The following is a 54174-nucleotide window of genomic DNA, read 5'->3' as shown; positions in this document are numbered from 1 at the left end:
CGTGCCGGAGCGGCCGGCGTCGCCGTACTGCTGCCGGCGACCAGGGCCGCCAGCTCGGCGGCCGCCCGGTCGACCCGCTTCTGCAGCGCTCCGTCCGCGCCGAAGTCGTCGGTGGCGGCGAAGACGCCGGTGGGGACGACGACCGCATGCAGGTAGGAGAAGAGCGGCCGGAGCGCGTGGTCGAGCACCAGCGAGTGCCGCGCCGTGCCCGCGGTCGCTGCGACGAGGACCGGCGTCCCGTCGAGCGTGCCTTCCTCGAGGACGTCGAAGAACGTCTTGAAGAGGCCGGAGTACGACGCCGCGAACACCGGGGTGACGACCACCAGTCCGTCCGCGTGGCGGACCTGGTCGATCGCCGTGGCGAGCCCACCGCTCGGGAAGCCGGTGAGCAGGTGGTCGGCCAGCTGGTGCGCCAGCGGGCGGAGCTCGATGGTCTCGACCTCGACCTCTGCTCCCCGTGCCTCGACCGCCCGCTCGGCGGCCTCGCCGAGCAGGTCGGCGAGCAACCGGGTGGACGACGGCACGCTGAGGCCGGCTGTGATCACCACGATCTTCTTCATCGGTCGCTGCTTCCGGTGACGGCATCGGCCTCGGCGTACACGGTCGCGTCCTTCGCTCCCCCGGCCGCCACCACGAGCGAGCCGTGGGTCGGCGCCTCGGGGACGTGAGCCGGACGGCCCTCGTCGAAGCCCTTCCTCAGCTCCGGCAGGAGCTCGCCGAGCAGGTCGAGCTGCTCGAGCACCGTCTTGAGCGGCAGGCCCGCGTGGTCCAGGAGGAAGAGCTGGCGCTGGTAGTGCCCGGCGTAGTCCCGGAAGGACAGCGTGCGCTCGAGCACCTGCTGCGGCGATCCGACGGTCAGCGGCGTGCTCTCCATGAAGTCCTCGAGCGACGGCCCGTGGCCGTAGACCGGGGCGTTGTCGAAGTACGGCCGGAACTCGTTGATCGCGTCCTGGCTGTTCTTCCGCATGAACACGTGACCGCCCAGGCCGACGATCGCCGTGTCCGCGGGGCCGTGCCCGTAGTGCTCGTAGCGCTCGCGGTAGAGGTTGACCATCTGCGCCGTGTGCGACGGCGGCCAGAAGATGTGGTTGTGGAAGAAGCCGTCGCCGTAGTAGGCGGCCTGCTCGGCGATCTCGGGGCTGCGGATCGAGCCGTGCCACACGAACGGCGGCGCGCCGTCGAGCGGGCGCGGCGTCGAGGTGAAGCCGTGCAGCGGGGTCCGGAACCGGCCCTCCCAGTCGACGACGTCCTCGCGCCACAGCCGGTGCAGCAGCGCGTAGTTCTCGATCGCCAGGTTGATGCCCTGGCGGATGTCCTTGCCGAACCACGGGTAGACCGGGCCGGTGTTGCCGCGACCCATCATCAGGTCGACCCGGCCGTCGGTGAGGTGCTGGAGCTTCGCGTAGTTCTCCGCGATCAGGACCGGGTCGGTCGTCGTGATCAGCGTGGTCGCGGTGGAGAGGATGATCTTCTCGGTCTGGGCGCCGATGTAGGCGAGCGTCGTCGTCGGCGCCGAGGCGATGAACGGCGGGTTGTGGTGCTCGCCCGTCGCGAAGACGTCGAGCCCGACCTCCTCGGCCTTCTTCGCGATCGCAACGGTGGCCTTGATGCGCTCGTGCTCGGTGGGCGTCCGCCCAGTCGTGGGATCGGTCGTCACGTCTCCGACGGTGAAGATGCCGATCTGCATGGTCCACTCTCCCCTGGTCTGCTTGGTCGTGGTCTTGTCGCCATCGTAGTTGACATGGCAACCACTCGTCACAACCGAGGGTCCTGAGGGGCTATTCCCGGGCGAGGACGAGCAGCGCGCGGTCGTCGTCGCCGCGCGACACCTGCTCCAGGATCCGGGCCGGTACGGCGCCGACGCCGCCGCCCTCGACGACGGCAGCGCCCGCCTCGGCCAGCAGCCAGGCGATCCCCGCGTCGATGTGGGCGTCGGACCGCTCCACGACGCCGTCGGTGTAGAAGAGCAGGGCGTCGCCGGGCCCGAGCACTCCCTCGCTCACGTCGAACTCGGGCTCGTCGACCACGCCCAACGCCGTGCCGCGGGCATTGTCGACGACCCACTCGCCGGCATCGGCCCGCCAGTGCAGCACCGGCGGATGGCCACCACTGCGGATCGCGTAGCGCCCGCTCGGCAGGTCCACGGTCACCTGGACCGCCGTCGCGATGCTCTCGTCAGACGGCTGCCTCATCAGGAAGGCGTTGGCGGCCGCCAACAGCTGGTCCTCGGGAAGGCCCACGAGGAGCCCCCGCAGTGCTCCCGCGAACTGCACGGCGTGCGGCAACGCGGTCGCACCCTTCCCGCACACGTCGACCAGCACCATCACGAGCCCGTCAGCACCGTCCGGGGTCGCCACCCGGTCTGCCACGAAGAAGTCCCCGCCGTACGAGAAGCCGTGCGCCGCCAGCATCGCCGACGTGCAGTACCAGCCGGGCGGCAACGGCGGGACCTGGCACTGCTCCTGGAGCAGGTCGCGCAACCCGCTCAGGAAGGCCTCATCCACGCCGCCACCCTAGTGGCGGCCCCCAGACGAGTGAGTCCAGGCAGCCCGTGGGCCTAGGGTGGCGATCGTGCACGGCATGCACTTCGAGCACATGGCGACCGAGTACGCCGGCGCGCGGCCGCCGTACCCGGATGCCATCTTCGACAGCCTGGAGCAGGCGGGCGTCATCGGAGGCGACCGCGAGGTCCTGGAGATCGGCGCCGGCTCCGGGCTCGCCACCGAGCAGCTGGTCCGGCGTGGCAGCCGGGTCGTGTCGCTCGAACCCGGCGAGCGACTCGCGGCCCTGACCAGAGCCGCGGTTCCCGGCGCCGAGGTCGTCACGACGCGCCTCGAGGATGCCCAGCTGCCCGACCACGCCTTCGACTCGGTGGTCGCCGCCACCTCCCTCCACTGGGTGGACCTGTCCATCGGCCTGCCCCAGCTCCACGCCGCCCTGCGGCCCCGTGGGTGGATGGCCGTCTGGCGCACCGTCTTCGGGGACGAGAGCGTCCGCACGCCGTTCCGTGACCGCGTCGCCCAGATCGTGTCGCAGCGGGAACCGGGCGAGGTCGACAGCGGCCGAGAGCCACGTCCCACCATGCGCGAGCTGGTCGCGGGCGGCTGGTTCGAGTCGGTGCGGACCGAGACGTGGTCGTGGTCGGTCGACCTGAGCACCGACCAGGTACGCCGGCTCTTCACGACCTTCAGCGACTGGACGGCGGCCGAGGCGGAAGCCGCGGCGCAGGCGGCCGACGACCTCGGCGGGCGGGTGACCGAGCACTACCGGTCGGTGTTGCACCTGCTGCGCAGCACGGTGCCCGAGTAGCGCTCACATCGTCATCGGGTGTGCGGACGGCATCGGTATCAGTCGACGAGACCACGAGCAAGATCCTCGACCGCCTCGAGCGTGCGCCCGAGGTCGTCGTACGACCCCTTCCAGTCGCCGGCGGTGTAGAGGATGTGGTTGGCGTCGTCGATCTCGAGCACGCTGAGGCCGGACGCCCGCGCGAGGTCGGCGTCCCACAGCTCGTCCGCGGTGCCACCGACCACCAGGCCCGGAAGCTGGCCGTCGCGGAGGGCGTTCGCGATCTCCGGGATGGTGAGGACCGGCGTGAGCCACACGCCGGGCCAACCGCGCTCGTTGGCCCAGGACGCCGCATAGGTCCCGAACGACTTGCCGACCACGAGGGTCCGTTCCGCGTCGCCGGCGAGGTCGAGCGCCTGCTGCGCAGCGCGGGCGACGAAGTTCGCTGCATCAGCGCGCGCTGCGTCGTCGATCTCCCAGCGAACGGTGACGACCCGCCACCCGTTCTCGGCGAGCACCTGACATGTCCACCAGAGCAGCGGGTGGTCGACCGTGTACCCGGATCCGCCAGGCAGCACGACCGCCCGCCCGACGGGGTTCTCCGGCGCAAGGTGCCACTCGTTGACGACGACGGCGCTCGCGGAGTCGCTCATACGCCCGGAGCCTAGACCCGCAGTGCCAGTGCCTGGTGCACACTTTCCCCATGACCGACGAGATCGTCTCTCCCGAGGCCATCGCGGAAGCCGTCACCGACGTCCTGGGGCCGCCCTGGGAGGCCGAGACGATCACCCTCCCTCCGGACGAGGAGGGCGAGGTCGTCGCCACCCTGGTCAGCCGCCGGGCCGGCGCCACCACCGAGCGCGCCGTGCTCCACGTGCACGGGTTCGCGGACTACTTCTTCCAGACCGAGTACGGCGAGTGGTGGCTCGAGCGCGACCACGACATGTACGCGATGGACCTGCGCAAGTACGGCCGCTCGATCCGGCCGCACCAGACGGCGACGTACGTGGCGGATCTCGAGGAGTACTTCACCGAGCTCGACCTTGCGTGGGAGCGGATCGTCGAGCGCGACGGCCACACCCACGTGATCCTGTCCGGCCACTCCACCGGAGGACTCGTCGTCGCGCTGTGGGCGGAGGCGCGGAAGCCCGAGGAGCTTGCGGGGATCGTCCTCAACTCCCCCTGGCTCGACCTCCAGGGCAAGGCCTGGATGCGCACCCTGCCGGCGTCAGCAGTCCTCGACCGGGTCGGTCGACTCCAGCCGATGCGGATCTTCCCACGCGAGGTGAGCGGCGTGTACGGCATGACGCTGCACCGTGCGCACGCGGGCGAGTGGAACTTCGACCTGACCTGGAAGCCGCTCGAGTCGTTCCCGGTCCGGTTCGGCTGGCTCCGCGCGATCCGGGCCGGCCACGCGCGGGTGCACCAGGGACTCGACATCCCGTGCCCGGTCCTGGTCCTGTCGTCGGACCGCACGACCTTCACGACGACGCTCGACGAGCGGGCCCACACGTCGGACATCGTCCTCGACGTCAAGCAGATCCGCCGCTGGGCCAGCTCGCTCGGTCGCAACGTCACCTCGATCGCCGTACCGGGGGCCGTCCACGACGTCGTCCTCTCCCGGCCGGAGGCGCGGGAGCGCGCCTACCTGGAGATCCAGCGCTGGCTTGCGACGTACGTGCTTTGAGAACCCACTAGTGTCGCCGACATGGACCCTGTGACCGGCCTCTCTCTCGGCCGCATCGCCATCGGCGTCGGCTCGATCGCCTCCCCCACCCTCACTGCGCGGCTGTTCGGCCTGTCCCCGGCCAACAACCCCCAGCTGGGCTACTTCGCGCGGATGTTCGGCGTCCGCGAGATCGCGCTCGGCGGGCTCACCCTGCTGGCCAAGGGCGACGCCCGTCGCACGATGGTGCTCGCAGGGGTGGCCGTTGACGGCGCCGACGCCGCCACCGGAGCGATCGGCATCGCCCGCAAGGAGATCCCGCTGCTCGCGGGCGTCATGCTGATCGGTGCCGCGCTCGGGGCTGCCGGTTCCGGCGGCGCCGCACTCGCCGCCGACCGCGGTCAGTAGTCAGTAGCCTCGGGCGTCGCCCTCGGTGCTCAGGTGAGCACCATCAGGGCGACTGCCGAGAGCCCCACGACCACGATGAACCCGCGGAGCACGTTGGGCGGGAGCCGACGCCCGACCGAGGCGCCGATGAGGCCGCCGGCGAAAGCGCCGACGCCGATCAGCAGGACGATCAGCCAGTCGACCTCGGCATCGGACCAGCCGACCCACGACACCAGCACGAAGACGACGCCGGCGACCAGGTTGGCCGCGGCCACGATCACGTTCTTGATGCCGTTGAGCCGTTGGAGTGGCTCGGCCACGCCGATCCCGAGCAGCGCCATGACGATGACGCCCTGCGCGGCACCGAAGTAGCCGCCGTAGATCGCGCCGCCGAAGACCGCCGGCCACACCCAGGCGGCGTCGCCCTTGCGTTCCACGCCCCGCCTCTCGGCGCGCGCGGCGACGGCCTTGGACAGCCGGGGGCCGACGATGACCAGCACCACGCCCAGCAGGATCAGTGCCGGCACGATCGTCTCGAACGCGCCGGCCGGGAGCAGGATCAACAGGGCGGCGCCGGTGATGCCGCCGAGCACGGCGGGGACGAGCAGCCGACGGATCCGACCGCGTTGGCCCGCGAGCTCACGGCGGTAGCCGAACGCACCGGTGACCGAGCCCGGGACCACCCCCAGGCTGTTGGAGATGTTGGCGACGACCGGCGGCACCCCGAACGCGACCAGGGTCGAGAACGTGATGATCGTCCCCGAGCCCACCACGGCGTTGATGGTCCCGGCACCGACGCCGGCCAGCAGGACGGCGACGATCTCGAGCGGGCTCATCCCCGGTGCAGCCGGCGTCGGGCCGCGAAGCGCCCGTCGTGCCTCTCGAGCACCAGGGGCATGCCGAACGTCGCGGAGAGCGCCTCCGGGGTCAGCGCCTCCTCGATCGGGCCCTGCGCCATGACGCGACCCTCCCGGAGCATCAGCACGTGCGTGAAGCCCGGCGGGATCTCCTCGACGTGGTGCGACACCAGCACCGTCGCCGGGGACGAGGGGTCGTAGGCGAGGACCGAGAGGGTCGAGACCAGGTCCTCACGACCTCCGAGGTCCAGGCCGGCGGCCGGCTCGTCCAGGAGCAGCAGCTCGGGGTCGGTCATCAGGGCGCGCGCGATCTGAACGCGCTTGCGCTCGCCCTCGCTGAGGGTCCCGAACGTGCGGTCGGCGAGCTTGTCGGCGCGCACCTCACGGAGCAGGGATCGTGCCCGGTCGTGGTCGAGGTCGTCGTACGCCTCGCGCCAGCGGCCGACGACGGCGTACGACGCCGACACCACCACGTCGCTGACCTTCTCGCCGCGCGGGATCCGCTCGGCGAGGGCCGCACTGGTGAGGCCTATCCGGGGGCGCAGGTCGAAGACGTCGACGGTGCCGATCAGCTCGCCGAGCACGCCGACCGCGCCGGACGTGGGGTACAGGTGCGCCGCCGCGACCTGCAGCAGGGTCGTCTTGCCCGCTCCGTTGGAGCCGAGCACCACCCAGCGCTCGCCGTCCTTGACGACCCAGGTCACGCGGTCCAGCAGCACCGCGTCGCCCCGGCGGATGGTGACCTCGGCGAGCTCCAGGACGGCGGACATGGCGACAACCCTATAGACCGCTGATCGACGTCATTGCGGGGGCGTTAGTGTCGCGCGTCGTGGTGATCGAGATGCCGGTGACCGGCCGGGTGGCGTGGTGGGGAACGGCGTTCCTCCGCGGGCTCCTCAGCCCGGACGAGTACGTCGACGCGGTGCTCTCCGAGGCGACGACCCACGTCTTCGGCGGCCCGGCAGGCCCCCGCTCGCTCCTGGAGGCGACAGCGGCGGTGCGGCAGGCCGGTGCCACGGGGTTCGGCGCCGCGTTCCCGGCTCCGGGCGATCCGAGCGGCCTGGCCGGCCCACCGGACTTCACGATGGCTGCCACCGACGCCGGCGAGGCGCTGGTCGCACTCGGCGTCCGGACCGAGCCCGGGATCGGGTGGGTCCCGGCGCAGGTCGGCCGCGCTGTCGAGTGGACGCCGTACGACGCCCGCCGGCGGATGCCGCCCGACCTCGGCGACGCAGACCGGACCGTCCGCCGCGCGTTGCTCGAGACGGCCAACGAGCTGGCGCGGCTCGACGTCGCGCGCTGGCGGCCGGAGGTGGCCGACGCCCTGCACGACCTGCGAGACGGCGCTCCGGTCGTCGCACCGCCGGGCGTGCCGCCCCGCGCCGTCGACCTCGCCCGGCGTGCGCTGCACCTCCAGGAGGTCGTCGACCTCGCGCTCGACGACGACGGAGCCGCGGTGAGCGCCGGCGAGATCGCGGCCCGACGTGCCGTCCTGGTCCCGCTCGGCACGGCCGCCCGCCATGCCCTCACGGCGGCCTGTTCACCGGACGGTTGGCCTGAGGGCTGACGAGAAGCACTAACCTCGTCGCGTCATGACCACCACCGCCGACACCCTGCTGATCACGCTCACGGGCAAGGACCGACCCGGAGTCACCTCCGCGATCCTCGGCGCGCTCGCGCACGCCGGTGTCAACGTGATCGACCTCGAGCAGATCCTGCTCCGGAGGCGACTCGTGCTGGGTGTGCTGGTGACCGCCCCGCGCGACGTCAAGCGGTTGAGCCGCTCGGTCGAGAAGGTGGCTACCGACCTCGGCATGACCGTCGAGATCGAGAAGGGCACCGGCGACAACCGGACCCGGCGCGAGGGGCGCTCGCACGTCACGGTCATCGGCTCGCCGCTGCAAGCGTCCGCGATGGCCGCGATCGCCGGCCGGATCGCCGACCTCGGCGGCAACATCGACCGGATCGAACGGATGGCGCGCTACCCCGTGACCGCCCTGGACCTGGATGTCTCCGGTGCGGACCCGCTGGCCCTGCGCCGGCACCTGGCGCGGGAGGCCTCGGCCCTCGCGATCGATGTCGCGGTCCAACCGGCCTCGCTGCTGCGGCACGGCCAGCGACTGATCGTGATGGACGTCGACTCCACCCTGATCCAGGGCGAGGTCATCGAGATGCTGGCGGCGCACGCCGGCTACGAGGCCGAGGTGGCGACGGTGACCGAGGCGGCGATGCGCGGCGAGATCGACTTCGAGGAGTCGCTGCGGGCCCGGGTCCGGCTGCTGGCCGGCCTCGACGCGTCGGTGATCGACCAGGTCTACGAGTCCATCGTGATCAACCCGGGCGCCCGCACGCTGGTGCGGACGCTGCGGCGACTCGGCTACCGGTTCGCGATCGTCTCGGGCGGCTTCAGCCAGATCACCGACCGGCTCGCGGAGGACCTCGGCATCCACCGCGCCCGCGCCAACACCCTGGAGGTCGTCGACGGCAGGCTGACCGGCAACATCGTCGGCGAGGTGGTCGACCGGGCCGGCAAGGCGAGGGCGCTCCGGGAGTTCGCCACGGACCTGGGCATCCCCGAGGCCGCGACGATCGCCATCGGTGACGGCGCCAACGACCTCGACATGCTGGAGGCGGCCGGGCTCGGTATCGCCTACAACGCGCGTGCTGTGGTGCGCGAGATGGCCGACACGGCCCTCAACGTCCCCTACCTCGACGCGATCATGTACCTGCTCGGCATCAGCCGCGAGGAGATCGAGGCGGCAGACGCCGCTGACGGCATCGTCACGCCGGCGCCGCCGATCTAGCTGGCGGCTTCGCTGGCGCGGCCCACGTTGTAGTGGGTCAGCCGCGCCCGGCCCATCGCGATCCGCGCCCAGGTCGCGGGCAGCTCGAAGACGGCCGTCGCGCTCGTCGGGTAGCCGCGCATCAGCCGGTCGACGGCGTCGGGCGGCCCCTCACCGTCGTCGAGCAGCTGGGCAAGCATGCCCACCGTCGGGTTGTGCCCGACGACCACGAGGGTGCCGATGCCCTCGTCGGTCAGCGCGACCAGGTCGAGCACCCCGTCCTCGTCGGCGCCGTAGAGCGCCTGGTCGAACGTGACGTCGGCCGACCACCCGGCGGTCTCCGCGAGCAGCTCCCAGGTCTGTCGGGCGCGAACGGCCGCCGACACCAGGGCGGCGTCGGCCACGATGCCCTCCTCCGCCAGCCACGAGCCGGCCGCGACGGCGTCGGCCCGCCCGCGCGCTGCGAGCTCCCTCTCGAAGTCGGTCGGTCCGTAGGGCTCCGCCTTCGCGTGCCGGACCACGACGAGCCGGTGCGGGGTGCTGACCATTGCTGCAGCCTAGAGGGAGGATGAACACGTGTCGTCGTACGGGCCAACCCATGTCGTGCCGCTGGTGATCTTCGCCCTCGGCCTGGTGGCAGCGGTGATCCTGGGCCGCCGCCACCGGGGGGTCGACGGCCCCACCCGCTTCAGCCGGACAGCGGCGGTGCTGATCCCCGCGGTGACGCTGCCGTTCCAGCTGGTCGATGTCTCGTTCAACTTCGACATCGACGTCACGCTGCCCCTCCACCTGTGCGATCTCGCGTGGATCGCGGCGACCTGGGCGCTGTGGACGCACAAGCCGTTCCCGGTGGCGCTGACGTTCTTCTGGGGGCTGACCCTCACCATCCAGGGCGTCATCACCCCGGCGCTCAACGAGGACCTCCCCCACCCGCGCTACTTCGCGTTCTGGGCGCTGCACCTGCTGATCGTCTGGGCGGCCGTCTACCTCGTCGTCGGCCTCGGCAAGGTGCCGCGCTGGCGGGACTACGGCGCGACGGTGGCCACGACGCTGGCCTGGGCGGTCGCGACGTACTGCTTCAACCTGCTCGCCGACACCAACTACGGCTACCTGCTGCGCAAGCCACGCAGGTCGATCCTCGACTTCTTCCACGACTGGCCGTGGTACGTCGTCGAGGAGATCGTGCTCATCGTCACCTTCTGGGCGCTGATGACCTGGATCGCGCAGAGAGCAACTACGCGCCCATCGCGTGGAAGCCGCCGTCCACGTGCACGATCTCTCCCGTCGTAGCCGGGAACAGGTCGGACAGCAGGGCCCCGACCGCGCGCGCGGTGGGCTCGGTGTCGCTGTTGTCCCAGCCGAGCGGCGCCCGGGTCTTCCACATGTCCTCGAGGTCGCCGAAGCCGGGGATCGCCTTGGCGGCCAGCGTCCGCAGCGGACCGGCCGACACCAGGTTGACCCGGATCCCCTGGGCGCCGAGGTCGCGGGCCAGGTAGCGCGAGCACGACTCGAGCCCGGCCTTGGCGACGCCCATCCAGTCGTACGCCGGCCACGCGACCGTGGCGTCGAAGGTCAGACCGACGATCGAGCCACCAGCCGGCATCAGCGGCTGGCAGGCGACGGCCAGCGACTTCAGCGAGTACGCCGACACCTGCACGGCCTGCGCGACGTCCTCCCACGGGCCGTCCAGGAAGTTGCCGCCGAGCAGCGTCTCGGGGTTGCCGTACGCGATCGAGTGGACCACCCCGTCGAGGGTCGCGTTCTCACCGAGGTGCTCGCGCACCATCGCGGGCAGCGCGGCCAGGTGCTCCGGGTCGGTCACGTCGAGCTCGAGGACCGGTGGGGCCTCGGGCAGTCGCTTGGCGATCCGCTGGGTGATGCCGAGCGCCCGGCCGAAGTTGGAGATGAGGACGGTCGCGCCCTGCTCCTGGGCGAACCGCGCCACGGCGAAGCCGATCGACGTGTTGTGGGTGACGCCCGTGACGAGGACGTTCTTGCCGTCAAGGATCCCGCTCATGTCAGTGCCCCATTCCGAGTCCGCCGTCGACGGGGATCACCGCGCCGGTGACGTAGCCCGACGCGGGGTCGGCCAGCCACGTCACCGCCGCGGCGACCTCCTCTGGTCGTGCGTAACGACCGAGGGGGATCTGGGCCCGGATGGCGTCCTTCTGGTCATCGGTGAGCACGGCGGTCATGTCGGTCTCGACATAGCCCGGCGCCACCACGTTGGCGGTGATCGACCGGGAGCCGAGCTCGCGGGCGACCGAGCGGGCCATGCCCACCAGCCCGGCCTTCGACGCGGCGTAGTTGACCTGGCCCGGTGAGCCGAGCATGCCGACGACGCTCGAGATGAGGATGATCCGGCCGCGCTTGAGGCGCAGCATGCCCTTGGCCGCGCGCTTCACCAGGCGGAAGGAGCCGGTGAGGTTGGTGTCGATGACCGACGACCAGTCCTCCTCCGACATCCGGAGGAGCAGCGTGTCGGCGGTGATCCCCGCGTTCGCGACCAAGACCTCGACCGGACCGTGCGCCTGTTCGGCCGCGGCGAACGCGGCCTCGACGTCGGCAGGGTCGGTGATGTCGGCCTTGATCTCGAGCGCGCCCTCGGGCGCGCCGCCGCTGCGGGTGGTCACGGCGACGCGGTCACCCTGGGCGAGGAAGGCTTCGGCGATCGCGCGGCCGATGCCCCGGTTGCCACCGGTGACGAGGACGGAGCGCGGCTCTGGAGGGGTCGCGGAGTTCACGCTGACGACGCTATCCGTCGGGGACCGCGGCGCTCGCCGCCAGGACCCAGCAACTTCATGAGGTTCTTTTGTGGAAACCCCACAAAGGCGGGCCCGGGAGGGTCAGGTCAGTCGTCCTCGAGCCGGAAGCCGACCTTCATCGTGACCTGGAAGTGCTCGACCTGGCCGTCCTTGATCTGGCCGCGGGTCCCGATCACCTCGAACCAGTCGAGATGGCGCAGCGTCTGGCCGGCCCGCTCGATGCCGTTGCGAACGGCCTGGTCGACCCCGTCGGGGGACGTGCCGACGATCTCGGTAACGCGGTAGGTGCGGTTGCTCATGCAGGCCACCCTAGTCCGCACGCGCCGGACCCGCGGCGCGATGGGCAGGCGTAGGCTGCAGGTATGTCCGATCCCCCGATCCGGATCACCACCGCCGGATCAAGCCCCGAGGCCGACCTGGCCCGGCGGCAGAAGCGCTACATCATCTCGATGTCGATCCGGACCCTGTGCTTCATCGGTGCGGCGATCGCCGGGATGGCCGGCATCACCTGGTTGTGGCCGATCCTGATCGTCGCAGCGGTGGTGCTTCCCTACGTTGCGGTCGTGAACGCCAACGCGGCCACCACGCGCACGGACGGGCTGCCCCTCACGGGTGGCGGACGGAGCGACCGACAGCTGGGCACGAAGTGACCGAGGCTGCCGAGCGCGAACCCGAGTACTGCTCCGCCAAGGGCTGCCGCGCGGACGCCGCCTGGCAGCTGTTGTGGAACAACCCGCGGATCCACGCACCGGACCGCCGCAAGGTGTGGCTCGCCTGCGACGAGCACAAGGAGTCGCTCGAGACCTTCCTCGGAGCGCGCGGCTTCCTCAAGGAGACCGTGCCGCACTAGCCTCCGATGGCGGACATCGGCCGGTCGGGCTGCAGGAAGGTCGGGTCGTCGATGCCGTGGCCGGCCGCCTTGCCGGCCATCGCGACCAGCCACCGGCCGGCCAGGTCCTCATCGCTCGCTCCGGCGCGCAGCGCGGCCCGCAGGTCGGACTCCTGGCGGGCGAAGAGACAGTTGCGCACCTGGCCGTCGGCCGTGAGCCGGACCCGATCGCAGTCGCCGCAGAAGGGCCGGGTGACCGACGCGATGACGCCGACCGTGGCCGGGCCTCCGTCGACGAGGAACAGCTCCGCCGGCGCACTCCCCCGCGGCTCGGACGCCGGGGAGAGCGTGAACTCGCGGTCGAGGTGGTCGAAGATCTCGTCGGCGGTGACCATCCCCTCGCGGGACCAGCCGTGCTGGGCGTCGAGCGGCATCTGCTCGATGAAGCGAAGCTGGTAGCCGCGGTCGAGGCACCACCGGAGCAGCTCCGGAGCCTGGTCGTCGTTCAGGCCGCGGAGAAGCACGGCGTTGACCTTCACCGGGCCCAGGCCGGCGACCTCCGCTGCTGCCAGGCCAGCGACGACGTCGTCGAACCGGTCCCGGCGGGTGATCTCGCGGAACGTGTCGGGGCGCACGGTGTCGAGGCTGACGTTGACCCGGTCGAGCCCGGCCTCCGCGAGTGCGCCCGCCGTGCGCGCGAGCCCGATCCCGTTGGTCGTGATGGACAGCTCCACGCCGGGGTCGAGGGCGCTGGTGCGGCGCACGATGTCGACCAGGCCGCGTCGTACCAGGGGCTCGCCTCCGGTGAAGCGCACCTCGCGGACGCCGAGCCGCCCGACCGCGATCGCGATCAGCCGCACCACCTCGTCGTCGGTGAGCTGGTCGTCGCCCGGCATCCAGTCGAGCCCCTCGGCCGGCATGCAGTACGAGCAGCGCAGGTTGCAGCGGTCGGTCAGCGACACCCGGAGGTCGGTCGCGACCCTGCCGTAGCGGTCAACAAGGGGCTGCATCCCCCCAGCATAGGTCGGTCACTACGGTTGGTCCCGTGGGTGACTGGCTGGTGTCGTGGCGATTCCTGCTCAGCCGGCGTTGGCTCCTCTTCTTCCTGGCGATCATCGTCCTGGCGGTGGGCACCTGGTGGCTCGGTGAGTGGCAGTTCGGTCGGCTCGACGATCGCCGCGCCCGCAACGAGGTGATCGAGGCCAACGCGCACGACGACCCGGTGCCCGTCGACGACGTGCTGGCCGAGGCTGAGCCGGTGGCGACGGACGAGGAGTACACCGTCATCGAGGCCACCGGCACCTACGCCGTCGACGACACGCTGCTCGTCCGCTACCGCACCCGTGACAGCGCGCCGGGGATGCAGGTCGTCGTACCACTGATCACCGCGGACGGGACCGCGCTCGTCGTCGACCGTGGCTGGGCACCCGAGGAGCAGGACGGGACCGATCCCCTGAGCACCGTGCCCGAGCCGCCCGCCGGCGAGGTGACCATCACCGGCTGGGTACGCGCCGACGGCGAGGGCGACAGCACCGAGGTGTCGGCGGGCGGGATGCGTGCGATCGCCAGCGAGGAGGTCGGCAAGGCGCTCGACCTCGAGGTGTACGGCGGGTTCGTGGAGCTGCTGTCCGAGGACCCCGCCCCCGAGGAGTCGCTCGAGCCGCCCGAGGACCCCGACACCGGCCAGGGCCCCCACTTCTTCTACGGCCTGCAGTGGTGGTTCTTCGGGGTGCTCGCCCTCGGCGGCTTCGGCTATCTCGCCTGGGACGAGCGGAAGCACGGCCCGCGGGGGCTCAGAGCGAGCGGGTCATCCCGCCGTCGACGGGGACCATCGCCCCACTGACGAACGACGCCGCCGGGGACAGCAGGAATGCCGCGACCCGGCCGAATTCGGCGGCCGCGCCGTACCGGCGCAGCGGGATCAGCGCCTTCCAGTGCTCGCGCGCGGCGGCCTCGTCACCCGTCGCCGCGTCGAGCTCGGCGACCCGCTCGGTGCCGACCCGGCCGGGCAGCAGCGCGTTGACGCGGACGCCGCGCGGCCCAAGCTCGTCTGCGAGGTCCTTGGCGATCATCGCGAGGCCCGGGCGCAGCCCGTTGGACAGCGCGAGCCCCGGCACCGGCTGGCGGACGCTGCTCGAGAGCACGAGCGCGATCGAGCCGTCCTCGCCCAGCACGGCGCCGATCTCGCGGGCCAGCCGGACGCTCCCGAGGAAGACCGACTCGAACGCCGCGGTCCACTGGTCGTCGGTGATCGCGTCGATCCGGCCGGCGGGCGGGCCCCCGACACTCACCAGCGCACCGTCGAGCCGTCCCCACCGGTCCTGCGCCGCCGCGATCAACCGACCTGGCGTCGCCGGGTCGGCGTTGTCGGCGGCGATGCCGAGCACGCGGTCCTCCCCCAGCACCCCGAGCGCGGTCACGGCGGAGTCGACGTGCTCCTGGGACCGGCCGGAGACGACCACCCGGGCGCCCTCGGCGGCCAGGGCTTCGGCGGTCGCGCGGCCGAGGCCTCGGCTACCGCCGGTGACGATGAAGACGCGGTCACGGAGATCGAGATCCATGCGGGGAGATTACGACGTACTGTGACCGCTATGTCCCGCGGCCTCCGGGCCGGCCGGGCGTCGATCTCGGGCGTCGCTCTCGTGCTGGCGCTACTCCTGTCCCTGCTTCCGCCGTTCCTCGCGGCGGCGCCGGCGCAGGCCGCGGGCGGTACCTTGCGCGGCACCCTCACCGGGCCGAGCGGCTCACCGGTCGAGTACTTCCAGGTCGACGTCTACAAGGCCGCCTCAGGAGACACCTGGCAGCTCGAGACGTCGAAGACGGTGACGTCCTGGGACTCCGGCCTGCCGGTCGGTGAGTTCACGGTCGCGCTTCCGGCCGGGAGCTATCGGGCGTGCTTCCACAAGCTCGGCTTCGAGTCGGACGACTTCACCGGACGACGGTGCTGGTCGGACGGCTTGGACGTCTTCGGCGGCACCGACATCGCGATCAGCGAGGGCGGTACGACGACGATCAACCCTGTGCTTCCTCGGGAGAGCCAGGTTCGGGGGCGAGTCGCCGGTGCTGGGGGGATCGGCGTCTCGGCCTACGTCATGCCGTACCGCCGGGGCCCCGACGGCAACTGGACCGCTGTCTGGGGCCAACAGAGCATCGCCTCCGACGGTTCGTTCGTCATCGATGACCTCGACCCCGGGACCTACCGGTTCTGCCTGGCCGACGTGCCGCGGGAGTACCAGCCCGAGTGCTGGGACAACGTCGCCACCCTGACGGAGGCGACCGAGCTCGTCGTACCTCCCGGGACCCGCCCGGCGATCTACTTCAGGCTCGCACGGCGGGCCAACATCTCCGGGACCGTCACCCGGCCGCGCGGCTCGACCGAGTCGCTCACCATCGTCACCCACCGGTTCCGCAACGCCGGGTGGGAGCAGGTCGCATACGCCGGCGTCGCCGCCGACGGCAGCTACCGGGTCACCGGTCTCGACGCCGACACCTACCGCGTCTGCGTCGTCGGGTTCGACATCGTCACCACCTGTTGGCGTACTGGTTCCACCGCCTCGGGAGCGACGGACATCGTGCTGGCCACCGGCCAGTACAAGGGCAACGTCAACCTCGCGCCCGGACCCGCCGGGTTCGTGACCGGGACCCTGCCGGAGGTCTACCTCGGGGCCCAGGGCTACCCCAACGTGACGGCATGGCGCGAGGTCGACGGGTCCTGGGTGGGAGTCTCGACCGGTGAGGCGGTGCCGACGGGCATCGGCAGCGACTGGACCTACCGGATCGGCTCGCTGCCCACCGGCAGCTACGTCGTCTGCGTGGAACACGCCGAGCCCGAGTTCGTGCCCGCGTTCCCCCGCACCTGCGTGGGCGACAGCCCGACAGCGCAGGGCGGGATCCCGGTCGCGGTCGTCGCCGGTGCGACGACCGACGGCGTCGACATCAGGACCAACCGCGCCGGCGAGATCCGCGGGACCGTCAACGGTGCGTCCGGCCCCGTGCGTGTCGATCTCTACACCGCCTCGGACCGGCTCGCCCTCAGCCTGATGACGAACGCCACCGGCTTCTACCGGATCCGTGAGCTTCCGGCGGGCGTCTACCGGATCGGGATCCACCGGGACCGGGCCACGACGTCCCTGGCGGCCGAGTGGTACCGCAACCGCCTCGACAGCGCCGGGCTCGCCGGCGCGACCCCGGTGCCGGTGAACGGCGACATCGTGACCGGGATCGGCGGGACGCTCGACCCGGGTGGCGCGATCACCGGCCGGCTCGTCGACGGCACCGGCGCCCCGGTCGCCGGCTGCCTGGTCAAGGCGCTCGGCCGCGGCGGGACGCTCGCAGTGCGGTTGGCCCGGACCGATGCGAGCGGGGCGTTCTCGATCGGCGGCCTCAGCACGGCGCCGTACCTCGTGCTGGTCAGCGAGCGGTGCAGCGGCGCCGGGGTCGGGTTGTTCTACGACGCGGCGTCGCCGACGCGCACGACCGCACACCCCCGCAACGCGGACGACGTCTCGGTGACGCGCGGCCTGACGACCACGCTGCCGGCGGACCTGGTCACGGGTCCTCCGCCGCCCTGACCCGTTCGGGCCATGGTCTCGACGGTCGCGCCCCCTTAGCCTGCGGTCATGGGGGTCTCGCGGTGTCTTGTCGCGCTCGTCACCGCGGTGGCGTTGACGTTGGTCGTGCCGCCTGGCGAGGCCGCCGAAGCCATGGCCCGCACCGACCTGACCGTCCGGTCCGGCAGTTTCGCGAAGTCCGGCCCACTCGTGCGCGCGGAGTTCCGCGTCGGGGCGCAGCGCGCCGAGGCGCCGCCGAGCCGCGCGACGCTGGGTCTCCGCGACGGGGCGCGCTGGATCGGGCTCGCCGTGGTCCGGGTCCCCCGCATCGGGACCGGGCGGGTGCGCACCGTCCGGGCCGAGGGCACGGTCGCCTCGGTGCGCGCCGGCACCTACACGGTGGTGGCCTGCGCGGACCGTCCGGGTCGTGTGGCCGAGCGCGCGGAGGGCAACAACTGTCGCGACCTCGGCAGGGTCCGGGTCGGCACCAGCCTCTGCGACCGGCCGGGGTGCGCGCCGATCGACCACCCCTCCGGCAGCGTCTTCGACTACACCGACCGGACGGGCACCTACTGGGCACACGAGCCCAACGACGCGATCAACGGGCCGTTCGCCGTACTGATCTGGCTGCACGGGTGCGCACAGGGCAGCTCGTCTGCCGTCCGGGTGGCCGTCGACCGGTACGACGAGCACTACGTCACCATCGCCCCGGACGGCGCGGACGGCGCGTGCTGGAAACCGGGTGAGCTCGGCGATGCCGGCGTCGCTCGGATCCTGCGGACCATCGAGAGCGTCGTCGCTCACTTCGACGTCCGGTCCGACCGGATCGTCCTCGGCGGATACTCGATCGGCGGCGTCCTGGCGTACCGGACCGCGTTCTACCACGCGAGGCTGATCGCCGGCGTCATCGCCGTCAACGCCGCCCCGTTCCGAAGGAGCGAGTCGCGGCCGGCCTCGTCGCTCGCCGCCGCACGCTGGAGGTTCCCAGTCCTCCACCTCGCCCACGACGCCGACAAGCAGTTCCCGCTCACCAAGGTGCGGTCCGAGGTACGTCGCGTGCGGCGGGCCGGGCACTCGATCGGCTTCATGCACCTGCCGGGCACTCACTACGACCTGCAGACGCAGCCCCACATCAAGCGCCACGCCGTCGAGCCGGGCATGGCCCACGGTTGGACGAGCCCGTAGCCAGTCCGCCAGCGATCAGGGAACGACGTCCGGTAAGCCTTCGGCTACGTGGGAAACCGGCACCACGTCCGGGGCGCCCTTGCGGGCGGCGTCGGCGGTGTGGTCGTCCGGCTGCCGCTGGCTCTCGCGCTCGGCCTCCACGCGCTTGAGGTAGTGCTCGACCTCGCGGGCCCGCTGCGCGGCGTCCCAACCCAGGTAGCCACCGCCCAGGTCGGCGACGTACGGCGCCGCCGCCACGCCGCGGTCGAACGTCTCGATCGAGACCCGGAGCCGGCGGGTGAGGACGTCGTCGAGGTGGCGCGCGCCCTCGTGCGTGACCGCGTAGACCGCCTCGGCCTGGAGGTAGTCCTCGGCGCCGGGCAGCGGCTCGGCCAGGTCGGGCTCCGCCGCGATGAGGTCGAGGACCTCCAGCACCAGTGACCCGTAGCGCTCGAGCAGGTGCTCGACGCGGTTGATCGCCAGTCCGGACTGGGCGGCGAGCATGCGGCGCTGGTTCCACAGCGCGTGGAAGCCGTCGGCGCCCACCAGCGGGATCTGCTCGGTCACGCACGGCCCGACGGTCTTGCCGAGCGTGGTCTCGAGTCCGTGCACGGCCTCGTCGACGGCGTCGGCGGCCATCACCCGGTACGTCGTGTACTTGCCGCCGGCGACCACCACCAGGCCGGGCACCGAGTGAGCGACCGCGTGCTCGCGGGACAGCTTGGACGTCGCGGCGTCCTCGCCGCGCAGGAGCGGCCGGAGTCCCGCGTAGACGCCCTCGACGTCGTCGCGGGTCAGCGGCACCTCCAGCACGCTGTTGACGTGCTCGAGCAGGTAGTCGATGTCGATGGAGCTCGCGGCCGGGTGGTCCTTGGAGAGCTCCCAGTCGGTGTCGGTGGTGCCGATGATCCAGTGCCGCTTCCACGGGATCACGAAGAGGACGGACTTCTCCGTGCGCAGGATCAACCCGGTCTCGCCGCGGATCCGGTCGCGCGGCACGACCAGGTGAATGCCCTTGCTCGCGCGGACGTTGAACTGGCCCCGCTCGCGCGCCATCGCCTGGGTCTCGTCGGTCCACACGCCGGTGGCGTTGATGACCTGCGAGGCGCGGATCTCGAACCGGTTGCCGGTCTCGAGGTCGATCACCTCGGCGCCGACCACGCGCTCGCTCTCCTTGATCAGCCCGAGCACGCGGGTGCGGCTGGCGACCGCGGCGCCGTACGTCGCGGCGGTGCGCGCCAGGAACATGGTGTGCCGGGCGTCGTCGACCTGGGCGTCGTAGTACTTGATCGCACCGACCAGCGCGTCCTTGCGCAGGGAGGGGAACGCCTTGCGGGCGCCGCGCCGGGTCAGGTGCCGGTGCAGCGGCGTGCCGTCGCCGTAGCCACTGGCCTTGGCCAGCGCGTCGTACATCGCGACGCCGGAGCCGGCGTACCACCGCTCCCAGCCGCGGCCGGTGAGCGGGTAGAGGAACGGCACCGGCCGGACCAGGTGCGGCGCGAGGCGCTGCATGAGCAGGCCACGCTCCTTCAGCGCCTCGGCCACGAGCCGGAAGTCGAGCATCTCCAGGTAGCGGAGGCCGCCGTGGATCAGCTTCGAGCTGCGGCTGGACGTGCCCGAGGCGAAGTCGCGCGCCTCGACGAGCCCGACCTTGAGCCCGCGGGTGGCGGCGTCCAGCGCGCACCCGGAGCCGACGACGCCGGCGCCGATGACGAGCACGTCGAAGTGCTGGGTGGAGAGGCGTTTGAGCGCGGCCGTACGGGCGCGTGGGGAGAGTGCGGCCGGCGTCATCTGTCCTCCAGAATGCTGGTGGGTCCGGTCAGTCTTCCCGATCGCGCGCGCGGATCCACGCACCCATGCCGGGGGTGATGAAGTGGAGGGCACCGCCTGCCTCGCGGTAGATGGTGCCCTTCCGGAGCAGTCTCGCGCGCAGGTACGACACGCTCGTCACCGGGGCGCCCAGCTCGGCGGCCACCGGACCGCCGCGCGGGACTTCCCCGCGCCCGGCCACCGCGGCCATCGCCCGGAGGTACTCCTGCTCGCGCGGGCTGGCATCGTCCCACCGCGACCGGAACAGCTGCGCGAGGTCCGCCTCGATCTTCGGTACGGCGGCTCGCGCGTGGTCGACGCCGATGGCGCGACTCCCGTGCGAGGCGCGCCACGCGAAGTGACCGGCGACCTGGATCGCGTAGGGATAGCCGCCCGCGTGGCCGAGCAGGGCATCGGCGGCCCCGGGCGTCATCGGCCGCCCGGCCTGTTGCGCCGGACCCACCAGGGCTTGCCGCGCCTCGGTCGGCGGCAACGTGTCGAGGTCGTGCCACTCGGCACGCTCGAGGTACGTCGGCAGCCGCCTGCGGCCCCGATTCTCCCGCAGGGTGGGGAGTGCGGCGAGTGCGATGACCAGCGGCCAACCGTTGGGCACGTACTCCTGGATCACGCCGAACAGCATCGAGACATCGCCCGGCTCGGCGTTCTGCAGCTCGTCGACGGTGAGCACCAGCCCCGCCGAGCGCTCGATGGCGATCCGCATCGTCTCGGCGAGCGTCGCTCCGAGGTTCGGCGCCGGTCCCTCCGGTCGCTCCGCGTCGAACTGGAGCTCGCCGCCCACGCCGAACGCCCGCGCCTCGACCTTCCCCCCGGTGACCCGGATCCGGCTCTTGCGCCGGTCGAGATCGGCTCCGGCGAGCAGGCGACCTGCCCCGTGCAGGCCGGCCGTGAGGTCGGACAGGAACGGACCCGCCAGCTTCGCCTCGACGTGGACGGTCGGCCACCCGTGCCGCTCCGCGGCCAGGGCAGAGATCTCGCCGAGGGTCACCGTCTTCCCGACACCCCGCGGCCCGAGCAGGATCAACGGGCGCGGCGTCCGGCCGTCGTACGCCGCGATGTCGAGCGCCTCAGCGGCCCCGTCGAGGACATCGGCGCGGCCGGCGAACACCAGCGGCGGCTGGTTGAACCCCGGGCGGTAGGGGTTCTCCTCACGCTCGGCCACGGAGCCCCTTCCCTGGGTCGGACGCGTGCACGTTCGAGCAGCTATAGCAATCTGGAATGCTTATAGCACGTTATAGCAGTCACACGTCGACCCAATCGAGGGTGCGCTCGACGGCCTTCTTCCAGCGTCGGTAGCCCTCGTCGCGCTGGCTCTCGTCCCAGGTCGGCTCCCAGCGGGTGTCCTCGCGCCAGTTCTGGCGCAGCTCGTCGGTGTCCGCCCAGAAGCCGACCGACAGGCCGGCGGCGTACGCGGCGCCGAGCGCCGTGGTCTCCGGTACGACGGGCCGGCTCACCGGCACGCCGAGCACGTCGGCCTGGATCTGCATGCACAGCTGGTTGGCGGTCACCCCACCGTCGACCTTCAGGACCTCCAGCTCGACACCGGAGTCCGCGGTCATCGCCTCGACGACGTCGCGGGACTGGTAGCAGATCGCCTCGAGCGTCGCCCGGGCCAGGTGCGCGTTGGTGTTGAAGCGCGAGAGCCCGACGATGGCGCCGCGCGCGTCGGAGCGCCAGTACGGCGCGAACAGTCCCGAGAACGCAGGCACGAAGTAGACGCCGCCGTTGTCCTCGACCTGCCGCGCAAGCGCCTCGGACTCCGCGGCGCCGCTGATGATGCCGAGCTGGTCGCGCAGCCACTGGACCGCCGAGCCGGTCACCGCGATCGAGCCCTCGAGCGCGTAGACGCAGGGCTCGTCGCCGAGGCGGTAGGCCGGTGTCGTGAGCAGGCCTGCCTTCGAGCGGACGATCTCGGTGCCGGTGTTGAGCAGCATGAAGTTGCCGGTGCCGTAGGTGTTCTTGGCCTCGCCGGGCGCGAAGCAGACCTGGCCGACGGTGGCGGCCTGCTGGTCGCCGAGGATCCCGGTGAGCGGCACCTCGCCCCCGAACGGCCCGTTGGCGCGGGTGACCCCGAACGGGCCGGCCGCGGCCGAGGCCGAGGACTCGCGGATCTCCGGCAGCATCGACCGCGGGACGCCGAAGAAGCCCAGCAGCTCGTCGTCCCAGTCGAGGGTCTCCAGGTCCATCAGCATGGTGCGGCTGGCATTGGTGACATCGGTGACGTGCGCCCCGCCGTCGGTGCCGCCGGTCAGGTGCCACAACAGCCACGTGTCCGCCGTACCGAAGAGGGCGTCGCCGCGCTCCGCCGCCGCGCGCACACCGTCGACGTTCTCGAGGATCCATTGCAGCTTGCCTCCGGCGAAGTACGTCGCCGGCGGCAGTCCCGCGCGATGCCGGATCACGTCGCCGCGGCCGTCCTTGTCCAGCGCAGCCGCGATCGCGTCGGTGCGGGTGTCCTGCCACACGATCGCGTTGTGCAGCGGGCGTCCGGTGCGCCGGTCCCAGACGAACGTGGTCTCCCGCTGGTTGGTGATGCCGACCGCGGCGAGGTCACCCGGCGCGAGCCGGGCCTTGCCGAGCGCGGTCTGCACGACGGCCGACGTCCGCTCCCAGATCTCGACCGGGTTGTGCTCGACCCAGCCGGCCCGCGGCAGGACCTGCTCGTGCTCGAGCTGGTGGCGCACCACCTCCGCGCCGTCATGGTCGAACACCATGAACCGGGTGCTCGTCGTGCCCTGGTCGATGGCCCCAACGTAATCCGCCACGGGCACACTCTGGCACGTCAGTCCGGTGAGATCAGGGCGAAATGCAGCGCGGCGGGCGCGGAGTAGCCGATCCCGACCTCGTTCATCACGTAGTCGTCCGCCAGGTCGCGGTAGGTCTGCCGCGGGGTGTCGAACTCCCCCAGCACCAGGTCGGCCCCGCGGTTGTCGTTGATATCGGCCAGCGGCGCGGGGCCTCCGACGACCGCGCCGGGCAGGTCCAGGCCGACGGCCTGCACCCAGTGATAGGGGTTCTCGACGCCGCCGGCCACGACCTGCCAGCGCAGCCCCCAGGGGTTGACGCCGAGGAACCACCCGGTCGCCCGGTCGAGCGCGTCCTGTGCGGTGTCCAGTCCGGCGCGCGCCGCGAGCGCAAGCACCGACGCACCGGACTCGCTCTGCCGGACGGAGCCCCACTGGGCCCAGCCGGCTCGCCCGAACGCGGTCTCCGAGGCGACGACAGCGGCCCACGCCTCCCCGCCGGCGCGAAGGATCCGGCAGGCGGGTCGTCGTACGGCGGCACGGGCGGGCGCGTCGCCGGGCCGCAGCACGCCGCACAGCTCGGCCGCTGCGATGGCGGACATCTCGTAGCTGTCGGCGCCGACCAGCCAGTTCATCTCGCCGTTCGCAGTGGCCCGTCGGAGGGACGCAAGCGCGGCGTCGGCGTCCGACCGCCGGCCGGTCACGCGCCACAGCGCCGCCCGGGCGACCGCCACGTCGTCCCGCCAGCTGTCCTGCTGGTAGCAGCAGTTGCGCCACACCCCACCGAGCGCCACCGCCTCCGCCAGCCACGCCCGCGCCCGGCCGACCAGCCGGGACCGCCGCTCGGGCCCGAGCCGCATCGCCGCGTTGGCGAGCGCCGCCGCGGTGATCGCGGCGACGTCGGACCCACCCGTCCGCGGCGTGAGGACGTACGACGGACGCCGGCTGCGCCGGGGGTCGTCGCTCTCGTCGTCGACGGTCGGGTCCCGGAAGCCGGCGTTGTGATCGGCATCGGTGTGCCCGACCTGGGCGACGAACACCTCGCGACGGGGATGCGCCTTGCGCAGCCACCGGACGCCGATGGAGGCCGACTCCGTGAGAGCCGCGACCTGGGCCGGCTGGTTGGCGGCGGCGATCTCGAGCATCAGGGTCGCGTACGCCGTGGTTCCCGTGAACTTGAGCTGGTCGCCGGCGTCCATCCACCCGCCCTCGACGTCGATCCGCTCGCCCCGGTGCGGCCCGTTCGCGATGCGGGACCGCCGGTCGTGGAGGTGGCTCGGTTCGTGCCAACCGGACGGCTCGTCGCCGTCGGCGTTGGCGTCGAAGATCGCGAGCGTCCCGCCGAGGACACCGCGGTAGAGGTGGTCGCCGACCTCGATCACGCTCGAGGTCTCCCCGTCCACGACGACCCGGTAGACGCCGGGCTCGGTGATCGCCGAGAGGTCCGCCAGCGCGGCGTGGTCCCACGGGTTCGCCGGACCGGTCAGCAGCTCGAGGCTCCCGGTGCCGACGACCGCGCCACCGTTCACGTCCACGACGGTGTACGTCGTGTCGGCCAGGGACGTGTCCGCCGCCACGACCGCGGGTGGCACCTCTCCCGGCTCGGCGACCAGCGGCACCCGGATCACGGGAGACGCGGCGGCCGCCGCCTCGACGGCCTCGGTCTCGACCGATGTCCGCTGCGCCGGCTCCGTGCACCCGACGAGCACAAGCAGGACCAGGCCCAGCACGGAGGTCGTGGGGAGACGCCGGGTCATGCTCCCCATGCTGCCCTCCTCAGCGTCGATGCGCATGATCCGTTCGATGTATTGCGACGTTCGCCGAGCTCGCCCACGGAAGGGGTTGACTTCAACTTCACTTGAAGTTTCAGGATTGAGGCATGAACTCGAAGACTGCACTCATCACCGGCGGCAGCGCCGGACTCGGCCGCGCTCTGGTGGCCGCTCTCGCCGACCAGGGCTGGCAGGTCGTCACGGACGGCCGTGACGCCGCCCGCCTCGACCTCCTCCGCGAGCTTCCCGGGGCGGAGCGCATCACCGCGATCCCCGGCGACGTCACCGCCGCCGGGCACCGCGACGCACTCCTGGCGGCGGTCACCGACCTCGGCCGGCTGGACCTGCTCGTCCACAACGCCAGTGCCCTGGGCCCGATCAGCGGGGAGACTCGACACCGGCTGCTCGCCGACACCACGCCCGAGGACCTCCAGTACGTCTGGCGCAGCAACGTCGGCGCTCCGCTCGTGCTGACCTCCCTGATGCTCCCGGTGCTCGCCGCGTCGAACGGCGTGCTGCTGTCGATCTCGTCCGACGCCGCGGTCGAGCACTACGCCGGCTGGGGCCTCTACAGCGCCTCGAAGGCGGGGCTCGACCACATCACGCTGACGTTCGCCGCCGAGAACGACGCGATCACGGCGTACGCCGTCGACCCCGGTGACATGCGCACCCAGATGCACCAGGACTGGTTCCCGGGCGAGGACATCTCGGACCGGCCGCTCCCGGAGACCGTGGTGCCGCACCTGCTCGCGCTGCTGGCGAGCCGCCCACCGTCGGGCCGCTACCGGGCCGCCGACTTTCCGGCACTGCGCAACGGCCTCAGGCTCGCCGAGCGGGCGGGGGCCTGACATGCCACTCCTGGACGAGCGCCCCGCGACCAGCTTCGCGGCGCCGCGGAGCGTGTTCGCCCCGGCGCCGGCGGAGCGACGGGGCGTCGCCCGGGACCGGGTTCGGCTGCTGGTCGCCGACGCCGACCGCGGGCTGACCCACACCCGGTTCACCCATCTCACCGAGCACCTCCGCCCGGGCGACGTCGTCGTCGTCAACGACTCGGCGACGGTCGCCGCCCAGCTGGACGCACTGTCGGACCGGCACGGCCCGGTGGTCGTCCACCTCGCGATCCCGCTCCCGGATGACACCTGGGTCGTGGAGGTACGACGGGCGCCCGATGCCGATCGCGCGGTGCTCGACGCCGAGGTCGGCGACGTGCTCGAGGTCGCTGCGGGCGTGGCCCGGCTGCGCCTCGTCGCGCCGTCCATCTCGGTCGAGTCGACCTCGGCACACTCAGTGTCGTTGGTGAATTCCCCGACCGGCACCGGCAACCGGCTGTGGCGGGCAGAGGCCGAGGGCGACCTGGCCGCGGCAGCGCGCCGCTACGGGCGCCCGATCTCCTACGGCTACCTGGCCGACCGCTACCCGCTCAGCGACTACCAGACCGTGTTCGGGCACCGGCCGGGCAGCGCCGAGATGCCGTCGGCCGGGCGGCCGTTCACGAGCGAGCTGGTGACCCGGCTGGTCGCCGGTGGGGTGATGGTCGCCCCGGTCACGCTGCACACCGGCGTGTCTTCACAGGAGGCCGGCGAGGCGCCACAGGCCGAGCGGTTCGAGGTCACCGCCACCACCGCTGCGGTGGTCAATGCGGCGCGGGCAGGTGGCGGCCGGGTGATCGCGGTCGGCACCACCGTCACCCGGGCCCTCGAGTCCGCGGTCGAGCCCGAGCGGGACGGCAGCAGGCTGGTCCCGGCCCGCGGCTGGACCTCCCGGGTGGTGACGCCGGCGGACCCACCGCGCATCGTCGACGGCCTGATCACCGGGTGGCACGACCCCGAGGCCTCGCACCTGCTGCTGGTGGAGGCGGTGGCCGGCGCGGAGCTGACGCAACGGGCCTACGCGGCAGCCGTGGACGCACGCTACCTGTGGCACGAGTTCGGCGACTCCGCGCTGCTGCTTCCCACCCCGAGATGAGCCAGGGGCTTCTCAGGGGATATCCCGATGCGGCATCACCACTGATCGGGCAGGGTGATGGCATGACGAGCGCCCCCCATCGCCCGCCTGTTGCCGCGCGTGCCGTCGACCTCCGCAAGGTCTACGGCTCCGGACAGTCGGAAGTCCACGCCCTAGCCGGCGTCACCGTCGATCTCGCAGCCAGGAAGTTCACCGCGATCATGGGCCCCTCCGGCTCCGGCAAGTCGACCCTGATGCACTGCCTCGCTGCCCTCGACACCCCGACCTCGGGCACCATCGAGGTCGACGGCACCTCGCTCTCCGGCCTGAGCGACAAGGCACTCACGACGCTGCGTCGGGAGCGGATCGGGTTCGTCTTCCAGGCGTTCAACCTGATCCCGACCCTGACCGCACGGGAGAACATCCTGCTCCCCCTCAACCTGGCCGGCACGAAGCCCGACCAGGCGTGGTTCGACACCGTGGTCGACGCCGTCGGCCTCCGGGACCGGCTGAGCCACCGACCGAGCGAGATGTCGGGCGGCCAGCAGCAGCGGGTCGCCTGCGCCCGCGCGCTGGCCAGCAAGCCGTCGATCGTCTTCGCCGACGAGCCGACGGGCAACCTCGACAGCACGTCGGGCGCCGAGGTCCTCTCGTTCCTGCGGCGCAGTGTCGACGAGTTCGGCCAGACCGTGGTGATGGTGACCCATGACCCGGTCGCGGCGTCGTACTGCGACCGGGTGGTCTTCCTTGCCGACGGCCTGGTCGTCGACGAGATCAGCAACCCGGAGCGCGAGCAGATCCTCGAGCACATGACCGCGCTCCAGACGCTGGCCGCGGAACGCCGCGGGGTCGCGTGAGATGTTCAAGCTGACCCTGCGCAACCTGCTTGCGCGGAAGGTCCGGCTCGTCATGAGCGGGCTGTCGATCGTGCTCGGCGTCGCGTTCCTCTCCGGCGTGCTGGTGTTCAGCAACGGCCTGTCGTCCACGTTCGACGGGATCATCTACGGCTCGACCCCCGACGGAGTGGTCCGGGCGAAGGACTTCGCCGAGTTCGACGCGGGCTACTCGGGCACGCCGGAGAACGTGGTGACGCCCAAGGTGATCGCCGATCTCGAGGCGCTGCCCGAGGTCGACCGCGCGGACGGCGACATCGCCGGGTTCGGGATGAACCTGCTCGCGTCCGACGGCACGCTGGTGGGCGGCACCGGCGCGCCGACGCTGGCGTTCAACTACCACGACGGTCCCAACATGGAGGGCGGGTCGATCCTCGAGCTCGACACGGGTCACTGGCCGGAGGGCACGGACGAGGTCGTCCTCGACACCGCTGCCGCCGAGAACGGCGACTACGAGCTCGGCGACGAGGTGCAGCTGCTGGCGCCGTACGGCGAGATCGAGCAGACCGCCACGCTCGTCGGCACTGCCGAGTTCAACGGTGGCGGCACCGCCGGCGCGACCCTGCTGATCTTCTCCACCGAGGCCGCGCAGAAGCTGTTCCTCAACGGCAACGACGTCTACAACCGCGTCAGCCTCACCGCCGCGGACGGGGTGTCGCAGAAGGAGCTCGCCGACGCGGCCGAGGAAGTGATCCCCGACGACTTCGAGGCGGCCACCGGCGACAAGGTCGCCGACGAGTCCCAGGCCGCCATCGGCGAGTTCCTGGGCATCATCAACATCTTCCTGATCGTCTTCGCCGGCATCGCCGTCCTCGTCGGCGGCTTCATCATCCTCAACACGTTCACGATCCTGGTCGCGCAGCGCTCGCGCGAGCTCGCCCTCATGCGCGCGCTCGGCGCCGCACGGGAGCAGGTCACCCGCTCAGTCCTGTTCGAGGCGCTGGTGCTGTCCTTCCTCGCCTCGACGCTCGGCATCGGTCTCGGCTGGGTGCTGGCCCGAGGCCTGGCGGCGCTGTTCCGCGCGATCGGTCTCGACATCGCCGGCAACGCCCTCGACCTGACCGCGACCGCCGTCATCGTCAGCTACGCCGTCGGCGTGGTCGTCACGATGGTCGCCGCCTACGTCCCCTCGCGGCGGGCCGGGCGGGTCGCTCCGGTCGCGGCGATGCGGGCGGAGGCACCCCACGCACCCGCACCACTCGGCCGTCGCGCGACCATCGGTGGCGCGCTCCTGGTCGTCGGTGCGGCGCTCGCTGCCTGGGGTGTGGTGGGTGCCCCCGGCCCTGACGCGCTCTGGGTCGGCATCGCCGGCGTCATCTGGATCCTCACCGTCGCAGTGATCAGCCCCATCATCGGCAAGCCCGTGCTCCTCGCCTGCCGCGCCCTGTTCGGCCGGCTGTTCGGGACCTCGGGCCGGCTCGCGGGCGAGAACGCCCTGCGCGACCCCCGCCGCACGGGCGCCACCGCGTCGGCCCTGATGATCGGGCTCGCGCTGGTGTCGACGATCGGCGTGCTCGCCGCGTCGATGAACAAGTCGATCGACGACCTCGTCGACGACGAGTTCACGGCCGACTACCTGGTGCAGAGCGTGGCGTACATGCCGTTCTCCACGACGGTCGGCGATGCTCTCGAGGACGTCGACGGGGTGTCGGTCCTCAGCCGACAGCAATGGGTCGGCGCCAAGTACGACGGCAAGACCGAGTCCGTCGCCGGCAACGACGACCAGTTCGACGACGTCTACGACCTCGACGTGGTCGAGGGCACGACCGACGCGCAGGGCGCCGAAGCGGTCGTGTTCGACGACTTCGCCGAGGAGCACGACCTCGGGCTGGGCGATCCGCTGGAGCTCTCCTTCCCCGGCGGCACGAAGCTCGAGGTCGACGTCGTCGGGATCGTGGAGTCCTCCGAGGTGACGGCACCGATCAACGTGCCGATCGACCAGCTCGCGGAGGCCGGGCTGACCCGGCAGGACTCGTCGATCAGCATCCTGCTGGCCGACGGCGCGAACCCCGAGGCCGTGAAGGACGACCTGGACGAGGCGGCCTCCGACGTACCGATCGTCGCCGTCTACGACAAGGAGGGCTTCAGCGACTCGATCCGCGACCAGGTCAACCAGCTGCTCTACATCATCTACGGGCTGCTCGCCCTGGCGATCGTGATCGCCGTCTTCGGCATCGTGAACACGCTTGGCCTGAGCGTCATCGAGCGGACCCGTGAGGTGGGGCTGCTGCGCGCGATCGGCATGAGCCGGCGCCGGCTGCGACGGATGATCACCCTCGAGTCGGTGGCGATCGCCCTGCTGGGTGCGGTGCTCGGCCTGGGTCTCGGGCTCGTGATCGGCGTGACGCTGCGCGAGACCCTCAAGAGCGAACTGAGCAGTCTTGCCCTGCCCATCACCCAGCTGGTGGTGTTCCTCGTGATCGCGGTCGTCGTCGGCGTCCTCGCCGCCGTCATCCCCTCGATCCGGGCGTCCAGGATGAACGTGCTCGAGGCGATCGCCGAGGAGTGACCGTCGTACCTGAAGTTTCGGCCCCTCTTCCGCGGAATTCGGGGCCGAAACTTCAGGTACGACGCATGTCAGGCGAGCGCGACGAGGTCGGCGTAGTCGACGTTCCAGAGGTCCTCGACGCCGTCGGGGAGGATCAGGACCCGGTCGGGCTCGAGCGCGTGGACGGCGCCCTCGTCGTGGGTGACCAGCACGATCGCGCCCTCGTAGGAGCGGATCGCGGCCAGCACCTCCTCGCGAGAGGCGGGGTCGAGGTTGTTCGTGGGCTCGTCGAGCAGCAGCACGTTGGCGGCCGAGACGACGAGGCTGGCCAGCGCGAGCCGGGTCTTCTCGCCACCGGACAGCACGCCGGCCGGCTTGTGCGCGTCCTCGCCGGAGAAGAGGAACGAGCCCAGGACCGAGCGGGCCTCGGTGTCGGTGAGCTGCGGCGCTGCCGACTGCATGTTCTCGAGCACGGTGCGGCTGACGTCGAGGGTCTCGTGCTCCTGCGCGTAGTAGCCCAGCTTCAGCCCGTGGCCGGGGACGACCTCGCCGGTGTCGGCCTTGTCGATGCCGGCGAGGATCCGCAGCAGCGTGGTCTTGCCCGCGCCGTTGAGGCCGAGGATGACCACGCGTGACCCCTTGTCGATGGCCAGGTCGACGTCGGTGAAGACCTCCAGCGAGCCGTACGACTTCGACAGCTCGGCGGCCGTGAGCGGCGTCTTGCCGCAGGGAGCCGGCTTGGGGAACGCGATCCGCGCCACCTTGTCCGACTGGCGCTCGGCCTCGACACCGGCGAGCATCCGCTCGGCGCGCTTGAGCATCGACTGCGCGGCCTGCGCCTTGGTGGCCTTGGCCCGCATCTTGTTGGCCTGGTCGGTGAGCGTCTTCGCCTTGGCCTCGGCGTTCGTGCGCTCGCGCTTGCGCCGCTTCTCGTCGGTCTCCCGCTGCTGCAGGTAGGCCCTCCACCCCATGTTGTAGGTGTCGATGGCCGCTCGGTTGGCGTCGAGGTGCAGCACCCGGTTGACCGTGGTCTCCAGGAGGTCGGTGTCGTGGCTGATCACGACCAGGCCGCCGCTGAACGCCTTGAGGAAGTCCCGCAGCCACACGATCGAGTCGGCGTCGAGGTGGTTGGTGGGCTCGTCCAGGAGCAGGGTCTCCGCGTCGGAGAAGAGGATCCGGGCCAGCTCGACCCGGCGCCGCTGGCCGCCGGAGAGCGTCTTGAGCTCCTGACCGAGCAGCCGGTCGGTGATGCCGAGGCTGTGGGCGATGGTCGCCGCCTCCGACTCCGCGGAGTACCCACCTCCGGCGTGCAGCTCGGCGTCGGCGCGCTCGTAGCGCCGCATCGCCCGCTCCCGCACCGTCGGGTCGTCACTGCCCATCTCGATCTCGGCCGCCCGGAGTCGTCGTACGACGTCGTCGAGGCCACGCGCGGACAGGATCCGGTCGCGGGCGAGCTGGTCGGGGTCACCCGTGCGTGGATCCTGCGGCAGGTAGCCGACCTCACCGCCCGCGGTCACCGAGCCTCCGGCCGGCAGTGCCTCGCCGGCGAGGATCTTCGTGAGCGTGGTCTTGCCGGCGCCGTTGCGGCCGACCAGGCCGACCTTGTCGCCCGCGGCCACGCGGAAGGTGACGTCCTCCATCAGAAGCCGGGCACCGGCTCTGACCTCGAGCTGGTGAACCGTGATCATGACGTGGCTCAGTCTCCCACGGAGCGGACACAGCGGCCCAAACGGGACGATCCCCTAGGGTGCTGCCGTGGTGCGATTCAATCCGAAGGCTCGGCTCGACAGGTCTCGCGTCCGCGATGTCGGCGGCAGTGGCGGCGGCATGGGGGGCGGCTCCGGCATGCGCCTCCCGATCCCCGGCGGCATCGGTGGCAAGGGGGGAATCGGCGGCCTCATCCTGATCATCGTCCTCGTGATCATCACCCAGTGCACCGGCGTCGACCTGCTCGGTGGGGGCGGGACGTCCGGCAGCGCGGCCTACTCCCCCGCCCGTTTGGGCGACGCCAAGGACAGCGGTCGCTACGACCACTGTGAGACCGGTGAGGACGCCAACGAGGATCCGCAGAACTGCGGCCGGGTCGCGATCGAGAACTCCCTCACGAACTACTGGGACACCGAGCTCGGCAGCGACTTCCGACCGGAAGAGGCACTGATCACCTTCACCGGCTCGGTCAGCACCGCCTGCGGCGGCGCCGACTCATCGGTTGGCCCGTTCTACTGCCCGGCGGACGAGACGATCTATTACGACACCACCTTCTTCGACCAGGTGCTCGAGCAGCAGCTCGGAGGGCCCGACGGAGGATTCGTCGAGTACTACGTGCTCGCCCACGAGTACGGGCACCACATCTCGAACCTCCTCGGCTTCATGGGCAAGGTCCGCACCCAGGAGACCGGCCCGACGTCCCCCGGCGTCCGGCTGGAGCTCCAGGCCGACTGCTACGCGGGCCTCTGGGCCCACCATGCGACGGAGACCGAGGACGAGGCGGGCGAGGTCCTCCTGCTCGACCTCTCGCAGGAGGACATCGACCTCGCGCTCGAGGCTGCCTCGACCGTCGGTGACGACTACATCCAGCGCAAGACCCAGGGCCAGGTCACCGAGGAGTCCTGGACCCACGGCTCCTCGGCCCAGCGCAAGCACTGGTTCATGGTCGGCTACGAAGAGGGCTCCCTCGACGAGTGCGACACGTTCGCGGCGTCGGAGGACGAGGTCCTCGGCGAAGGCTGACCGTCAGCGGTCGTACCACCGGATCTTCGCCAGGAGCGGCCGGTGGTCGGACTCGTAGCCGTCGAGCGTCTGGTGCTGCACGAACTGCCCGCTCCCGGCGTCCTTCGCCTTGACCCGGAGGTCCTGGTTGGCGATGAAGACGTAGTCGATCCAGCGTGAGCTGCGGCTCGGCTCGACGCCGTCCAGCCCGAGGACCTGGTACGACGAGTTCGCGTGCTCGTGCTGCGTGTCCCAGATGCCGCCCTCCGGCCGGGCCGCGAAGTCGTCGCGGAAGTCGAAGTTGTAGTCGCCCGTGCCGACGACCAGGTCGCCGGGCACCTCGTCCCAGACGTCGGCCAGCAGCCGCAGGTGCTCCTTGGCGTAGTCCGCGTTGAGCGTGTCCTGGAACTGGTCACCCGTCTCGATCGCCTGGTTGAGGTGGGTGTCGACGACGGTGAGGAGCCGGCCGCTCTCGCGGTGGCGCAGCGTGACGACGATCCACCCGCGCGGCGGGAACGGGGAGTCGGTGCGGTCCGGTCCGCCGCCACCGTGCGCCTCGTTCCAGGACCCGTCGACGAGCGAGAAGAGGTCGCGGCGCCACGACACGGCCAACCAGAAGGGTCCGTCCGGCTCCCAGAGCTGCCAGGTGTCCCACCCGCGCCGCTCGATCCGCTGCTTCACCTCCGGGAAGTAGTCGGCCCGCGTCTCCTGCCAGCCGATGACGTCGACCTGGTCCTCGCTGGTCAACCGCAGCGCGTCGGCCATGGCGTCCTTGCGGCCCAGGTGCCGGTAGACGTTGAACGAGGCGACGCCGAGCGTGTCGACCACCCGTCCGGGCAACGCGGCCACCGGCCTGGGCCGCGGCTCGCCCGCGGGATCGTCGTCCGTCGTCGAGGAGTCGGCGGGGTCGGAGCAGCCGGCAAGCGCGAGACCGCACACGACGAGCACGGCCAGGCGACGGATCATGGCGCAAAGGTAGACGGCTGCTGGTCGGGAGCCGTCGTCACCTAGAGCTGGAGCAACGCCTCGATGTGCGGGAACTGGCGCTGCAGCGCGCGCAGGTGCGGTGCGACCGCGGGGTGCCGGTACTTCGACGCCAGGGCGCCCTCCCCCGTCGCCGCCCGTGCCAGCGCCCACTCGGCCCGGCTGAGTGCGGTGTAGACCGCGACGATCTGCGCGCCGAGCACTGCCTGGTCGCGGTCCGCCCCCGGGTGACCGAGCAGGTAGGCGTCCAGGAGCGGCTCGAACCCCTCCCGTGAGGAGAGGGACAGGTAGCCGAGGTCGCCGCCGACCGGACCGGTGCCGACCGTGGCCCAGTCGATGGCGACCGCGTCGTCGTCGACCCGCCCGGGCAGGTTCGCGCCGGTCGGGTCGCCGTGCTGGGGGACCTGCGGCAGGGCGTCGAGCAGGTCGAGCATCGCACCGCGGCGGCGCCAGAGATGGTCGGCGACGTCGGCGACGGTCGTGCGGTCGAGGGTCGGCCAGCCGCCCCGTCGGGCGACCCGGTCGATCCGGTCGCGCATCAGGTGCCGGGCGAGGAACTTCGGTCGTGGGAGCTCGGCGGCCGCGAACCGCCCCATGCACAGAGCGAGGAACAGGCCGCTGGAGGCAGCATCCTCGACCCAGTCGCGCACGATGGTGATGCCCTCCGGGTCCTCCTCCGCGGACGCGGGGGCGCCGCGCAGGCCTGGGGTCGCGTCGACGAGCCCGGTGATGATGACGTCCGCCTCGCGACGCCAGTAGCCGCTGTGGCCGACGTCGCGGAGCGCCGCCGGGTCGCCCGGCTGGGGTGCCGCGAGCCGCTTCACGACGACGGGCCGGCCCCCGAGCGCCGTACGCCAGAGTCCGACGGTGGACGTCCCGGTGCCGGACGGGAGCTCCACCCAGTCGGGCTCGGGCTGCCACATGAACCGCAAACTAGCCGATCAGGGGCCTGCTCCACGGGACCCGAGCCATCCGCCAGACTTGCCCGCATGCTGATCGGGACCGACGACCCCCTGCGCCCGGACGTCGTGGCGCTGCTCGAGGAGCACCTCGCCGACATGCGGGCGACGTCACCGCCCGAGAGCGTGCACGCCCTCGACCCGACGGCACTGGTCGGGCCCGACCTGACGTTCTGGACGCTGCGGGACGACGGCGTCCTGCTCGGGTGCGCTGCGCTCAAGGAGCTCGACACCCGGCATGCCGAGATCAAGTCGATGCGGACGGCGGCCGCAGCCCGGCGGCGCGGCGTCGCCGGCCGACTCCTCGACCACGTCCTCGGTACGGCGCAGGAGCGCGGCTACGCACGGCTGAGCCTGGAGACCGGCACCCAGGAGTTCTTCGCACCGGCCCGGGCGCTCTACGTGTCCCGAGGGTTCGCCGAGTGCGGGCCGTTCGCGTCGTACGTCCTCGATCCGCACAGTGCTTTCCTCACAAGGACGCTCCCCTGACCCGGCGGATCCAGTAGCGTCCTCGCCATGCGCACTCCTCGCATCGCCGTTGTCGCGACCCTGCTGACCCTGACCCTCCTGGCCGCCTGCGGCGGGGAGGACGACGACAAGGACTCCGGCTCCGACGACGACCCCACCACCGAGGCGACCTCGGAGACCACGACCTCCGAGAGCCCGACCGAGTCGACCTCTCCGACCGAGACCGTCGAGACCTCGGTGACCCCGATGGACCCGACCGGCGACATCACCCAGGAGCAGGTCGAGGCCGCGCTCCTCACGCCCGAGGAGGTGGCGCCCGGCCTCGTGCTCGGCTCGTGGACCAACGAGGACTCTCCCCCGCCGTGCGACCAGTCGGCGACTCCCGTGGACGTGCAGATCCCGCCTTCCGTCGAGGCCGGGGTCGAGATCAACACCGCGGACGGCAACGCCTCGATGGAGGAGGAGATCGCGATCTACGCGACCGAGGAGGAGGCCAGCCAGGCCTTCACCATCGGCTCCGCGGGCCTCGACTGCACGACCGCCACCGCGGAGGACGGCTCCACCGCGACGATCGGCCAGCCGACCGACGTCACCGCCGAGGTCAACGGCGCCAGCGGGATCGGCACCAGCACGTCGTGGGACATCACCGGCGAAGGGTTCAGCGGCGTGCTGGTCGCAACGCTCGCCGGCCGGATCGTGATGGCCAACACGTTCGTGGTCGCCGACGGTGCCGACACCTCGACGCTCCCGACTCCGATCGAGATCGCCACCACCGCGTTCGCCAAGGCGCTCGCGAACTAGCCGACCGGAGCGTTCTCGACCTCGATCGGCACCGCCTGCGCCTCGTGGATCGCGGCGTCGAGAACGGCCCGCCGCGGATCGGGTACGGCGAGCCACGGGCCGACCACGGGCAGCCCCGCCAGCCGCGGGTCGGCCAGCACAGCCTCGACGGCTGCCCGGTCGCCCCCGGTGACGAGCGGTCCCCGGAGGCCGGCCAGGATCCGCGCGGCGTGGTCGGCCGCGGCGCCGTACGCCTCCCGCGCCTGGTTGTCGCGGCGCCGGGCGAACCGCTGCTGGGACTGGCCGCCCGCCTTGGTCCGTCCTTGGACGTGGCGCTGGCCGACCTTCGACTCGGCCAGCCGCTCCCCCGCCAGCCGCGCCACCGCGAACCCGCCCTTGCGGACCAACAGCGCACCCCAGGCGTCCGGCGGGCCTGCGGCCGCGACGAAGGCAGCGACCTCGGCCGCGTCGTCGTACGACCGGTCGAACGGGAGCCGCGCGGCGAACCAGGACCCGTCCGCCGCGTCGCCGCGAAGCGCCCCGCCTGCGACGACCAGCGCGGCCTCGCCGTGGCGGGCCCCGAAGTTCTCCACCCAGCGCGTGAGGCGCTCGCGCGGCACCAGGATCCGGGTCACGAGACCCGACGCTACTCAGTAGAACTTGTTCTAGTCTTGTCCCATGTCTGAGATGCACCCCTGCCGGCTGGTCGACGTCGACTTCGTCGACACCGCGCGGTACCGCTACCGCAACAGCGTCGACCTCGCGATCACTCCCGAACAGCTCTTCGAGGTGCTCGCCGACGCCGAGTCCTGGCCGCACTGGGCGAAGGTGATCACGAAGGTGACCTGGACCAGCCCGGAGCCGCGCGGGGTCGGGACCACCCGCGTGGTCGACATGCGCGGCGGCCTGGTCGGCGACGAGGAGTTCTTGCTGTGGGAGCCGCCGACCCGGATGGCGTTCCGGTTCAACGCGTCGTCAGAGAAGACCGTGCAGGCGTTCGCCGAGAGGTACGACGTCGAGCCGACTCCCGAGGGCTGCCGACTCACCTGGACTCTCGCGCTCGACGTCGCCGGTCCGTCGCGCCACGTGATGCCCCTGGGGAAGCCGGTCATGAACCTGACCTTCCGCTGGTTCCTGAAGAGGCTGCGGCGCTACACCGACGAGCGGTACGCCGTCACGACCGGGTCCTGAGAACCGGAACCGATCATCAGCGGCGGGCGTCGTACCCGGCATGAGAACTCGAAGCCGCATCCACGTCCCCCGGCGCCTGTGGGCACCACTCGCCCTCGTCGCCACCCTCGCGGCCACCCTGTTCCCCTCTGCACCGGCACTCTCCGACACGCCTCCGGCCGGTCCCCACTACACGTGGAGCCAGACGCCGTCGAAGGTGTGGTTGCAGCGGCCGGACGAGAGCTTCCTCCGGTTGAAGCCCTGGACCTACTGCTGGGAGGCGCCACCGGAGGAGCACGGGGAGTCCGTCACGGTCTGCGTCGACGGCATCCCGCCCGAGCGTGACGAGATGAAGCGCCTCACCAGCGCCAGCGCGACCCGGTTCTGGTTCGGGCGTCCCGGCTGGGAGTTCAACGCGTCGTTCGCCAGCCTGAACAGCCCGGACGACGAGTCGTGCCGATCGCACGTGGCAACACTCCAGCCGCGGCCGCGCTGGTTCCGGCTCCCCCGCCCCGAGCGTCCGGGCGCCTACCAGGTCGACATGTTCGGCAGCGGCCCCGAGGGCGACGTCTTCGTCACCTTCAAGTGGCGGGTCGGCAGGTGGGACAGCGTCAACGCCTGCTGAGCCGAGGGAACCTGGTACCCGCCTGGCGCGTGTCATGGGTGTGCGCGCGGATCCGACGGACGAGGTGGCCCAGATCTATGCCTCGGCCTGTCCGCGGCTGATCGGCTACCTCACCGTGCTCGGCGGCAACCGGGCCGACGCCGAGGAGGTCGCCCAGGACGCGTTCGTGCGGCTGCTCGAGAACTGGCGCAAGGTGCGGACGTACGACGACCCGCAGGCCTGGCTGCGGCAGGTCGCCACGCGCGCGATGATCAGCAGGCGCCGGCGCTCCACGACCGCGCGCACCGGCAACCGGCGACTCGCCGCCCTCCAGGGCGACGGCACGACCGCTGCGGCCGATGCCGGTCAAATCGACCTGGATCGCGCGCTGCAGCAGCTGTCGATCGAGCATCGCGCGGTGCTCCTCCTGCACCACGTCCACGACCTCAGCATCGACGACGTCGCCCGCACCCTCGGCGTACCTGCCGGCACGGTCAAGTCCCGCCTCGCTCGCGCCCGCGCCGCGCTGCTTCCCCTGCTCAGCACCTCCGACACCAACGGGAGCGCGTCATGACCGACGACCTCACCCGCCAGCTGTCCGACCTCGTCGACGACGCCGTGCCCGCCGAGACGCCGCCGTTCGGCGGCGTGATCGAGCGCCGCCGGCGGCGCCGCAACACCCGGCTCGCGGTCGGGGCGGCCGCCATCGCAGTCGCCGCGGTCGCCATCGGCGTCCCCGCGGTGCTGGCGAACGGCCCGGACCCGGGTCCCGGACCCGACCCCGGACCGGCCACGCAGAGCCCGACGGGCACGACGACGACCGGCCGGCCCGATCCGACGTACGACTGGACGGACTCCCCGTCACCGATCGTGATCCGGCTCCCTGGGCGCGACGTCGAGGTCGCGCCGTGGACCTCCTGCTGGACCGGGCCGCCCGACGACAAGGGCATCAGCAGCGGCATCTGCGCCGACGGGTCCCCGGCCAAGATCAGCGAGCTTCCCGACATCGGAGTCGCCGACGGCGTCGACTTCTGGTTCGGTCGGCCGGGCTGGTCGTTCGACGCGACCTTCATCCCGATCGGCGACGACTGCCCCCGCCAGACGACGGTGCCGACGAGCGCCGGTGGCGAGCAGTGGTTCCACATCGACCCCGCGGACGCGGAGGGCCGCTACCGGGTCGACGTCTTCGGCCGGGGACCCGAGGGTGACGTGGTGACCAGCTTCGTGTGGACCACCGCCGCCGACGGTCCTCTGGACGCGCCGCGGGCCACGATCGCGCTGGTCACGGACGCCGATGGCGACGACCTCATGTCCTACGGGCTGGAGGTGGCGGTCCAGGACCTCGCCGAGCAGCCGAAGACGGCGAGCATCGAGGTGACCGCGACGGCGGCCAACGGCCGGTCGATGACGCTGACCGCGCCGCGCGCCAACCGACAGGCCGACTGCTTCGCCCGCGGGAGCCTGTTCTTCCAGGACAACGAGCCCTCCGCGGTCGCCGACCTCGGGCCGGCGCCGTTCAGCTACGAGGTGGTGCTGACGCTCGACGGCACGGAGTACGTCGGGACCGCGGTCTGGCCGCGCGACGAGACCCAGCACGAGGCGCCGTACACGGTCCTCACGTTCGACCCGCCGCTACCGGGCGCCGAGCTCGACTGAGCTCGACTGGGCTCGTCGCTCAGACGTTGAAGCCGAGGGCGCGGAGCTGCTCCCGGCCGTCGGGGGTGATCTTGTCCGGGCCCCAGGGCGGCATCCAGACCCAGTTGATCGCAACGTCGTTGACCAGGCCCTCGAGCGCGGACTCGGTCTGGTCGGTGATCACGTCGGTCAGCGGACACGCGGCCGAGGTGAGCGTCATGTCGAGCACGAGGTTGGTGTCGTCGTCGAGGTGGACGTCGTAGACGAGGCCGAGGTCGACGACGTTGATCCCGAGCTCGGGGTCGACGACGTCCTTCATCGCCTCGGTGACGTCCTCGACGGTCGTGGTCGAGGTGCCGACCGCTGGGCCGCCGGCTGCCTCCGGAACCTCGGGCAGGTCGTCGTGGTCGATCTGGCTGTCAGTCATGTGCTGCTTCCTTTCGACGACTGCAGGGTCGCGTCCTTCCAGGCCATCCAGGACAGGAGGGCGCACTTCACGCGCGCGGGGAACTTCGCAACGCCGGCGAAGGCGATGCCGTCCTCGAGCACGTCCTCGTCAGGCTCGCCCTCGCCCTTGCCCTGCATCAGGGCCAGGAACTCCTCGTGGATCGCCAGCGCCTCGTCGACGGGCTTGCCGACGACCAGGTCGTAGAGCACCGAGGCGGAGGCCTGCGAGATCGAGCAGCCGAGGGCGTCGTACGACACGTCCTCGACCACGCCGTCGGCGAGGTGGACCCGCAGGGTCACCTCGTCGCCGCAGGTCGGGTTGACGTGGTGGACCTCGGCCTCGTGGGGCTCCCGGAGGCCCTTGCCGTGGGGGTTCTTGTAGTGGTCGAGGATGATCTCCTGGTAGAGGGCATCCAGGTTCTGTGCAGTGCTCACGCCAGTCACCTCAGGCCAACTTGAAGTATGAGCGGGTGTATTCCAGGCCGTCGACCAGAGCGTCGATCTCGGCCGGCGTCGTGTAGAGGTACGACGACATCCGGGTCGAGCTCTGCACGCCGAACCGCGCGTGCGCCGGCTTCGCGCAGTGGTGCCCGGCGCGTACGGCGACGCCCCGCGAGTCCAGCACCTGCGCGATGTCGTGCGGGTGCACGCCGTCGATCTCGAACGCGATCGCGCCGCCGCGCAGGGCCGCGTCGGTCGGTCCGAGGATCGTGAGTCCCGGCACCGTGGCGAGCCCGTCCAGCGCGTAGGCGGTGATCGCCTGCTCGTGGGCGTGCACGGCGTCCATGCCGAGGTGGCCGAGGTACTCGACCGCGGCGCCGAGCCCGATCGCCTCGACGATCGGCGGGGTGCCGGCCTCGAACTTGTGCGGGATCGGGGCGTACGTCGAGCCGTCCATCCGCACCGTCTCGATCATCTCGCCACCGCCGAGGAACGGCGGCAGCTGGTCGAGCACGGCCCGCCGCCCCCAGAGCACACCGATGCCGGTGGGACCGACGACCTTGTGGCCGGTGAAGGCCATCAGGTCCGGTCGCTCGTCCTCGGGCATCGCCGCGAGGTCGATCGGCAGCTGGGGCGCGGCCTGCGACGCGTCGACGACCACCAGCGCACCGACCTGGTGCGCTCGGCGGGCGATCTCGGCGATCGGGTTGATCGTGCCGAGCATGTTGGACACCCAGGTCACGGCGACCACCTTGGTGCGCTCGGTGATCAGGTCGTCGATCGTCGACAGGTCGAGGTGACCGTCGTCGGTGATGCCGAACCAGCGCAGGGTCGCTCCGGAGCGCTGCGTGAGCAGCTGCCACGGCACGATGTTGGAGTGGTGCTCCATCTCGGTGATGACGACCTCGTCACCGGGACCGACCTGCCGGTCGCCGGCCCAGGCCAGGGTGTTGGCGGCGAGGTTGAGCGCCTCGGAGGCGTTCTTGGTGAAGATGACCTCGTCACGCTCAGGTGCGCCGATGAACGCGGCCACCTTGTCGCGGGCCGCCTCGAACGCCACCGTGGACTCGGCGCCGAGCTGGTGCATCGCCCGCGCGATGTTGGCGTTGTGCCGCTCGAGGTGGTCGACCATCGCGTCGATGACCACCTGCGGCTTCTGCGAGGTGTTCGCGCTGTCGAGGTAGACCAGCGGCACTCCTCCCGCGAGCACGCGCTCGAGGATCGGGAAGTCCTTACGGACCACCTCGAGCTCGGGCAGCAGGCCAGGGAGTTCAGGGGAAGTCATGTCAGACCGTCGTGCCGAGGTACTTCTCGTAGCCGTTGGCCTCGAGCTCCTCGGCGAGCTCGGGGCCGCCCTCGTCGGCGACGCGGCCGTCGACGAACACGTGGACGTAGTCGGGCGTGATGTAGCGCAGGATCCGCGTGTAGTGCGTGATCAGCAGGACACCCTTGCCGTCGCGCTCGCGGAACCGGTTGACGCCGTCGGAGACGACCTTGAGCGCGTCGATGTCGAGGCCGGAGTCGGTCTCGTCGAGGATCGCGACCTTCGGGTCCAGGAGGTCGAGCTGGGCGATCTCGTGGCGCTTCTTCTCGCCACCGGAGAAGCCCTCGTTGACCGAGCGCTGGGAGAACGAGGCGTCGAGGTTCATCCGCTCCATGACGCCATTGACGTCCTTGACCCACGTGCGCAGCTTCGGCGCCTCGCCGTCGATGGCGGTCTTGGCGGTGCGCAGGAAGTTCGCGACCGAGACGCCGGGAACCTCGACGGGGTACTGCATCGCCAGGAACAGGCCGGCGCGGGCGCGCTCGTCGACCGACATCTCCAGCACGTCCTCGCCGTCGAGGGTCACCGTGCCGCCGGTGATCTCGTAGCGCGGGTGACCGGCGATCGAGTAGGCCAGCGTCGACTTGCCCGACCCGTTGGGACCCATGATCGCGTGCGTCTCGCCGTCCTTGATGGTCAGCGTGACGCCCTTGAGGATCTCCTTCGGGCCGTCCTCGGTGTTGACCTGGACCTTGAGGTCCTTGATCTCCAGGGTGCTCATGCGGGGGTGACTCCGTTCAGGGTGGTGGTGACGTCGACGTACAGCTCGTCGCCCCGCACTTCGACGGGGAAGGTGGCGACAGGCTCCGTCGCCGGGAAGTGGGTGGGCTTGCCGGTGCGCAGCTCGAAGCAGGATCCGTGCAGCCAGCACTCGACGGTGCCGTTCTCGACCTCTCCCTCGGAGAGCGAGACCGCGGCGTGGGAGCACTGGTTCTGCAGCGCGAAGAACTCGTCACCGTCACGGGCGACGGCGACGTCGTACTCCCCGATCGTGACGGCGAGCGCCTCGTCCTTGGGTACGTCGGCCAGCGCGCAGGCGCGTTCGAAGCTCATACGAGCTCCTTCAGGACGTTCTTCGCGAGCTCGGCCTCGACCGTGGTGGTGAGCTTCTCCTCCAGCTCCGGCACGTTGATCCGCCGGATCAGGTCGTTGAAGAAGCCGTGCACGACGAGGCGCTGCGCCTCCTTCTCGGAGATGCCGCGCGACCGCAGGTAGAACAGGTGCTCGTCGTCGAACCGGGCCGTCGCCGACGCGTGGCCGGCCCCGGCGATCTCGCCGGTCTCGATCTCCAGGTTCGGGACCGAGTCCGCCCGACAGCCGTCGGTGAGGACGAGGTTGCGGTTCTCCTCGTAGGTGTCGATGCCCTCGGCGACCTTGCGGATCAGCACGTTGCCGATCCACACGGTGTGCGCCTTCTCGCCCTGCAGCGCACCCTTGTAGACCACGTTGCTCTTGGTCTTGGGCGCGTTGTGGTCGACGAAGAGCCGGTGCTCGATGTGCTGGCCGGCGTCGGCGAAGTAGAGGCCGAGCATCTCGACCGAGCCGCCGGGTCCGGCGTACTCGGCGCTCGTGTCGCTGCGGACCACGTTGCCGCCGAAGGTGATCGCGACGTGCTTGAGCGTGGCGTCACGGCCGACCCGGGCGTGCTGGCTGACCAGGTGGACTGCGTCGTCTGCCCAGTCCTGCACGGTGACGAAGGTGAGCTCGGCGCCGTCCTCGACGACGACCTCGATGTTCTCGGCCCAGGTCGCGGAGCCGGAGTAGAGGACGACGACGGTGGCGCGGCTGAACCGCCCGGCGCGCACCAGCAGGTGGGCTGCGGTCGCGTCGTCGGTGCCGGTGCCGGCCACGCGGATCGTCGAGGCACCCTCGATGACGGCGTCCTCGGGGATGTCGACCTCGAAGACCGACGACGACGCCTCCCAGGCACGGGCCGAGATCCGGTCGAGCGGAACCAGCCCGGACAGGCCGCGACGCGAGTCGGCGGCCGCCACGGAGGTCGCGGTCACGCCGGGGGCCAGGTCGACCTCGACCTTGAACGACTCACCGTCGAGGGGCGCGTCCTGGTGGACACCCCGCAGCCGCTTGAGCGGCGTGAAGCGCCAGACCTCCTCGCGACCGGTCGGAACCGGGTGCTCGTCGACGACGAACGACCCTTCCGGGTGCAGGTGGGACTCGACCCTCTCCATCTCGAGGGCCTCTGCAACTGCCGACATCAGCCGACGGCTCCTTCCATCTGAAGCTCGATGAGCCGGTTGAGCTCGAGGGCGTACTCCATCGGCAGCTCCTTGGCGATCGGCTCCACGAAGCCGCGCACGATCATCGCCATCGCCTCGTCCTCGGCCATGCCGCGGGACATGAGGTAGAAGAGCTGGTCGTCGGAGACCTTCGAGACGGAGGCCTCGTGGCCCATGGACACGTCGTCCTCACGGATGTCGACGTAGGGATACGTGTCGGAACGGCTGATCTGGTCGACCAGGAGCGCGTCGCACAGCACGTTCGACTTCGAGCCGTGCGCGCCCTCGTTGATCTGGATCAGGCCGCGGTACGACGTACGCCCGCCGCCGCGCGCCACCGACTTGCTCAGGATCGAGCTCGACGTGTTCGGCGCGGCGTGGACCATCTTGGCGCCGGCGTCCTGGTGCTGGCCCTCGCCCGCGAACGCGATCGACAGCGTCTCGCCCTTGGCGTGCTCACCCATCAGGTAGACGGCGGGGTACTTCATCGTCACCTTGGAGCCGATGTTGCCGTCGACCCACTCCATGGTCGCGCCGGCCTCGCAGACGGCGCGCTTGGTCACCAGGTTGTAGACGTTGTTCGACCAGTTCTGGATGGTCGTGTAGCGGCAGCGGCCGCCCTTCTTCACGATGATCTCGACGACCGCCGAGTGCAGCGAGTCGGACGAGTAGATCGGCGCGGTGCAGCCCTCGACGTAGTGAACGTAGGCGTCCTCGTCGACGATGATCAGGGTCCGCTCGAACTGGCCCATGTTCTCGGTGTTGATCCGGAAGTAGGCCTGCAGCGGGATGTCCACGTGGACGCCCTTGGGCACGTAGATGAACGAGCCGCCGGACCACACCGAGGTGTTGAGCGCGGCGAACTTGTTGTCGCCGACCGGGATCACGGTGCCGAAGTACTCCTGGAACAGCTCGGGCTGCTCGCGGAGCGCGGTGTCGGTGTCCAGGAACAGCACGCCCTGCGCCTCGAGGTCCTCGCGGATCGAGTGGTAGACGACCTCGGACTCGTACTGCGCGGCGACGCCGGAGACCAGGCGCTGCTTCTCCGCCTCCGGGATGCCGAGCTTGTCGTAGGTGTTCTTGATGTCCTCGGGGAGGTCGTCCCAGGTCGCGGCCTGCTTCTCGCTGGACCGGACGAAGTACTTGATGTTGTCGAAGTCGATCGCCGACAGGTCGGAGCCCCACGTGGGCATCGGCTTGCGGTCGAAGAGCTTCAGGCCCTTCAGGCGCAGGTCGAGCATCCACTGGGGCTCGCTCTTCTTCGCGGAGATGTCACGGACGACGTCCTCGTTGAGGCCACGCTTCGCCGTCGCGCCGGCAACGTCGCTGTCGGCCCAGCCGAACTCGTAGCGACCGATGCCCTTCAGCTCCGGGTTGAGGTCTTCGATGGAGGTCATGCGGTGACCTGCTCCTTCTTCTCGGGTGTCGAGCCAGGGATGCACGTGGTGCAGACGCCGTCGCCGTGCGCGATGGTCGCCAGCCGCTGGACGTGGGTGCCGAGCACGCGGCCGATGGCCTCGGTCTCGGCCTCGCACAGCTGCGGGAACTCGTGGGCGACGTGGGAGACCGGGCAGTGCTGCTGGCACAGCTGCTCCCCCACGCTGCTGCCGCCGACGAGGGGCAACTGCCGCACTGACGCGGCGTAGCCCTCGTCGGAGAAGACCAGGGCCAGCACCTCGGCCGGTGAGGCCTCGGGGTGCTCCACCGCGACCTGCGGGAACCGCTCCTCGATGAACGACGCGCGCCGCTCCGCGAACGCCTTGACGGCGTCGGGACCGGCCGTCTCGGCGAGGAACCGGAGCGCCTCGGTCGCCAGGTCGTCGTACTGCGCCTCGAAGCCGTCGCGCCCGTGCTCGGTCAGGGCGAACACCTTGGCCGGGCGGCCGCGGCCGCGGTGGTCGGCCGGACGGGGGTCCCGCGCCTCGACCGCGCCCTCCTCGAGGAGGTGGTCGAGATGGCGTCGTACGGCGGCCGGGGTCAGGACGAGACGCTCGGCCAGGGCCGCCGCGGTAGAGGGTCCGTTGACCAGGATCGACCGAGCCACGCGCTGCCGCGTCGGCTGGTCGATTGCAGGGTCCACGGTTTCCACAACATCAGTGTGACGTTAATGCTTCCCGCCCTTCAAGCAAGGCCACCCTAAGTAGGGTTTCAGCGCGGGCGGGTGTGCCGCAACCAGGCGAGGCCGGCGAACGGCAGCACCAGCGGCAGGAAGCCGTAGCCCTGCCCGAAGTGGGACCAGACGGTGCGGTCGGGGAACAGGTCGGTCGCCGCATAGCTGAGGGCTCCGACGGACAGCACGCCGAGCAGCTCGACGGCCACGGCGATGCCCGCCGCGAGCCAGCCCGCGCGGCCGCCGAGGAGCAGCGACGTCGTCGCCACGAGGTAGACGACCGCCGCGAACAGCGACAAGGAGTACGCCAGCGGGGCCTTGTCGGCGTCGGTGCTGAGCTGCACCAGCGACCGGCCGGTGGCGGCGACGGCGAAGACGCCGTACGCGAAGACCAGGGCGCGACCCCAGCCGGCGGTCAGCGGGTTGGTGGCGTCGGTGCCGACCTGGGTCATACGGCGCCCGCCCAGATCGCGTCGAGCCGCACCTCGAGCGCGGCCACGGTCAGCACCGCCAGCAGCACCACCGCGGTGCCGGCGCGGGAGCGCTCCGCCAGGGACCAGAACGCACCGATCGGCAGTGCCAGCGCGGTGCCGACGAGGTAGCTCACGAAGAGCGTGCCCTCGACGTCGCGCTCGGTGCTGCCGAGGGCGATGCAGCCCGCCACCAGCTGCCCGAGGAGCACCAGCTCGGTGAGGCCGAGGAGCACGAACATGCCGTCCTCGGCTGCCCGGTCGCGGACCAGGTGGACGACCAGCACGACCGCCGTGACCCCGCACAGCACGAGGACCGCGCCGAGGACCCAGGGACTCACGCGGGTCACCCTAGTAGCAGCGTTGTCCGATCCGAGATCCGCCTGACGCAGCCAGTCTGCGATCCGGCTGACACCGCCTGCAAAGCGCACTACGCTCCGACCTCAATGACTCACGCCGATCCCGCTCCTACCGGCGCGAGCGCCTCCGCTTCCTTCGCTGACGAGCTGCGCTCGCTCTACGAGGTGCGCCAGCGGGCGGAGTCGGAGATCGCGGACGCGCTCGCCACCCGGCGCCAGGCGCTCAGCGAGGCGGACGAGATCGTGGCTCGTGCCCAGGAGGCGGCCGACGCCGTACATGCCGAGGCGACGTCCCGTACGTCGCACGCGTAGGCCGAGGCACGAGGTCGCGCGGAGCAGATCATCGCCGAGGCCAAGGACGCCGCCCGGGCCATCGTCGCCGAGGCCGAGATGGACGCCGACCGGATCCGGCGCGACGCCGCCCTCGCCTCCACCCGGGCCGACGAGCTCGAGGCATCGGCCACCGAGCTGATCGAGACCGCACGCCGGATGGCGGAGTTCGAGCGGGAGGCGTCCGCCCGCGAGACGGCCGACCTCCGGGTCGCCGCTCTCGCCGGGGTCAGCACCGAGAGCCACCACGCGCTCGACCAGCTCGACCAGGTCGCCGCGGGCCTCAACGACGCCGTCGTCGCCGCGGCTGCACGCCTCTCCGACATCCTCGCCGCCCTGTCCGGGGCCCGGGAGTCCATCCCGCGACTGGATCGCGAAGAAACTCCAGAAGACTGACCACGATGGGTAACCTTGGTTCGTGACCACATCCTCGGGCGGCGGAACCGCTGAGCTGGTAGCGGAGTTGCGCGCCCAGGCCCAGGCAGCGGTGGATCGCGCCGCCGAGACCAAGGAGCAGGTCGCACTCGAGGTCGTCGAGGTCCGCCAGCAGGCCGACGCCGTCGCCGCCGCGCTCGAAGCGGGTGCGCGCCAGACGGCGGCCACGATGGCCGCGGACGGCCAGCGGTCGGACGAGGTCGTCATCTCCCAGGCGCGGGCAACGGCGGCAGCCGCGATCGCCGAGGCCGAGGCCCAGGCCGCGAGCATCCGGGTCACCGCGGCCGCCTTCGCCGACGAGTCCAGCGCAGCGCTGGCCCGGGCCGAGTCCGCCATGAGTCGGCGGCCGTCCAGGCCGACGCGCTCCGGTTGACGGCGCGGCGCGAGGCGTCGCTCCACCGCCGCCAGCAGCTCGAGGAGACCCACCACCTCGCTCACGGCCAGCTCGACAGCGTGTCCGACACGATCTCCCGCCTCGGCGTCACGCTCGAGGACCTCGCCAAGGCCCTCACCGACCTGCCGCCGACGACCGCCCGACTGCGCGCCGACATCACGGCGCCCGAGCAGGCCGGCACAGCCACGCCGTCGCAGGAGACGGCCGCCGATGCTGCGCCGACCACCGACGACGCCTCGATGCCAGCACCTGGGAACCTCTTCGATCCTCCGGGCACGATGGCGGACCGGCTGCGCCGCGTCCGCCACCGCTGATCGTTCGTCCGGTCAGCGGTTCGACTCCGCCGAGACCCGCCGTCCGGCGTTGGTCTCGTATCTGATAACTCGAAATTCATCCGTGCCGACCTTTGTGTACGAGAATGTCGAGGTTAGGCACCGCCACACCCAACGATGCCTCCTCTTGCGAAGGCTCCAACCAACGCTCCACACGAATGCTCCACACGGGGACCACCGATGACCGAAGCGAAGCAGACCGGAGCCGCCAGCCAGGACCCGACCGCTCGCGAGATGCGCGAGGTGTTCGACCTCAAGAGTCGCGCCGAGCACGAGCTTGCCGAGGTCGCGTCCATCCGGCGGGCGGCACTGACCGAGGCCGACTCGATCGTGATGCAGGCGCAGCAGATCGCCGACGGCGTCGCGTCCGACGCCGAGAGCCGCAAGTCGCTCGCCGCCGCGGAGGCGAAGGGCCGTGCCGAGCAGATCCTCGCCGACGCCCGCGCCCGGGCGGACGAGATCGCCGCGGCCGCCGAGCGGGAGGCCCAGGACGCCGTGACCGCAGCGGCCGCCGCCCGGACCGAGGCTGCCGCCGACAGGGCCGCCGCGGAGAAGCTGCTGGAGGACGCCCGCCGCGCGGCCGAGGCCGACCGGGCGAGCGCCCAGCGCGAAACCCGGGCGATGATCGACTCCGCTACCGCGGATGCAGCGGTCCATGCCGTCAGCGCGCTCCGCGACCTCGTCGCCATCGCGTCCTCCTTGCGCGACTCCATGGCTGCTGCCTCGATCCGGCTCGGTGACGTCCTCGACCAGCTCGGCGAGGTGACCGACAAGTTCGACGCCGCCCGGCAGAGCGAGTCATCGGGGTCATCCCGCTTCCGGCGGTGAGCCCGACTGTGGGCAGCGTGCTCGACGTCGCCGTCTACTCCGACACAACGGCCGACGAGTCGGTCGACGGTGTCGAGGGCTTCAACTTCCGCGCGCTGAGCGGGGGGATCACGCCGGAGGATCGCCGACGGATCCGCGAGGAGCTGCTCCACCGCGTGCACCCGACGTGGAACCACGACCACGACGAGCTCGCGCACCCCCCGACGTGCGCCCACCTCCGCCACGGCGACCGCCACTACCTGGCCCGCGGCCACTCGACGGGTCTCACCCTCAGCGGTCGCTCGGGCAACCTGATCACCCAGGTCGTCGTCACCGATGGCGTGGCCGGGTTCGGGGGCTTCTGTCCGGCACAGCTCTACGCCGCGGCCGGGTGGACCCTCGCCGAGACGCCCAGCGGCGACCTGGAACCGTGGCCGGTCCCGGTGTCCGTCCGGGACGACTTCGGAGCTGCCGCACTGCAGGCGATGTTCACGGACGACCCATGGGCGGTGCGGGTCCTCCGCAGTACCTCACCATGCTCGAGGCGGCCAGCAGCGAGGTCCCGCGCAGGCTGGTGCTCATCCATCGCGACCTCGACGTCGTGATGCGGTGGATCGCCGCCGGGTCGCTGCTGCTCGACGAGGACAGCGCGGCGCGGCTGACGTTCCGCGCGCTGGTGGACGATCCGTCGCGGACGGACGCGGCCGTCGTGGGCGTCAGCCCCGAGTTCGAGCTCGAGCCGATCGTCGGCGCGCACGTGATCGACCTGGAGCGCCGTACGGCGAGCGACGTCCAGCCGAGCGCGAGCAGCCGGGCCCGCGTCGCTGCCCTGCTCGAGGACACGTCGTCCACCGACCGACCGGCGTTCGACCTCGCGACCCGCTGGGAGCCGTACGTCGGCGCCGGGCTCGCCGCACGGGCCGCCTCCGCGCTGCACGGCGCGATCCCCACCGCCGACGCGTGGACGCTGGCCCTCGAGCTCGTCGAGGCGCTCGAAGGTGCGGCCGAGACGGACCCGTTGGTTGATCCCGATCCGACCATCACATCGGCGCTCGCCGCATGGTCGCCGAGCACCGCCGACGAGATCAGGACCGCACGGGAGACCCGCGACCGGATGGCGAGGGCCGGGGCGACCGAGCTCGCCGCGGTCCTCGACCGGGTCTCGCGCGACGGCCTGGAACGGCTGGTGGCAGCGCTCGCCGCCGACCTGGCCGCCCACGACCGCGCCGCCGAGCTGTCCGTGGTCAACGGCACCTGGGACTGGCTGGCCGACGAGCCCGAGGCGGCCGCCATCCATCCGTGGCTGGAGGCCGCCGTGGTCGGGCACCTGCCACGGGAGCAGCGCGCCGAAGCGCTCCCTGGCGTCCAGCTCCGGATCGCGACCTGGCCCATCGCCATCGGCCGCCCGATACTGCCGCGCGACAACCTGCTGGTCGCGGCGTGGCTGCGCCACCAGGGCATCGACGCGCGGCTGGCCGCCGTCGTACGCAACGGGCTGACCGGCCTGCGCAGCGGTCAGGGGTCGAGCGATCCGTCGTACGACGAGCTCCTCGACGCCGTGCTGCACGCGCCGTACCGCGGTGCGGACTTCCCTGACGAGGAGCTGGCCGAGCTCACGATCGGATACGCCCCCGTGCACGAGCGCATCGAGGCCGCCCGTTCCCACGCCAAGGACCGCGCGAACGCCACCCTCAAGCCGCTCCTCGGCGACCTCGCCGAGTGGGGACCGGCCGTGGCGCCCCACCTGGGCGAGTGCCTGCTCGACGCGGTCGACGCCCGCGCCGTCGAGTACGTCGCCACCGAGGCCGGCGACTGGGCCGGTGACGGCGTGCGGAGCGCGCTGCGGAGCCGGTTCGCGGCCGCGGGCAAGTCGGGAACGGCACGCTCCGACGTGGTGCTCCGCGCCCTGAAGATCGCCGACGGACCGCACGCCGCGATGGCCGGCGGCGCCCTGGCATTCCTGACCGAAGACCTGAAGTCGACCACGCTCGCCCGGATCCGCGGAGAATGGGAACGTCCGGCGCGCGACCGCCTGGACGCCCTGCTTCGCTCTGCCCGCCCCGACCGGCGGCGCGGCCTCGGTGGGCGGTTCGGCAAAGCAAAGGGAGCATGACGTGCTGTTCGCAACTATCGCGACCTGGTGGGCGGCGTCGGCGATCATCGCCGTCGCTGCCGGTGCTCTGGTGGGCATCGTCCTTCCGGTGCTCAGCTACACCGGCCGCTTCTCCACGCCCGCCATCACCACACCCGACGCGGTCGCCGAGGGTCGGGTCCTCCGGACGTTCCCCGGGTCCGGCAGCCGGTACGGCTGGGACCGGGCCTGGCCGCTCTACCTGCCCCATCAGGGCCTGCGCGACGCGACCGCGGTCCGTTCGGGCGCCCTGGCACTCGGCGCCCGGGCGGTCACGTTCGCCCGGTCGCTGTGGTGGCGTCCCGGCGAAGGCGGTGCGCGCACCGCCGCGTCGGTCGCCACCCTGGTGGCGTGGGTCGTCCTCGTGCTCCCGGTGCTCGCGGGGGCGCTGGCCGGGCTGGCGCTCTCGGTCGGCGCGTGGCACCTGGTGATCGCGCTCTTCGGCGGTGCGATCAGCGCCGCCCAGTCGATCGGGATCGGGGTCCGCCGCGCGATCGAGGCCACGCTCCGCACCCAGCGCCGCACCACCTCCCGCTGCCCGCGGTGCTACGCGGTCAACCCGACCCCCAGCTATCTGTGCACCAACACCGGCTGCCTGGTGATCCACCGCGACCTGACCCCCGGTCCGCTCGGGATCTTCCGGCGCCGTTGCGCGTGCCAGACGACCATCCCGGCCACGGTCCGCACCGGAGGGCAGACCCTGGTCGCGGTCTGTCCGGCCTGCAGCCGCGAGCTGCCCAAGGGCAGCGGCACCCGCCAGGTGATGTTCCTGCCGGTCATCGGCGCCGTCGCCTCCGGCAAGACCCAGTTCCTCTCCGGGGCCGTGATGAGCCTCTCCGACCGGGTCAACGCCCACGGCGGCGAGTTCACCCCCATCTCCCCGGTGTCGCGCGCGTTCATCAAGGCGGCCGTGGCGGCGATCACGACTGGTCGGCGGGTGGCGAAGACACCGTGGGACGACCGTCCCGAAGGGCTGCCGTTCCGGCTGTCCCAGGGCACCGTCGACAAGGAGGTGCAGCTGATGGACGCGGCGGGTGAGGCGTTCGCAGACGAGGACCGGTCGCGCGCGCTCGTCTACTTCGACACCGCCGACGTGATCCTGCTGATGCTCGACCCGCTCGCGCTGCCCAAGGTGTCACCGCTGTACGACGCCTCCGACCTCGCCGGCTCCGTGTCGGTCGCCGACGGCGACCCGACCCGGGCCTACGCGAGCGTCGTGCAGCGGCTGAAGGCCGAGAACGTCGACCTGACCGACAAGCACCTCGGGGTGGTGGTCACCAAGGCCGACATCGTCCACGAGCTGATGGGCGAGGACGTCCTCGACGCCGCCGACGGTGGCGCGGTGCGCCGGTGGCTGTCCAGCCGGGGCCTGGACTCGTTCGTGTCCACGATCGAGGACGACTTCGGCAGCGTCGGCTACTTCGCGGTCGACTCCTACACCCAGCGGGACCAGGACGACCCGCTGCACCCGTTCAACGTCCTCGACTGGGCGTTCCACGCGGCCGGGTTCTGGATCGAGGCCATGGCCCGTCCGGAGGCGGACAGCGAGCTGGAAGGCGTGCTGAAGTGAGCACCACGAGAGACGACGTGCCCCCGCACTACCACGCGCTGCGGCTGCTGTGGACCGCCCTGCAGATCGTCCTCCTGCTGGTCGTCGTCTGGCTGCTGGTCCAGGCGGTTCCGCCCGGTGACCTGATCGGCGACGTCAGCGACTGGGCGCGCGACCTGCAGGACGAACTGCTCTGACCGGAGGGCGCCGCGGGGGTCGTCCCACGGCGTCGGGGGCGGTCCGGAGACGCCCCGTGCGCTCCGTAGACTGAGGCCCGTGCCGGCCGCCGTTGAGATCACCGATCTCCGCATGACCTACGGCGGCAAACCAGCCGTCGACGGGCTCTCGCTCGAGGTCGCGCCCACCACCATCACCGCCGTGCTCGGCCCCAACGGCGCCGGCAAGACGACGACGCTGGAGACCTGCGAGGGCTACCGCCGCCCGCACGAGGGCAGGGTCCGCGTGCTCGGGCTCGACCCCGTCGCCGATCACCGCGCGCTGATGCCGAGGATCGGGGTGATGCTCCAGGCCGGCGGCGCATGGAGCGGCGTCCGCGCCGACGAGATGCTGCGCCACGTCGCCCGGCTGCACGCCCACCCGCTCGACACCGGGCTGCTCATGGAGCGGCTCGCCCTCCACGAGTGCGGGCGTACGCCGTACCGCCGCCTCTCGGGTGGCCAGCAGCAGCGCCTCGGCCTCGCCCTCGCGCTCGTCGGCCGCCCCGAGCTGGTCTTCGTCGACGAGCCAACGGCAGGCCTCGACCCGCAGGTGCGCCGCACTGTCTGGGAGCTGCTCGAGGAGCTGCGGTCCGACGGCGTGACCGTCGTGCTGACGACGCACTACCTCGAGGAGGCCGAGCGGCTGGCCGACCAGGTGCACATCCTCGACAAGGGCCGGCTGGTCGCCAGCGGCTCGCCGCTCGAGCTGACCCGTGGCGGCACCGTGGCAACGATCCGCCTGGTCGTCACCCAGCCGTTCCCGCCGGGCGCGCCCGAGTCCCTCGCCTCCGCCTTGGGCCCGACCACCGAGCTCGTCGTCCTCGACCAGCACAGCCTCCAGGTCTCCGGGCCGGCCGACGGCTCGACGCTGGCCGTCGTGTCGCGGTGGTGCGAGGACAACGACGTGCTCCCCGAGTCGCTGACCCTCGGGCAGCGCAACCTCGAGGACGTGTTCCTCGAGCTCACGGGCCGGGAGACAGCGCTGTGACCGGCACCTTCGCACCCGCGCCGGGTGCCGCTCCGCTCGTGCGCCAGGTCCTCGCCCAGGCCGGCATGGAGACCCGTCTCCTGCTGCGCAACGGCGAGCAGCTGCTGCTCGCCGTGGTGATCCCGCTCCTCGTCCTCGTCGGTGCCGTCCGGGGCGCCTCGGCGTTGGACCTGGACTCCCAGCACACCTCGGTCGACGTCCTGACGCCGGGCGTGCTCGCCCTGGCCGTGATGTCCACAGCGTTCACGTCGTTGGCGATCGCGACCGGGTTCGAGCGCCGGTACGGCGTCCTCAAGCGGCTCGGCACCGCTCCCCTGTCCCGCGGCGCGCTGCTCG

The 54174-nt window shown here is 71.5% G+C and carries 62 protein-coding genes and 1 pseudogene (2 of these 63 cut by a window edge); 33 read left to right on the top strand and 30 right to left on the bottom strand.

Annotation, left to right across the window (positions count from 1 at the left end; translation table 11 throughout):
• The 3 genes from D0Z08_RS18985 to D0Z08_RS18975 all read right to left on the bottom strand — a co-directional run.
• Positions 1-560: the 5' portion of an FMN reductase gene (locus D0Z08_RS18985; protein WP_118926829.1), read on the bottom strand. Its footprint begins 85 nt before the window's first position; 560 of the gene's 645 nt are visible here — the first part of the coding sequence; its start codon is at positions 558-560; the stop codon falls past the left edge of the window.
• A complete protein-coding gene (locus D0Z08_RS18980) occupies positions 557-1687 on the bottom strand; it encodes an LLM class flavin-dependent oxidoreductase (RefSeq protein ID WP_118926867.1) in 1131 nt (376 codons plus the stop codon). The genes D0Z08_RS18985 and D0Z08_RS18980 overlap by 4 nt, the downstream gene beginning before the upstream one ends.
• Positions 1688-1778: 91 nt before the next feature.
• Positions 1779-2504 (bottom strand): PP2C family protein-serine/threonine phosphatase, encoded by a 726-nt coding sequence (locus D0Z08_RS18975; RefSeq protein WP_118926828.1) that lies wholly within the window; start codon positions 2502-2504, stop codon positions 1779-1781.
• A 76-nt stretch (positions 2505-2580) separates the two neighbouring features.
• Between D0Z08_RS18975 and D0Z08_RS18970 the strand changes: the two genes are divergently transcribed.
• Complete coding sequence (locus D0Z08_RS18970; protein WP_245994131.1) at positions 2581-3309, top strand: class I SAM-dependent methyltransferase; 729 nt, start codon at positions 2581-2583, stop codon at positions 3307-3309.
• 38 nt (positions 3310-3347) lie between these two features.
• Here D0Z08_RS18970 and D0Z08_RS18965 read toward each other — a convergent pair whose 3' ends face one another.
• A complete protein-coding gene (locus tag D0Z08_RS18965) occupies positions 3348-3941 on the bottom strand; it encodes an alpha/beta hydrolase (protein ID WP_118926826.1) in 594 nt (197 codons plus the stop codon).
• Positions 3942-3991: 50 nt separating this feature from the next.
• Between D0Z08_RS18965 and D0Z08_RS18960 the strand changes: the two genes are divergently transcribed.
• Positions 3992-4975 (top strand): alpha/beta hydrolase, encoded by a 984-nt coding sequence (locus tag D0Z08_RS18960; RefSeq protein WP_118926825.1) that lies wholly within the window; start codon positions 3992-3994, stop codon positions 4973-4975.
• A gap of 21 nt (positions 4976-4996) precedes the next feature.
• Entirely contained in the window at positions 4997-5362 is a 366-nt protein-coding gene (locus D0Z08_RS18955; RefSeq protein WP_118926824.1) for a DUF4267 domain-containing protein, read from the top strand.
• 29 nt (positions 5363-5391) lie between these two features.
• Here D0Z08_RS18955 and D0Z08_RS18950 read toward each other — a convergent pair whose 3' ends face one another.
• Positions 5392-6177 (bottom strand): sulfite exporter TauE/SafE family protein, encoded by a 786-nt coding sequence (locus D0Z08_RS18950; protein WP_118926823.1) that lies wholly within the window; start codon positions 6175-6177, stop codon positions 5392-5394.
• Positions 6174-6968, bottom strand: coding sequence for an ABC transporter ATP-binding protein (locus D0Z08_RS18945; RefSeq protein WP_118926822.1), 795 nt, complete (start codon positions 6966-6968; stop codon positions 6174-6176). Before D0Z08_RS18945 ends, D0Z08_RS18950 begins: the two co-directional genes overlap by 4 nt.
• A 59-nt stretch (positions 6969-7027) precedes the next feature.
• Here D0Z08_RS18945 and D0Z08_RS18940 point away from each other — a divergent pair, with 59 nt between their 5' ends.
• Positions 7028-7765 carry a hypothetical protein gene (locus tag D0Z08_RS18940; protein WP_245994118.1) on the top strand — a complete coding sequence of 246 codons (738 nt, stop codon included), beginning with the start codon at positions 7028-7030 and terminating at the stop codon, positions 7763-7765.
• Positions 7766-7790: 25 nt separating this feature from the next.
• The gene (gene serB, locus D0Z08_RS18935; protein WP_118926821.1) at positions 7791-9002 is read left to right on the top strand and encodes a phosphoserine phosphatase SerB; all 1212 of its coding nucleotides are present in this window, start codon (positions 7791-7793) and stop codon (positions 9000-9002) included.
• On the opposite strand, the gene D0Z08_RS18930 is transcribed toward serB, so the two are convergent.
• On the bottom strand, positions 8999-9529 hold the full coding sequence (locus D0Z08_RS18930; protein ID WP_118926820.1) for a SixA phosphatase family protein: 531 nt from the start codon (positions 9527-9529) through the stop codon (positions 8999-9001). The two genes, serB and D0Z08_RS18930, sit on opposite strands and share 4 nt — an antisense overlap.
• Before the next feature lie 28 nt (positions 9530-9557).
• Between D0Z08_RS18930 and D0Z08_RS18925 the strand changes: the two genes are divergently transcribed.
• Positions 9558-10271 carry a YwaF family protein gene (locus D0Z08_RS18925; RefSeq protein ID WP_118926819.1) on the top strand — a complete coding sequence of 238 codons (714 nt, stop codon included), beginning with the start codon at positions 9558-9560 and terminating at the stop codon, positions 10269-10271.
• Here the strand turns inward: D0Z08_RS18925 and fabI are convergent.
• The 3 genes from fabI to D0Z08_RS18910 all read right to left on the bottom strand — a co-directional run bounded on the left by fabI (position 10216) and on the right by D0Z08_RS18910 (position 12045).
• A complete protein-coding gene (gene fabI / locus D0Z08_RS18920) occupies positions 10216-10998 on the bottom strand; it encodes an enoyl-ACP reductase FabI (protein WP_118926818.1) in 783 nt (260 codons plus the stop codon). The genes D0Z08_RS18925 and fabI overlap by 56 nt on opposite strands.
• Before the next feature lies 1 nt (position 10999).
• Entirely contained in the window at positions 11000-11725 is a 726-nt protein-coding gene (gene fabG, locus D0Z08_RS18915; protein ID WP_118926817.1) for a 3-oxoacyl-ACP reductase FabG, read from the bottom strand.
• A 107-nt stretch (positions 11726-11832) separates the two neighbouring features.
• Positions 11833-12045 (bottom strand): dodecin, encoded by a 213-nt coding sequence (locus D0Z08_RS18910; RefSeq protein WP_118926816.1) that lies wholly within the window; start codon positions 12043-12045, stop codon positions 11833-11835.
• Positions 12046-12108: 63 nt separating this feature from the next.
• Between D0Z08_RS18910 and D0Z08_RS18905 the strand changes: the two genes are divergently transcribed.
• The gene (locus D0Z08_RS18905; RefSeq protein WP_118926815.1) at positions 12109-12396 is read left to right on the top strand and encodes a DUF3099 domain-containing protein; all 288 of its coding nucleotides are present in this window, start codon (positions 12109-12111) and stop codon (positions 12394-12396) included.
• Entirely contained in the window at positions 12393-12596 is a 204-nt protein-coding gene (locus tag D0Z08_RS18900) for an acetone carboxylase (protein WP_118926814.1), read from the top strand. Before D0Z08_RS18905 ends, D0Z08_RS18900 begins: the two co-directional genes overlap by 4 nt.
• On the opposite strand, the gene moaA is transcribed toward D0Z08_RS18900, so the two are convergent.
• Entirely contained in the window at positions 12593-13585 is a 993-nt protein-coding gene (gene moaA / locus D0Z08_RS18895; protein ID WP_118926813.1) for a GTP 3',8-cyclase MoaA, read from the bottom strand. The genes D0Z08_RS18900 and moaA overlap by 4 nt on opposite strands.
• Before the next feature lie 35 nt (positions 13586-13620).
• On the opposite strand from moaA, the gene D0Z08_RS18890 reads away from it, so the two are divergent.
• The gene (locus D0Z08_RS18890) at positions 13621-14418 is read left to right on the top strand and encodes an SURF1 family cytochrome oxidase biogenesis protein (protein ID WP_245994116.1); all 798 of its coding nucleotides are present in this window, start codon (positions 13621-13623) and stop codon (positions 14416-14418) included.
• Here D0Z08_RS18890 and D0Z08_RS18885 read toward each other — a convergent pair.
• Positions 14369-15136: an SDR family oxidoreductase gene (locus D0Z08_RS18885; protein ID WP_118926812.1), complete on the bottom strand. Its 768-nt coding sequence runs from the start codon at positions 15134-15136 to the stop codon at positions 14369-14371. The genes D0Z08_RS18890 and D0Z08_RS18885 overlap by 50 nt on opposite strands.
• A gap of 30 nt (positions 15137-15166) precedes the next feature.
• Here D0Z08_RS18885 and D0Z08_RS18880 point away from each other — a divergent pair, with 30 nt between their 5' ends.
• Together D0Z08_RS18880 and D0Z08_RS18875 are read left to right on the top strand one after the other, a co-directional pair.
• Positions 15167-17146, top strand: a complete 1980-nt coding sequence (locus D0Z08_RS18880; protein ID WP_118926811.1) for a carboxypeptidase-like regulatory domain-containing protein — start codon at positions 15167-15169, stop codon at positions 17144-17146.
• Positions 17147-17194: 48 nt separating this feature from the next.
• Entirely contained in the window at positions 17195-18310 is a 1116-nt protein-coding gene (locus D0Z08_RS18875; protein ID WP_118926810.1) for an alpha/beta hydrolase family protein, read from the top strand.
• A 15-nt stretch (positions 18311-18325) separates the two neighbouring features.
• Here the strand turns inward: D0Z08_RS18875 and D0Z08_RS18870 are convergent, their stop codons facing one another.
• The 4 genes from D0Z08_RS18870 to D0Z08_RS18855 form a co-directional block, all read right to left on the bottom strand.
• Positions 18326-20080, bottom strand: coding sequence for a glycerol-3-phosphate dehydrogenase/oxidase (locus D0Z08_RS18870; protein WP_118926809.1), 1755 nt, complete (start codon positions 20078-20080; stop codon positions 18326-18328).
• A gap of 28 nt (positions 20081-20108) precedes the next feature.
• On the bottom strand, positions 20109-21278 hold the full coding sequence (locus D0Z08_RS18865; protein WP_182481385.1) for an ATP-binding protein: 1170 nt from the start codon (positions 21276-21278) through the stop codon (positions 20109-20111).
• 79 nt (positions 21279-21357) lie between these two features.
• Positions 21358-22881: a glycerol kinase GlpK gene (glpK, locus tag D0Z08_RS18860; RefSeq protein WP_118926807.1), complete on the bottom strand. Its 1524-nt coding sequence runs from the start codon at positions 22879-22881 to the stop codon at positions 21358-21360.
• A gap of 17 nt (positions 22882-22898) precedes the next feature.
• A complete protein-coding gene (locus tag D0Z08_RS18855) occupies positions 22899-24626 on the bottom strand; it encodes a glycoside hydrolase family 9 protein (RefSeq protein ID WP_182481384.1) in 1728 nt (575 codons plus the stop codon).
• 113 nt (positions 24627-24739) lie between these two features.
• Here D0Z08_RS18855 and D0Z08_RS18850 point away from each other — a divergent pair, with 113 nt between their 5' ends.
• The 4 genes from D0Z08_RS18850 (at position 24740) to D0Z08_RS18835 (ending at position 29978) form a co-directional block, all read left to right on the top strand.
• Positions 24740-25480, top strand: a complete 741-nt coding sequence (locus D0Z08_RS18850; RefSeq protein ID WP_118926805.1) for an SDR family NAD(P)-dependent oxidoreductase — start codon at positions 24740-24742, stop codon at positions 25478-25480.
• Position 25481: 1 nt separating this feature from the next.
• Complete coding sequence (locus D0Z08_RS18845; protein ID WP_118926804.1) at positions 25482-26597, top strand: S-adenosylmethionine:tRNA ribosyltransferase-isomerase; 1116 nt, start codon at positions 25482-25484, stop codon at positions 26595-26597.
• A 62-nt stretch (positions 26598-26659) separates the two neighbouring features.
• Positions 26660-27433, top strand: a complete 774-nt coding sequence (locus D0Z08_RS18840) for an ABC transporter ATP-binding protein (protein WP_118926803.1) — start codon at positions 26660-26662, stop codon at positions 27431-27433.
• Between the two features lies 1 nt (position 27434).
• Positions 27435-29978, top strand: a complete 2544-nt coding sequence (locus D0Z08_RS18835) for an ABC transporter permease (RefSeq protein WP_118926802.1) — start codon at positions 27435-27437, stop codon at positions 29976-29978.
• A gap of 68 nt (positions 29979-30046) precedes the next feature.
• On the opposite strand, the gene D0Z08_RS18830 is transcribed toward D0Z08_RS18835, so the two are convergent.
• The gene (locus D0Z08_RS18830) at positions 30047-31645 is read right to left on the bottom strand and encodes an ABC-F family ATP-binding cassette domain-containing protein (protein ID WP_118926801.1); all 1599 of its coding nucleotides are present in this window, start codon (positions 31643-31645) and stop codon (positions 30047-30049) included.
• Between the two features lie 67 nt (positions 31646-31712).
• On the opposite strand from D0Z08_RS18830, the gene ypfJ reads away from it, so the two are divergent.
• Positions 31713-32687 carry a KPN_02809 family neutral zinc metallopeptidase gene (gene ypfJ / locus D0Z08_RS18825; RefSeq protein ID WP_245994114.1) on the top strand — a complete coding sequence of 325 codons (975 nt, stop codon included), beginning with the start codon at positions 31713-31715 and terminating at the stop codon, positions 32685-32687.
• Between the two features lie 3 nt (positions 32688-32690).
• Here ypfJ and D0Z08_RS18820 read toward each other — a convergent pair whose 3' ends face one another.
• Both D0Z08_RS18820 and D0Z08_RS18815 read right to left on the bottom strand, forming a co-directional pair.
• Entirely contained in the window at positions 32691-33632 is a 942-nt protein-coding gene (locus D0Z08_RS18820) for an exonuclease/endonuclease/phosphatase family protein (protein ID WP_118926800.1), read from the bottom strand.
• Positions 33633-33673: 41 nt separating this feature from the next.
• The gene (locus tag D0Z08_RS18815; RefSeq protein WP_118926799.1) at positions 33674-34573 is read right to left on the bottom strand and encodes a phosphotransferase; all 900 of its coding nucleotides are present in this window, start codon (positions 34571-34573) and stop codon (positions 33674-33676) included.
• A gap of 66 nt (positions 34574-34639) precedes the next feature.
• Here D0Z08_RS18815 and D0Z08_RS18810 point away from each other — a divergent pair, with 66 nt between their 5' ends.
• The gene (locus D0Z08_RS18810) at positions 34640-35098 is read left to right on the top strand and encodes a GNAT family N-acetyltransferase (RefSeq protein WP_118926798.1); all 459 of its coding nucleotides are present in this window, start codon (positions 34640-34642) and stop codon (positions 35096-35098) included.
• A gap of 27 nt (positions 35099-35125) precedes the next feature.
• Positions 35126-35878, top strand: coding sequence for a hypothetical protein (locus D0Z08_RS18805; protein ID WP_118926797.1), 753 nt, complete (start codon positions 35126-35128; stop codon positions 35876-35878).
• Here the strand turns inward: D0Z08_RS18805 and D0Z08_RS18800 are convergent.
• Positions 35875-36492 (bottom strand): acVLRF1 family peptidyl-tRNA hydrolase, encoded by a 618-nt coding sequence (locus tag D0Z08_RS18800; RefSeq protein WP_118926796.1) that lies wholly within the window; start codon positions 36490-36492, stop codon positions 35875-35877. The two genes, D0Z08_RS18805 and D0Z08_RS18800, sit on opposite strands and share 4 nt — an antisense overlap.
• 43 nt (positions 36493-36535) lie before the next feature.
• On the opposite strand from D0Z08_RS18800, the gene D0Z08_RS18795 reads away from it, so the two are divergent.
• From D0Z08_RS18795 to D0Z08_RS18780, 4 genes are read left to right on the top strand one after another with little or no spacing between them, the layout of a single operon-like run.
• Positions 36536-37048 (top strand): SRPBCC family protein, encoded by a 513-nt coding sequence (locus D0Z08_RS18795; protein WP_220454254.1) that lies wholly within the window; start codon positions 36536-36538, stop codon positions 37046-37048.
• 40 nt (positions 37049-37088) lie between these two features.
• The gene (locus tag D0Z08_RS18790; protein ID WP_118926794.1) at positions 37089-37652 is read left to right on the top strand and encodes a hypothetical protein; all 564 of its coding nucleotides are present in this window, start codon (positions 37089-37091) and stop codon (positions 37650-37652) included.
• 34 nt (positions 37653-37686) lie between these two features.
• A complete protein-coding gene (locus D0Z08_RS18785) occupies positions 37687-38205 on the top strand; it encodes an RNA polymerase sigma factor (RefSeq protein WP_118926793.1) in 519 nt (172 codons plus the stop codon).
• On the top strand, positions 38202-39287 hold the full coding sequence (locus tag D0Z08_RS18780) for a hypothetical protein (protein WP_118926792.1): 1086 nt from the start codon (positions 38202-38204) through the stop codon (positions 39285-39287). The genes D0Z08_RS18785 and D0Z08_RS18780 overlap by 4 nt, the downstream gene beginning before the upstream one ends.
• Positions 39288-39306: 19 nt before the next feature.
• Here the strand turns inward: D0Z08_RS18780 and D0Z08_RS18775 are convergent, their stop codons facing one another.
• The 10 genes from D0Z08_RS18775 to D0Z08_RS18730 form a co-directional block, all read right to left on the bottom strand.
• The gene (locus tag D0Z08_RS18775; RefSeq protein ID WP_118926791.1) at positions 39307-39693 is read right to left on the bottom strand and encodes a metal-sulfur cluster assembly factor; all 387 of its coding nucleotides are present in this window, start codon (positions 39691-39693) and stop codon (positions 39307-39309) included.
• On the bottom strand, positions 39690-40148 hold the full coding sequence (gene sufU, locus D0Z08_RS18770; RefSeq protein WP_220454253.1) for a Fe-S cluster assembly sulfur transfer protein SufU: 459 nt from the start codon (positions 40146-40148) through the stop codon (positions 39690-39692). The genes D0Z08_RS18775 and sufU overlap by 4 nt, the downstream gene beginning before the upstream one ends.
• Positions 40149-40158: 10 nt before the next feature.
• Positions 40159-41439 (bottom strand): cysteine desulfurase, encoded by a 1281-nt coding sequence (locus D0Z08_RS18765; protein ID WP_118926790.1) that lies wholly within the window; start codon positions 41437-41439, stop codon positions 40159-40161.
• A gap of 1 nt (position 41440) precedes the next feature.
• Positions 41441-42199: a Fe-S cluster assembly ATPase SufC gene (gene sufC / locus D0Z08_RS18760; protein ID WP_118926789.1), complete on the bottom strand. Its 759-nt coding sequence runs from the start codon at positions 42197-42199 to the stop codon at positions 41441-41443.
• Positions 42196-42531, bottom strand: coding sequence for a non-heme iron oxygenase ferredoxin subunit (locus D0Z08_RS18755; RefSeq protein ID WP_118926788.1), 336 nt, complete (start codon positions 42529-42531; stop codon positions 42196-42198). The genes sufC and D0Z08_RS18755 overlap by 4 nt, the downstream gene beginning before the upstream one ends.
• A complete protein-coding gene (gene sufD, locus D0Z08_RS18750) occupies positions 42528-43694 on the bottom strand; it encodes a Fe-S cluster assembly protein SufD (protein WP_118926787.1) in 1167 nt (388 codons plus the stop codon). Before sufD ends, D0Z08_RS18755 begins: the two co-directional genes overlap by 4 nt.
• Positions 43694-45112 carry a Fe-S cluster assembly protein SufB gene (gene sufB, locus D0Z08_RS18745; protein WP_118926786.1) on the bottom strand — a complete coding sequence of 473 codons (1419 nt, stop codon included), beginning with the start codon at positions 45110-45112 and terminating at the stop codon, positions 43694-43696. The genes sufD and sufB overlap by 1 nt, the downstream gene beginning before the upstream one ends.
• Positions 45109-45795, bottom strand: a complete 687-nt coding sequence (locus D0Z08_RS18740; RefSeq protein WP_281271749.1) for a helix-turn-helix transcriptional regulator — start codon at positions 45793-45795, stop codon at positions 45109-45111. Before D0Z08_RS18740 ends, sufB begins: the two co-directional genes overlap by 4 nt.
• 68 nt (positions 45796-45863) lie before the next feature.
• A complete protein-coding gene (locus D0Z08_RS18735) occupies positions 45864-46277 on the bottom strand; it encodes a hypothetical protein (protein ID WP_118926784.1) in 414 nt (137 codons plus the stop codon).
• Positions 46274-46636 carry a hypothetical protein gene (locus D0Z08_RS18730; protein WP_147381472.1) on the bottom strand — a complete coding sequence of 121 codons (363 nt, stop codon included), beginning with the start codon at positions 46634-46636 and terminating at the stop codon, positions 46274-46276. Before D0Z08_RS18730 ends, D0Z08_RS18735 begins: the two co-directional genes overlap by 4 nt.
• A 105-nt stretch (positions 46637-46741) precedes the next feature.
• Between D0Z08_RS18730 and D0Z08_RS18725 the strand changes: the two genes are divergently transcribed.
• From D0Z08_RS18725 to D0Z08_RS18675, 11 genes and pseudogenes are all read left to right on the top strand, one after another.
• A complete protein-coding gene (locus tag D0Z08_RS18725; protein ID WP_118926782.1) occupies positions 46742-46966 on the top strand; it encodes a hypothetical protein in 225 nt (74 codons plus the stop codon).
• Positions 46967-47044: 78 nt separating this feature from the next.
• Positions 47045-47380, top strand: coding sequence for a hypothetical protein (locus tag D0Z08_RS18720; RefSeq protein WP_118926781.1), 336 nt, complete (start codon positions 47045-47047; stop codon positions 47378-47380).
• A gap of 22 nt (positions 47381-47402) precedes the next feature.
• Positions 47403-47792: a hypothetical protein gene (locus D0Z08_RS18715; RefSeq protein ID WP_118926780.1), complete on the top strand. Its 390-nt coding sequence runs from the start codon at positions 47403-47405 to the stop codon at positions 47790-47792.
• On the top strand, positions 47789-48127 hold the full coding sequence (locus D0Z08_RS18710) for a hypothetical protein (protein WP_118926779.1): 339 nt from the start codon (positions 47789-47791) through the stop codon (positions 48125-48127). The genes D0Z08_RS18715 and D0Z08_RS18710 overlap by 4 nt, the downstream gene beginning before the upstream one ends.
• A 198-nt stretch (positions 48128-48325) precedes the next feature.
• A complete protein-coding gene (locus tag D0Z08_RS18705; protein WP_118926778.1) occupies positions 48326-48973 on the top strand; it encodes a hypothetical protein in 648 nt (215 codons plus the stop codon).
• Complete coding sequence (locus D0Z08_RS18700) at positions 48970-49557, top strand: GAP1-N2 domain-containing protein (RefSeq protein WP_147381471.1); 588 nt, start codon at positions 48970-48972, stop codon at positions 49555-49557. Before D0Z08_RS18705 ends, D0Z08_RS18700 begins: the two co-directional genes overlap by 4 nt.
• Positions 49455-51065 (top strand): GAP1-M domain-containing protein, encoded by a 1611-nt coding sequence (locus D0Z08_RS18695; RefSeq protein WP_182481383.1) that lies wholly within the window; start codon positions 49455-49457, stop codon positions 51063-51065. The genes D0Z08_RS18700 and D0Z08_RS18695 overlap by 103 nt, the downstream gene beginning before the upstream one ends.
• A gap of 1 nt (position 51066) precedes the next feature.
• The gene (locus tag D0Z08_RS18690) at positions 51067-52653 is read left to right on the top strand and encodes a TRAFAC clade GTPase domain-containing protein (protein WP_118926775.1); all 1587 of its coding nucleotides are present in this window, start codon (positions 51067-51069) and stop codon (positions 52651-52653) included.
• Positions 52650-52829, top strand: coding sequence for a hypothetical protein (locus D0Z08_RS18685; RefSeq protein ID WP_118926774.1), 180 nt, complete (start codon positions 52650-52652; stop codon positions 52827-52829). The genes D0Z08_RS18690 and D0Z08_RS18685 overlap by 4 nt, the downstream gene beginning before the upstream one ends.
• Positions 52830-52941: 112 nt before the next feature.
• Positions 52942-53601, top strand: a pseudogene (locus D0Z08_RS18680) (ABC transporter ATP-binding protein); the annotation flags it as partial.
• Between the two features lie 233 nt (positions 53602-53834).
• Positions 53835-54174 carry the 5' end (the start) of an ABC transporter permease gene (locus D0Z08_RS18675; RefSeq protein WP_245994108.1) on the top strand. Its footprint extends 422 nt past the window's final position, so the window shows 340 of its 762 coding nt (coding positions 1-340); it begins with the start codon at positions 53835-53837; its stop codon lies off the right edge, out of view.

Origin of the sequence: Nocardioides immobilis (assembly GCF_003515065.1) — a bacterium.
In the GTDB taxonomy this organism is placed as follows: domain Bacteria; phylum Actinomycetota; class Actinomycetes; order Propionibacteriales; family Nocardioidaceae; genus Nocardioides; species Nocardioides immobilis.
The sequence above is the reverse complement of the archived record's forward strand: the minus strand, read 5'-3'. Positions and strand labels throughout refer to the sequence as shown.

Excerpts from the sequence above, each read along its gene's own strand:
- D0Z08_RS18945 (WP_118926822.1), bottom strand. The coding sequence starts at position 6,968 with ATGTCCGCCGTCCTGGAGCTCGCCGAGGTCACCATCCGCCGGGGCGAC.
- D0Z08_RS18765 (WP_118926790.1), bottom strand. The coding sequence starts at position 41,439 with ATGACTTCCCCTGAACTCCCTGGCCTGCTGCCCGAGCTCGAGGTGGTC.
- D0Z08_RS18880 (WP_118926811.1), top strand. The coding sequence starts at position 15,167 with ATGTCCCGCGGCCTCCGGGCCGGCCGGGCGTCGATCTCGGGCGTCGCT.
- sufB (WP_118926786.1), bottom strand. The coding sequence starts at position 45,112 with ATGACCTCCATCGAAGACCTCAACCCGGAGCTGAAGGGCATCGGTCGC.
- fabI (WP_118926818.1), bottom strand. The coding sequence starts at position 10,998 with ATGAGCGGGATCCTTGACGGCAAGAACGTCCTCGTCACGGGCGTCACC.
- D0Z08_RS18970 (WP_245994131.1), top strand. The coding sequence starts at position 2,581 with ATGCACTTCGAGCACATGGCGACCGAGTACGCCGGCGCGCGGCCGCCG.
- D0Z08_RS18820 (WP_118926800.1), bottom strand. The coding sequence starts at position 33,632 with ATGATCCGTCGCCTGGCCGTGCTCGTCGTGTGCGGTCTCGCGCTTGCC.
- D0Z08_RS18780 (WP_118926792.1), top strand. The coding sequence starts at position 38,202 with ATGACCGACGACCTCACCCGCCAGCTGTCCGACCTCGTCGACGACGCC.
- D0Z08_RS18775 (WP_118926791.1), bottom strand. The coding sequence starts at position 39,693 with ATGACTGACAGCCAGATCGACCACGACGACCTGCCCGAGGTTCCGGAG.
- D0Z08_RS18805 (WP_118926797.1), top strand. The coding sequence starts at position 35,126 with ATGCGCACTCCTCGCATCGCCGTTGTCGCGACCCTGCTGACCCTGACC.
- D0Z08_RS18885 (WP_118926812.1), bottom strand. The coding sequence starts at position 15,136 with ATGGATCTCGATCTCCGTGACCGCGTCTTCATCGTCACCGGCGGTAGC.
- D0Z08_RS18785 (WP_118926793.1), top strand. The coding sequence starts at position 37,687 with ATGGGTGTGCGCGCGGATCCGACGGACGAGGTGGCCCAGATCTATGCC.
- D0Z08_RS18875 (WP_118926810.1), top strand. The coding sequence starts at position 17,195 with ATGGGGGTCTCGCGGTGTCTTGTCGCGCTCGTCACCGCGGTGGCGTTG.
- D0Z08_RS18950 (WP_118926823.1), bottom strand. The coding sequence starts at position 6,177 with ATGAGCCCGCTCGAGATCGTCGCCGTCCTGCTGGCCGGCGTCGGTGCC.
- D0Z08_RS18810 (WP_118926798.1), top strand. The coding sequence starts at position 34,640 with ATGCTGATCGGGACCGACGACCCCCTGCGCCCGGACGTCGTGGCGCTG.
- serB (WP_118926821.1), top strand. The coding sequence starts at position 7,791 with ATGACCACCACCGCCGACACCCTGCTGATCACGCTCACGGGCAAGGAC.
- D0Z08_RS18980 (WP_118926867.1), bottom strand. The coding sequence starts at position 1,687 with ATGCAGATCGGCATCTTCACCGTCGGAGACGTGACGACCGATCCCACG.
- D0Z08_RS18930 (WP_118926820.1), bottom strand. The coding sequence starts at position 9,529 with ATGGTCAGCACCCCGCACCGGCTCGTCGTGGTCCGGCACGCGAAGGCG.
- moaA (WP_118926813.1), bottom strand. The coding sequence starts at position 13,585 with ATGCAGCCCCTTGTTGACCGCTACGGCAGGGTCGCGACCGACCTCCGG.
- D0Z08_RS18705 (WP_118926778.1), top strand. The coding sequence starts at position 48,326 with ATGACCGAAGCGAAGCAGACCGGAGCCGCCAGCCAGGACCCGACCGCT.
- D0Z08_RS18790 (WP_118926794.1), top strand. The coding sequence starts at position 37,089 with ATGAGAACTCGAAGCCGCATCCACGTCCCCCGGCGCCTGTGGGCACCA.
- D0Z08_RS18910 (WP_118926816.1), bottom strand. The coding sequence starts at position 12,045 with ATGAGCAACCGCACCTACCGCGTTACCGAGATCGTCGGCACGTCCCCC.
- sufD (WP_118926787.1), bottom strand. The coding sequence starts at position 43,694 with ATGTCGGCAGTTGCAGAGGCCCTCGAGATGGAGAGGGTCGAGTCCCAC.
- D0Z08_RS18955 (WP_118926824.1), top strand. The coding sequence starts at position 4,997 with ATGGACCCTGTGACCGGCCTCTCTCTCGGCCGCATCGCCATCGGCGTC.
- D0Z08_RS18870 (WP_118926809.1), bottom strand. The coding sequence starts at position 20,080 with ATGACGCCGGCCGCACTCTCCCCACGCGCCCGTACGGCCGCGCTCAAA.
- D0Z08_RS18960 (WP_118926825.1), top strand. The coding sequence starts at position 3,992 with ATGACCGACGAGATCGTCTCTCCCGAGGCCATCGCGGAAGCCGTCACC.
- D0Z08_RS18850 (WP_118926805.1), top strand. The coding sequence starts at position 24,740 with ATGAACTCGAAGACTGCACTCATCACCGGCGGCAGCGCCGGACTCGGC.
- D0Z08_RS18815 (WP_118926799.1), bottom strand. The coding sequence starts at position 34,573 with ATGTGGCAGCCCGAGCCCGACTGGGTGGAGCTCCCGTCCGGCACCGGG.
- D0Z08_RS18735 (WP_118926784.1), bottom strand. The coding sequence starts at position 46,277 with ATGACCCAGGTCGGCACCGACGCCACCAACCCGCTGACCGCCGGCTGG.
- D0Z08_RS18830 (WP_118926801.1), bottom strand. The coding sequence starts at position 31,645 with ATGATCACGGTTCACCAGCTCGAGGTCAGAGCCGGTGCCCGGCTTCTG.
- D0Z08_RS18835 (WP_118926802.1), top strand. The coding sequence starts at position 27,435 with ATGTTCAAGCTGACCCTGCGCAACCTGCTTGCGCGGAAGGTCCGGCTC.
- D0Z08_RS18725 (WP_118926782.1), top strand. The coding sequence starts at position 46,742 with ATGACTCACGCCGATCCCGCTCCTACCGGCGCGAGCGCCTCCGCTTCC.
- sufC (WP_118926789.1), bottom strand. The coding sequence starts at position 42,199 with ATGAGCACCCTGGAGATCAAGGACCTCAAGGTCCAGGTCAACACCGAG.
- D0Z08_RS18840 (WP_118926803.1), top strand. The coding sequence starts at position 26,660 with ATGACGAGCGCCCCCCATCGCCCGCCTGTTGCCGCGCGTGCCGTCGAC.
- D0Z08_RS18845 (WP_118926804.1), top strand. The coding sequence starts at position 25,482 with ATGCCACTCCTGGACGAGCGCCCCGCGACCAGCTTCGCGGCGCCGCGG.
- D0Z08_RS18755 (WP_118926788.1), bottom strand. The coding sequence starts at position 42,531 with ATGAGCTTCGAACGCGCCTGCGCGCTGGCCGACGTACCCAAGGACGAG.
- D0Z08_RS18905 (WP_118926815.1), top strand. The coding sequence starts at position 12,109 with ATGTCCGATCCCCCGATCCGGATCACCACCGCCGGATCAAGCCCCGAG.
- D0Z08_RS18795 (WP_220454254.1), top strand. The coding sequence starts at position 36,536 with ATGTCTGAGATGCACCCCTGCCGGCTGGTCGACGTCGACTTCGTCGAC.
- D0Z08_RS18965 (WP_118926826.1), bottom strand. The coding sequence starts at position 3,941 with ATGAGCGACTCCGCGAGCGCCGTCGTCGTCAACGAGTGGCACCTTGCG.
- D0Z08_RS18720 (WP_118926781.1), top strand. The coding sequence starts at position 47,045 with ATGGACGCCGACCGGATCCGGCGCGACGCCGCCCTCGCCTCCACCCGG.
- D0Z08_RS18695 (WP_182481383.1), top strand. The coding sequence starts at position 49,455 with ATGGGCGGTGCGGGTCCTCCGCAGTACCTCACCATGCTCGAGGCGGCC.
- D0Z08_RS18855 (WP_182481384.1), bottom strand. The coding sequence starts at position 24,626 with ATGGGGAGCATGACCCGGCGTCTCCCCACGACCTCCGTGCTGGGCCTG.